The organism is Variovorax rhizosphaerae (assembly GCF_037889975.1).
Lineage (GTDB): Bacteria > Pseudomonadota > Gammaproteobacteria > Burkholderiales > Burkholderiaceae_C > Variovorax > Variovorax rhizosphaerae.
In genome coordinates, this window is the sequence record NZ_JBBKZT010000020.1 from 55748 (window position 1) to 112955 (window position 57208).

Consider the following 57208-nt stretch of genomic DNA (forward strand, 5'->3'; position numbering starts at 1 on the left):
CAGGGCCGTCCACGGGCCACCACATGGACACCTCTGGGGAAGCCTTGTCGTCGCTCAGACCTGCCGGCGGGGAAGAGGGCGGGGCTGCCGGCTTGCCTTCGTAGCTGTAAAAGCCCTGGCGGGTCTTTCGGCCCAGCAAGCCTGCGAGCAGGCGAGTGCGCGCGAGGGTGACGGGGCGATAGCGGTCGTCACCGTAGTACTGTCCGTGGATCGATTCCATCACCGGCACGGAGACGTCCAGGCCGGTCAGGTCGAGCAGTTCGAACGGACCCATGCGGAAGCCTGCGCACGTGCGCAGGATGCCGTCCAGCACCTGATGCTCGGCGGTGCGCTCGGCCAAGAGCTTCAGTCCTTCCGTGACGAACGCGCGACCCGCGTGATTGACGACGAAGCCGGGCGAGTCCGAGGTCACGACCGCCCGATGGCCGATCCGCTTGGAAAGCGAGACGAGAGCCTGCACGGCTTCGAGCGCCGTACGGGGTGCCTGGATCACCTCCACTACACGCATGCGCGTGACGGGGTTGAAGAAGTGCCACCCCGCCACGCGCTCGGGCGATGCGCATGCGGCAGCGAGTGCCGTCACGCTGAGCGAAGACGTGTTGGTGGCGAGAATGCAATCCGCCGGAACGATCGCTTCGAGTTCCTTGAAGAGCGCCTGCTTGACTTCAAGCTTCTCGACGATCGCTTCGACCACGAGTTCGCAACCACTCAACTGCTTGAGCTCGGAAACAGGTTCGATGCGCGAAAGCGTCGCGTCGGCGTCTGCTTGCGAAAGTCGGCCCTTGGCCACCGCTTGCGACAGATCGTCGCGGACCGAATCGATGGCGCGCGCCAGTGCGTCGGTGGCGCTGTCCACAAGCTGGACGCTGCAGCCTGCGGCGGCGCAGACCTGAGCGATGCCGCGTCCCATGGCCCCCGCTCCGACCACACCGACCTTGCGCAAATCCTGGTTCAAGTTCCTGCTCCAAAAATATCTTCAGACGCGCGCAGCCTCCTGCGCGCAACGTTGTCCGGCTTGCAGACCAAGCTCGGATGCATGGTCAAAGGCAAGACGTATGCCAGTGGCTTCGACAAAAGCTCTCACATACGACTGCGAGGAGAAATGCGATTGAGATGTTCGGTACGGTGCCACGTGGGCGTGAGGATGTCCGCATGAACGACAGCAAAGTGATTACTTGAAATACACGGTGCGCCTTGCAGCCGCGCAGTTCGGGCTGCAGCCTCGATGCGCCGGTCAGGTCGCCATCGTCGAGCGATGCGGCAGGTAGCGCGCGGGCCGTGGCATCCGGACGCGGTGTACCAACGCGATGTCCGATTCGATCAGCACCGCAGCGGGCACACGCGTTGCCGCATCGAAGCCGCCAGCGATGCCAATTGCTTCATTGATCCGGGCGAGGACCGCCATGCAATGAGCTTTCAGCGCGATACCGCGCTGTGTCAACTCGATTTTGCGCGTGGTCCGGGCAAGCAGACTTGCGTCAAGCAGGAACTCAAGTCGCGCAATGCTGCGGCTGACGCTTGACTTGTGGATGTTCAACGCATCGGCCGCCAGGGAGAAGCTGTTCAGCGACGCGACGTACGCGAAGACGCGAAGGTCGTTCAGATCGATCATCCTCGCCGCGGGATGACTCGACAGGGGGCACTCGTGCATATGCGCTCCTCCACTTCATGATGGGGGCAGGGCCACCCGATCTTCATCGGGTGGCCCTCAGGGTCCTTGCGGTCGTGATGACGCTACGTCAACGTCAGAAGAAATGGCGCATGCCGAGGTCGAAGCCGCGTGAGGTCTTGGCCTGGAAAGTGCCGCTCGTCACGTAGGCCGGGCTGTTGCCGATGCCGAGGTCGTAGCCGTTCTTGTTGTTGATCTGCGCGTACGTGGTGTAGAGCGCTGTGCGCTTGGACAGGTTGTACACATAGCCAAGCGCAAACTTCTCTGCTTTGGGATTGCCGGTGAGCAGCGCTGGCCGATCCGGGTCGATCTTCAGTTGGGCGTAGGAGCCGCGGATCAGGCCCGGGCCGATCGGCAAGGTGAAGCCGACCAGGAACCCCGTGCCGGTCGGCGAGGGGTTGACGAGTGGCACGACGCCGGTGATCGTCGTCTTGAGCTCGGCCCTCGAGTACTCGCCCATGATCTTCACGACATCGAAGTCGTACGACGCGCCCATGTTGAACGTGTCGAGCTTCGTCGTGCGGCCCGCGTAGTAGTTGTCTGCGAGCGTGGCGCGCGAGTAGGACGCGGCAATGTCGATCTTGTCCTTGGCGTAGCCGAACCGCCCGCCGACATAGCCGCCTGCGCGGGAATTGTTGGGAGCATTCGGCGTGAGGGTGCCCGGGTCGTACTTCACCTGCTCGTTGAACGCATACATGACCTGGCCATAGAAGCCACCGAGCACGGCCGGCAGGAAGTAGCCGACCGAGTTGCTCGCACGCACGTACATGTTGTTGGCCTGGAAGCCGTTCACGGCCGCGCCGTTGTTGCTGTAGCCGTTTGCCGTCGAGATCAGGTTGGTACCGACGCCGCTGGTGAGGAACGGGTCGAAGATGTTGTCATTCCAGAACTCAGGCGTGTAGTCGCGACCGAGCCGGATTTCACCCCAGGGCGACAAAAGACTGACCGTCGAGCGGCGATTGAAGTAGCCCGCGTTGGCTGGTCCTGTGTTGTTGGTGTTGCCACCGACAGTGCCGTCGTCGGGGAAGATCGCTGCATCAAGGAAGAAGGCGGCACCCAGGCCGCCACCCAGGTCTTCCTGCCCCTTGAATACCAGGCGGCTGGCACCCCACGCGCCCTGCGTGACAGCTGTCTTGCTGGTCTTGGCCGTGACGCCGAGGGGCGTCTCCGAGGTGTTCTGATAGCTACTCACGCCGACGTCGACCACACCGGACAACATGACGTATGACTGGGCTGAGGCTGTGCTGGCAACAGCCAGCGCCGCCAGCGAAACGAGCGATTTCTTCATTGCAAGGATCTCCATTGATTCAATAACAGGGTTGCGATGCAAGAGGTCGTTGTGTGGACACGTTCGTGCCTTCATCGAGCCCCGAGCCATACCTCCTAAAGGGAAGTCAAGTTCATTGCATCAGTGACGTCGCTTCGGTTCAGGCTCATTCATGCAAAGTCGGCCAGCAGCACTGCAAGACCAACCAAAAGTTTTCTAGGACGCGTTGTCGAGGCGAGACATCGCGCAAGGATGTCGGCGGGAATGGCGCTATGCACGTCGGAGAACAACGATGCATTTCATGTTTCGACGGTGACCGAATTGACTGCGCGACCGCGACCCATCTACGACGCCCAAGGGCGTGCTCGAAGTGGTCGGTCAGTCGTTCTTCCTGATCCTGAGTGGTGATGAAGCGAACTTCGTTCGCCGCGTCGGCGTGGCTGATCGAGCCGAAGGCGGCCTGCTGCGTGGAGGCACAGAAGGGTGTTGGAGATACGCGCGGCGCTGACGGCCAGCGCTCCCGGGTGCAGTGGTAGCGGCAGCGCTACCTGTCTGGACTCAGTACGCGCTCATCCGCAAGGTCTGTCGCATCTTGCTGGGCGGCATGCGGAACCAGCACTTGAACTTGCGACTGAAGATGGCCGTGTCGGTGTAGCCCAACTGCGAAGCGATGGCCTCGATAGAGAGCTCCGTGTGCTGGAGGTACCAGGCAGCATGGGTCTTTCGAAGGTCGTCCTTCAGGTTGGAATAAGTCACGCCAGCCTCCGCGAGTCGGCGCGCCAGCGTGCGTGTCGGAACGCCGAGATCGGTGGCCACTTTTGCGAGTTCCGGATTGGTGTTCAAGCCTTCCAGTAGCGCGCGTCTCACACGCTCCACGAAACCGCCTTGACTCAGTTCCAATCCCATCTTCTGACACGATTGCGTGGCGCGTTCAAACGCATCCCGATTGGCCGAAACCGACGGCGTATCGAGCAATGCGACGGGCAATCTGAACGTCAGGTACTGGTGGTCGAACTCGACGTAGCGGACATGACGAAGGCAGGGATCGTCATTGCCTGGAGGCCGTGCGTAGGGAAGTCCGATGCTGAGTTCATCGGCGTGCCTTCCAAGGATGGCCTCAAGCAGGCGGCAGAAGATTCCGACGATGGACTGCGTGACGAAAACACGCGTCTCGCAGAGCGGCCGAATGGGCTTGACCCGAACGGTGCTCCATCGGGGCCCGTTCTCCAATTCGAACTCAAGACTTCGGAAGATCAGGGGCGCGTTTCGCGTCGTGAACTGCAGGCTTTGTCCCAGTGTGGCGGCGGTCACGGCGCCGACGCCGACTGGGGTGTGATAAGGCTGAAGCATCAGCCCGGCAATCAGGCCCAGCCCGGGCTCGCCGCTGGCGCGGATGGCGTGTTCGACAAACTGGCGGAACACGTGGAACTCGACCATGTGATGCCCGTCGCAGAGGTCCTGCCAACTCAGCCCGGCATTCGCGAGCACAGTCAGCGGCCGGATGCCGAGACTGTTCAGGCAGTCCACGACACACCGGATGTACACCGGGTGCGCGAACGGCATGAGGGTATCGATCTTGATCGTCATGCTCGACCCAGCTCGCGATGGCGAATGGCCGAGATTGCCCACGCGCATGGCGCCATCGCACGCTGATGAGCGGGCTGACACGCAAGTTCATGGACGCGACGGATCGAGCTCACGGCAGGGTCCGTCGCATCGGTTTCGAATACAAGTTGCACATGGGGCTGTCTCACTCCTCTCGAGGCGTTGGCGGCCTTGAAATCCTTGGCGCCTTGCCCGAGCAGGGGGAACGCCTATGCCCTCACAACGCAACGGTCGTGCCAGCCGTTGGTACAGAGCATGCAAGAGGAAGCGCTCGCAGAGGACACCCTTGGGCCGGCGTCCCGCGTGTATCGGTCGAGGACAGAGGTGTCCACGGCGGGAACGCTGTCTGCCGCCTGCAAGGGCATGCGAAGGACGAAGGAGATGTAGAGCCCCCCGCGAGGCCGAGGCGCAGCCGCTGGCGCGGTTGGGTGCCTTGGCAGGCCCCAGCCATCTTGGTGGGCGATGGCCCCCCGACCGGCTCAGGTATCCGAACCAGGGACGACCAGCATCTGGGCCAGCCGCTTGTACAGGTAGGACCGCGAGATACCGAGCTCGACCGCGACACGCTTCTTGTTGCCGTGGTACTTGGTCATGGCTTGGCGGATCAGTTGCTCCTCGACCTGCTCGACGGCGTTGCTGACACGCATGGGTTCGATCATCCGGACTTCCGCAGGGGCTGCCACCGCGCCATCGGCGGGTGCGACTACCGGGGATTCCTCGAACATGCCGGGCTCGGAATCCACCATGCCGAAGTCGGCAGGACCGATCACCTCCGATTCGCAAAATATCGCCGACCGCTCGACGGCATGCATCAATTGGCGAACGTTGCCCGGCCAGCGCTGGCTCTTGAGGAACTCGAGGGCCTCGACCGACAGTCGTTTTGGCCGATGGCCGTGCCGCTCTGCAAACTGGTTCAGCGCCAGCTCGGCGAGCATCGGGATGTCATCGAGACGTTCGCGCAGCGACGGCAGGCGGATCGTGACCGCACCCATCCGGTAGAACAGATCCAGCCGGAAGGTGCCTTCCGCGATCATGGCCTCGAAGTTGCGGTTGCTCGCGCTGATGAGGCGGAAGTTCGAGGTACGCACGTCGTTGCTGCCCACGCGCTGGAACGAGCCATCTTGCAAGACGCGCAGCAGTTTCACCTGCACGTCGGAAGGCATGTCGCCAGCTTCGTCGAAGAACAGGGTTCCGCCATGCGCCTGCTCGATCTTTCCCTTGCGACCCTTGCGCTCCGCGCCGGTGAAGGACCCGGCTTCATAGCCGAACAGCTCGCTTTCGACCAGGGTGGACGGCAGTGCGGCTGCATTCACCATGACCATGGTTCCATCGCGTCGCGGACTCAGCTTGTGGATGGCGTGAGCGGCCAGTTCCTTGCCGGTGCCGCTTTCGCCGGTCAGCAGCACGGGAATGTCCAGCGGCGCAACCTTGATGATCTGCTGCTTCAGGCGCTGCATGGCAGCGCTCTCTCCGATGATCTGGTCCAGCCCGTAGCTGCGATTGCGCAAGTCGTTCAACTCTCGGCGGTAGTAGGCCACCTCGGACTTGAGCTTGGTGAGTTCGGAGGACAGCGCTTGCAGTTGCTCCGGGCCCTTGAACATGATCTGCCCGATGGCGCCGACGACTTCGCCCTGCATGCTGCGGATGGGGTGCCGCATGACCACGCGCGTGACCCCCCGCATCTGATGCAGAAGTCCCACCTCGGATTTACCGGATTCGACCACATGGTGAAGCCGCGAGTTCTCGATCACTTCGGTGACGTGGCGGCCCACGCCACCGCCGGGCCGGAGCCCAAAAAACTTCTCATGAACGGGACTCATGTATCTCACGTTGCTGTCGCGATCCACAACGCTGAGCGCTTCGAAGGGATTGGTGAGGAAGTGGGCCAGGATGTCGCCGGCGAAGTCGACCGAGCCGACAAATTCGAAGAGCGCGTCACGGCTTTCGCGCTGCACGGCCACGAGCACGGTCTCGTCCGGCGTCGGCAGGGCCACGACCACCACCGCAGACTCGTTCGGTCCGTCGACTGCGAACAGGCGCTTGCTTCGGCGGCGTGCCTCCTGCCAGCCGTTGATGATGCTGGTAGCCAGTTCGCGCTGCGTCGCGATGCCGCTTGCGGTCTGTTGCTTCCCATCGGCGCCGAGAACGAGCACGCCGCGCTGCACATCCGTTGAGGTGTCTTGTGAACTCAAGTGTCGTGTCTCCTAATGCAATGCATGATAGGCCTGTTTGCTTGGGTGTGTCCTCCGCAAATACATGATGAAGACCCCTTTGTCGGGCGGGTTGGAGAGGGGCAATCAGGCCGGAAGAACGGCGGGCCAGAGGGAACGACCGAGGTAGGCCATGCTGTTCGTGCCGGCGATTCATGAACACTGCTCATAAGGCTTTGCAAGCCTGGCCCTTTATTCGAACCTGTTGCCGTACTCAAATCCGAGGCCACGGCCGGCGCGGTCCGGGTTGTTCGGCGCGTCATGGGCCGGCAAGGATATTGATGGACTACCGTTACCTGGGCCGTAGCGCCCTAAAAGTGTCGCCACTCTGCCTCGGCGCGATGATATTCGGCGGTGAAACCGATGAGGCCACGTCCAGGCGGATCATCGACAAGGCGCACGACGCCGGAGTCAACTTCATTGACACCGCCGATGTCTATCACGCAGGGCGTTCCGAGGAGTTCGTCGGCCACGCGGTCGCGAGCAACAGGGATTCCTGGGTGATCGCGACCAAGTTCGGCTACCCGACGCAGACCGCGCAAGGCCCGAACGAGCAGGGCCAGTCGCGCAAGTGGATCTTGCAGACGGTCGAAGCGAGCCTCAAGCGGCTGGGCACCGACTACATCGACGTGCTGTACTTCCATCGTGCGGTGGTCGACGCGCCACTGGAGGAGAGCGTGCGTGCCATCGGCGACCTGATTCGAGACGGCAAGGTGCGCTACTTCGGCCTTTCCAACTTCCGCGGGTGGCGCATCGCCGAAGTCGTCCGGCTTGCAGACGAATTGGGCATCCCTCGCCCAGTCGCCAGCCAGCCTCTATACAACATGGTGGATCGCACGGCCGAAGTGGAGCAGTTGCCGGCAGCGTTTCACTACGGGCTTGGCGTTGTGTCATACAGTCCGCTCGCACGTGGCGTGCTCAGCGGCAAGTACGTGGTGGATGCGCCGCCGCCGGTGGACAGCCGGGCAGGGCGCGGTGACAAGCGCATCCAGCAGACCGAATGGCGACCGGAATCGTTGAAGATCGCCCAGGCTGTCGCTGCCCACGCAAAGGAACTCGGCACGACCCCCATCGCCCTGGCATTGGCCTGGGTGCTGAGAAACCGGGCCGTGAGTGCGACCATTGCCGGGCCGCGCACGGAGGCGCACTGGGACAGCTACGTCGAGGCCTTGAATGTGCAGTTGGGACCGGACGATGAACGATTCGTCAATGCGTTGGTGCCACCGGGGCACGCGTCCACGCCGGGCTACACCGATCCCGGCTATCCGGTCGAAGGGCGACAGACCCTCTGAGGTAGCCGCGCTGCCGTCAAGCCGACTCAAGGCCGATAGCGAAGCGCCTCGACAACCACCGAGAGCGCGCGTGAAGACTCCTTGCGGCTCGGATAGAAGATGTGGAGGCCGGGAAACGTCGGTGACCAGTCTTGCAGGACCCACCGCAACCGGCCCGAATCGAGGTAGGGCTGCGCCAGGTCTTCGGGAATGAAGGCGAGGCCCGCGCCGTCCAGCGCCGCGTTGATCATCTGGTAGACGCCGTTGACGGTCAGTTGCCCCTCCACGCGTGCCTGCAGTTCCCGCTTGCCCTTCTTGAGTTCCCAGGCGTAGAGCCCGCCGTTCATCAGCCGCAATGTGATGCAGTTGTGGCGCAGCAGGTCCTGCGGCGTCTTGGGCTCCAGGTGCTTTTGAAAGTAGGCCGGCGCGCCGACAATCATCGACCGGACGTCCGGCGCGATGCGCACTGCGAACATGTCCTTGGCAACCTGGTTGCCCCAGCGGACGCCGATGTCGAAACGATCCGCCACGATGTCGGCAAGCCCATAGTCCACGATCATCTCGATCTTGATGTCCGGGTAGTCGGAGATCACCTTCGACAGCCGCGGCCACAGGACAGTGTCGGCGGCGAAGTCCGTGGTGGTGATCCGAATGGTCCCGGCGGGCTTTTCGCGAAGTTCCGTGAGGGCGAGCAGTTCGTTCTCGATCTCCTCGAAGCGCGGGGCCACCGTCTGCAACAGCCGTTCGCCCGCATCGGTGGGCGCTACGCTGCGCGTCGTCCGCGTCAGCAACTTCAGGCCCATGCGCGTTTCGAGACCTCGAATCGTATGGCTGATTGCGGATTGCGAGACACCGAGCTTCGCGGCCGCGCGAGTGAAGCTGCGTTCGCGTGCCACCGCGATGAAGGCAAGGAGGTCGTTGATGTTTTCGCGCGGCATTGCCGGGTGAGTCATTGGATCGGCCAGTGCAGTTTTCGAGACGGGAGGGCGCTCCCGATTCCCTGCATGGTACCGGCGCTTGCCATGCGAGCCCACCGAGCCCGACTCGGGGCACGGTCTTTGCCTATTGCGTCCATGCTCGATCGCTCTTGGCAAACACGTACCGGGTGGCTCCTGGCCTCCTGCACGCCCCTGGTGTTGATGAACCGGTTCGCCCCAGGCGGCTGGGAATGGGGACTTGCAGCCGTTGTCGCATTCATTGGCATTGCCGTGGCATGGGTGCTCTACTGCGATGAAGCCGACTTGGCATCGGACGAACTCGACAACGAACAGTTGAGATCCAAGCAAGCCGGGAGGCGGCGCGGCGGGGAGGCCAAGTGACTGGGCGCCCGTTGGCGTGATCGCCACACCATCGGCATGGGCGCGTCGTCTATGCCACCGTACGACGACGGCATCGCAAGCAAGGAGGCACTACGCGCGAGGCACTCGGACGCTTGTGACGACGGATTGAAGCTAGCCGCGTGACATCTTGCGCCAACGTCCGTCCGGCTGCGCGAGCCGGTCAGCGATGACGTAGAGCACCTGCGCATTGAAGCCCAGCCCGGAATGACTGCTGCACACCTCGATGTTCTCGTTCGTATCGCACAAGTGTTCGTCGATGCAGGACTGCCAGGCGACGAAGCCGTCCGTGCGTGAGTAGATTGCGGTCGAAGGCACGGGCAACTGACCACGGATCCGCATGGCCATCGCATCGTCGATTTCGCCTGCTCGACTCTTTGTCACCGTGTCATAGAGCCACTGCACGTTGCTTGTAGTGGCATCACCGGAGAAGGGGGCAGCGAGCGTGATGACCTGGCGAAGGACATCCGGAATCTCAAACGCAAGCTCGCGCGCGTAGATGCCCCCGAGGCTCCATCCGATGATGCTGACCTTCTTCCCGGTGCTTCCGGCCAGCTCTTCTGCTTGTTCACGCACGGAATGGAGCTCGGCTTTCGAGAATCCGAGGTTCCTTCCCTGGTCCCATGTATGTGCGTCGTAGCCGAGGCGGCGCAGCGCGTTGCGCAACGGCGTGACCGCCACTCCGCTTTGAACGAGACCGGGAATGATGATCACCGCATGGCTGTCGCCCCGCGGCAGGAGCCACTGAAGCGGCTGACTCATCATGAACACGCCGAACTCGGCGAGCGCGCGATATTCCAATCCGAGAAGCAATGGGGCCGACGGCGCGATGGCCGATTCGAAGGGTAGGGTGTATTTCATTGCTTCACTCTGCACAACCCGTGCCACGGATCACGCAGAGCCCCCCTCTCATGCGCTTCGCCGACACTGCCTCTTCCGCCGCATGCGAAACAGTTCGGCGATTTGAAGATCACAAGCGCATCAAGACCGACTTGGTCTGGGTATACGCCTCGATGGATTCGGCACCCAGTTCGCGACCGTATCCCGATTGCTTGTACCCGCCGAAGGACATGACGGGGTCGCCTTCGGCATAGGTGTTGATCCACACCCGACCGGCCTTCAGTGCGCGGGCCACCCGGTGCGCGCGGCTTGCGTCACGCGTCCACACTGCAGCGGCCAAGCCGTATTCGGTGTCGTTGCCCTTGAACACGGCGTCGTCCTCATCCTTGAAGGGAATGATCGACAGCACCGGCCCGAAGATCTCTTCGCGCGCAATGGTCATGGTGTTCGAGACACTGCTGAAGACCGTCGGCTTCACGAAATAGCCGACGTCACCGTGGCGTTGACCGCCCAGCGACAAGCGCGCGCCTTCGCTCTGCCCGGCATCGACGTACGACAGCACGCGTTCCATCTGGCGCTGGGAAATCAGCGGGCCCAGCTTGGTGTCCGCATCGAAGGGCGAGCCCACCTTGTAGGTTGCTGCGATCTGCGCGACCCGTTCGGTCGCTTCGTCGTGCAGACTTTCGTGCACGAAGAGCCGCGTTCCCGCAGAGCAGATCTGCCCCGAGTTCTTGCAGAAGGTGTCCACGGCCGAAGCCAGCGCCCTGTCGAGATCGGCGTCGGGAAAGATGATGTTGGGCGACTTGCCGCCCAACTCCAGCGAAACCTTCTTCAGGTTGCCCGTGGATGCTTGCAACACCATGCGGCCTACGGCCGTGGAGCCGGTGAACGCGATCTTGTCGATGTCCATGTGGGCCGACATGGCCGCACCGGCGGTTGCGCCAAAGCCCGGGACAATGTTCAGCACGCCCGGAGGGATCCCGACTTCCTCGATCAGCTCTGCGAGCCGCAGGGTCGTCAGTGGTGCTTGCTCGGCGGGCTTGAGGATGGCCGTGTTGCCAAAAGCCAGGGCAGGCGCGATCTTGTTGGCCGCCATCACCAGGGGCACGTTCCACGCGTTGATCAACGCGCAGACACCCATCGGCTCGCGCAGCATGTACTGGAAGCGCGACGCGTCCATGGGGTTGGTCGTGCCAAAGAGTTTGGTAGGCCAGCCGGCGTAGTAGCGAAAGATCTCGGCGACCTGCATCGCGCGACCCAGGTTGGTTGCGTAGGGTGCACCCATGTCGAGGGTTTCCAGGACCGCCAACTCCTTCGCGTTGCGCTCGACCGCGTCGGCAATCCTCAGCAGGAGGCGGGTTCGCTCGTGCGGCGAGATCCCGCTCCATGTCGATGACTCGAAGGCGCGCCGGGCCGCAACCACGGCAGCGTCGATGTCCGCGCTGTCGGCTTCCGCGACCATGGCCAGCGTCTCTTCGGTGGACGGGTTGACCGTCGCGAATGTCTTGCCGGATTGGGCGTCGACCCACTTGCCGCCGATCAGCAGGCGCTTGGGGCCGGACTTGAGCCAGTCCAGTGCCTTTCGGTGTTCCGGGGTCAGGGCGGGTGCGGGGGCTTCTGCGATAGCTGTGGAGGTCATGGGAATCCTGTTGAGAGTGACGGTGCGGTAGAAGCGAATGCGATGGGTTCAATCGTCGACTTTTGTCGACAGCGAGAGGTCTTCCCACTGGTCCAGTTCGACGACGACGGCGCGTATGTCGTCGCGGATCATTTCGAGACTGTCCTGGCCGAGAGGGAGCCGCAACGGAGGCTTGTCTGCGGCCACCAGCCTGCAAAGGGCCGGTCCGAACTTGGCGGGATCGCTTTGCTGCCGGCCGTGGCGTTCACGTGCGTACTCCGCGATCTGCTGGTTGAGCGGTGCGTAGTCCTCGGAGTCCATCTGGTTGGTGACGAGGGAAGGGCCCGCAAAGTCGCTGCGAAAGCCGCCGGGCTCGATGATGGTCACGTGGATGCCAAGATGGCTGACTTCCTTGGCCAGGGCTTCGGAATACCCCTCCACCGCGAACTTGGACGCGCTGTAGAAGGCGAAGCCCGCACTGGCGCCGAAGCCGGCCTTGGACGAGAGGTTGATGATGTGGCCGGAACGCTGGCGGCGCATGATCGGGAGGACTGCATGCGTCATCTCGGCGAGCCCGAAGAAGTTGACTTCGAACATGGGGCGGTATTTCAGCGCGGGCGTGGCCTCGGCAACCGCGAGCAGACCGTAGCCCGCGTTGTTGACCAGGACGTCGATTCGCCCGAATGCCTCGGCGGCTTGCGCGACCACTTCCGGAAAGCGCGCGTGGTCGGTCGCATCGAGGTGAAAGGAGCGCAGGCGGTCCGGGTACTGGGCCAGCAGCCCATGGCTTCCATCCGGCGCGAGAACGGTCACGACGACCTGGTCGCCTTGCTCGAGGGCTGCCTTGGCAGTTGAAAAGCCCAAGCCCTTGTCGGCGCCCGTGATCAACCAGGTCCGTGGTGACTGTTGCTGCATTGTTTGTTCTCGGTTGTGATGTGGATTGATCTGGCGACGTTCATTGCTTGGGAATCTGCAGCTCCTTGACGAGCTGCTTCATCTCCGTGACTTCCTTGGCCAGGGTGGCGTTGAACTCTTCCGGCTTGATGAAGGAAGGGTCGGAGCCTTCGCTGATGAGGCGGGCCTTGAGATCCTTGTCCTCCAGTGCAAAGCGCAAGGCATCCGACAGCCGCTGCACGACTTCCTTGGGTGTGCCGGAGCGCACCACCAGTCCGAGCCACAGGTCGTACTTGTAGTCGATGCCCAGTTCCATGAAGGTGGGGGTGTTGGGAAGGGGAGCAATGCGCTTGGTTGAGGTCACGGCCAACGGCTTGAGCTTGCCGCTCTGCAAGAAGGGCAGGCTGCTGACATAGGTGTCGAAGATCGTCGTGACCCGGCCGGTGGCGACGTCTGGCAGCGCCACGCCGTTGCCCTTGTAAGGCACCGGTGTCAGATCCAGGCCCTGGTTCTTCAGGAACATGACGGCCGCCATGTGCGGGGGGCCGCCGATGCCACCAGATGCGAACGAAAGGTGCTCCTTCTTGGCGCGCGCGATGAATTCCTTCAAATCGCGGCTGGGATCGGTGGAGGCGACCTCCATCACGAAGGGCGCACGACTCATGAGGCCGATGCCCGTGAAGTCCTTGAGAGGGTCGTAGCCGGGGTCTTCCTTCAGTTCCGGCAAGATCGTGAAGCCGTTCGCGTGGGCCAGAACCGTGTAGCCATCGGCCGGCGCGTTCTTCACATTGCGGGTCCCGACCAGCGTATCGCCGCCAGCCTGGTTGTCGACGATGACGGCCTGCCCCAGCTTTTCTCCCATCTTCGTGGCAACCAGTCGCGCGACGATGTCGAGGCCGCCGCCGGCGGCGGCAGGAACCACGATACGAACGGGCTTGCTGGGGTACGGATCAGCCGCCATGGCTGCGGTTGCCGCAATGCCGAGGCCCAGCACGACAAGGCTTCGGCGCAACCAGAGGTTCAGCGAATTGTTCTGCATGATGTTTGTCTCCAGAAGGGTGATTGGAATTTGTCGAAACTGCCTGGGTTCACGTCGCGAACCGGTGTCTCCTCACTGGAGAACTTGTGCACTCGAGTCCGCAAATCCTGTGCCTGCCCGATCCACACAGGGAACGTCAGGAAAGTGCCCGGCTCTGTCTCCGGCGAGGACATGGCTGTGTGTGCGATGCACATCGGGAAGAACAGTTGGCGCTCCCTCTCAATCCAGCCGATACACGCGCTTGGCCGTACCGCTGAAAATCATCTTCTTTTCGTCTTCCGAGGCACCGGCTGTGATGTGCTTGAACATGTTCCAGACCGTGGCGTAGCCGAAGCCTGCCTTGTCGACAGGGAAGTTCGAAGACACCATGCAGCGCTCCGCGCCAAACAGCTCGATGCACGGCTCGATGTAAGGGCGCCACAGATCGGCGAGCTGTGCGGAGGTTGGAGGAGCCTCTGCCGTCGCGAAGTCGAAATTCGCAAGGTTGATCAGGATGCCCCCCATCTTGATGGAGACGTTCGGACACTTCGCCAGGTTCTTCATGCTGGCGAGCCAGGCCGCGTGGTTTTCGGACTCCCTGCCCGCATAGGGGCCATGCCCGACGGGGCTCCCGCAGTGAACGAGGACGATGTTGGCGTCGGGATGTGCGCGCGCGAGGCCCGCCACGTCGGGAATCTGCGGATGAAAAATGCTCGCGTCGAACGAGAGACCCAGCGAGTTCAGCACGTCGATGCCCCTGCCGAACTCGGGATCGAGATAGAGGTGGGGGCCTGCCGCGCTGTACTTGCCCCTCACTGCCGCATCGGCATCCCATTTTGCAAGCTGGCGAACACCCCGGAAGCGACCGTTGCCGGCATCGATATGGGCTTCGAGCAACTCGCGGAGGCGCTCGCCAAGCATCAGGTCTCCGTGACCAACAATACCCGCGGCCACGCGCGACGAGGTGTACTTGCCGCTCGCTGCCATCGCCGCCTGGCCGACGGCGAATTCAGTCTCGCCGACGTATTTGAGGTGCGCCGGTCCATGGGTCCTGTACATGTGAAAGCACTCTTCATACACAGACGCTTCGACGTTGTGGCCGCAGTTCGCAAGGTCCTGGGCATACTCTTCGAGGTAGTAGCGATAGCCATTGGGCGGCTGCCAGAGGTGCAGATGCGCATCGACGATCGGGAGGTCTGGTTCGAGTACGGGCTCTGGCGCAGCGCGCGCCAGCCAGTCCAGCCTGGGTGCGTGAATGGTTGCGAAAGCCGTTCTCGTTGCGGTGACGGGCATTGGCGCTCCCCGGTCCTCAGGCGTCGACCATCGTCGAAAGTGACAGCTCTTCCCAGTGGTCGAACTCGGCGGCCACGGAGCGGATGTTGTCGCGCAGCGCGTCGATGCAGTCCTTGCCGAGCGGCAACCTCAACGGCGGCTTCTCAGCATTCACGAGCTTGCAAAGGGTCGGCCCGAACTTCGCGGGATCGCTCTCCTGTTTTCCATGCCGTTCACTCGCATATTTCGAGATGCGCTGGTTCGTGGAGGCGTAGTCACCGTCATCGTTGACTGCAGTGACCAGCGACGGCCCCGCGAAATCACTGCGAAAGCCGCCCGGCTCGACGATGGTCACGTGGATGCCGAGGTGGCGCGTTTCGGCAGCGACCGCTTCAGAGAAACCCTCCACTGCAAACTTCGAGGCGCAGTAGAGGGAGAAGCCGGTGACACCCATGAAACCGGCCTTCGACGAGAGGTTGATGATGTGCCCTGATCGCTGGCGACGCATGATCGGGAGGACGGCGCGCGTCATCTCCACGAGGCCGAAGAAGTTGACTTCGAACAGCGGGCGGTATTTCTCGGGCGTCGTAGCCTCCGCCACCGCCATGACGCCGAAGCCGGCGTTGTTCACCAGTACATCGATGCGGCCGAACGCCTTCTCTGCCTCTTCGACAAAGCTCCCGAAGCGCGTCTGATCGCGCGCGTCGAGGTGAAAGGAGCGCAGGCGGTCCGGGTACTGCGCGGCCAGCCCATGGCCACCATCGGGCGCCAGGACGGTCACGATCACGTTGTCGCCCTGCTCGAGGGCCGCCTTTGCGGTGGAGAAGCCCAGGCCCTTGTCGGCGCCAGTGATGAGCCAGGTGCGGCGCGGCAAATCTTTCATTTCAATCTCCAATGGTTCAGTCCAGCGTCACGTTGGCAGCGGTAATCCGGGCGCGATAGCCGCTTGCAGCCTTGGTGAGGTAGTCGGCAAACTGGCGCGGGTCATCGCCAATGACGAAGAAACCATACCTGTCGATCTCCCGCGCCGCGAAGGCCGGGTCGGTGACGATGGCGCGGACGTCATCCGCGATCTTGTTGACGATGGCCGGCGGCGTCTCTGCGGGCGCAACGATGGCGCTCAGTGCCTGCACATCCACGTCGTACCCCAACTCGGTCAGCGAAGGAACTGTCGCAAGTGCCGGAATGCGCTTCGGCGAAGTCACTGCCAACGCGCGAAGCGAATTGGCCTTCAGGAACGCGTCGGCGACCGACAGCGGAACCGTTGTCATGTCGACTTCGTTCGCGAGCACTGCCTGGATGGCGGGACCGCCGCCCTTGTAGGGGACGTGCGTGAACTTGACGCCGGCTTTCACACCAAGCCAGTTGAGGGCCAGATGGATGTGTCCGCCGGGACCGTTGGATGAATAGTTGATCTTCCCCGGATCCTTCTTCGCCGCTTCGACCAACTGGGCGACGTTCTGGTAGGGGCTGCCTGCTCGCACCACGAGCACCATGGGAGCATCCATGGCCCTGATGACGGGCACGAAGCTCTTGGTGGGGCTGTAGCCCAGCTTGGTAAACAGGAACTGGTTGCTGAGCAACGCCTGATCGGTCGATACCAGGAGCGTGTACCCGTCGGGCTTGGCCCCAGCCACTGCCGATGCGCCCACGATTTCCGAGGCCCCCGGCTTGTTGTCAACGATGACTTCCTTTTTCCATCGCTCGGTCAGCTTGGCAGCCAGTGCCCGCGCGAACACATCAGTGGAACCGCCCGGTGCGTAGCCGACGATCAGTCGGACGGGCTGGGAAGGATAGGAATCGGCCGCGCTTGCGGAAAATGCCAGGGCTGCGCAGGCCGCGGCAAGAAGGCGAATGAGCTGTCTCACGATGTCTCCTGACTGGTTGTCGGGCCAGTCTAGGGAGAACCTGAGCGCGCCGATAGCCAGCTCAGCGCGATGGCGTCATCACGTTTCGTGAAGGGTGGCCCCGGGCCACCTGCCCGTGAGGATCAACATCTTTGCCGTGCTGCGCAAAACGATCCTTGCGGCCAGCGCCGCTGGCGACAGCTCGCCGTCTTTGAGGCTGATGAGCATGTGGAGGCGGCGAGCGTCGGGGTCCGCGATTTCAATGCGGGCCACGGAGTCCTGGGGCAATCGAAGCGTGGATGAGCCCGGTTGGATGGTCGCGCCCAAGCCCGCGCGTACAGCGTCCAGCAAGACGGAGAGGCCATCGATTTCCAGCACGATTTGCGGGACGCATCCGGCCCGCTCGAACGCCGCGTCGACGGAACCTCGCAGTCCTTGCGAACCCAACACGAGCGGCACGTTGGCCAGGTCCTTGATCTCGACGCGAGTGCCCAGTCCCTGCAATTGCGGCATGCTCGCCAGGCCGATGAGATACAGGCGCTCCTCGACAAGCGGAACGGCTCCAGCATGGCGTGCGCCCCCCGAATCAAAGAGGATGGCCAAGTCCAGCTTCCGGGCATCGAGCATCGCCCATAGATTCGTCGACAGGCTCTCAACCAGTTTCAACTGAACATCCGGATATGTCTTGCGCATGGCGTCCAGGTACGGCAGGGCGAGCACCGCGGATGCCGATGGCGGCATCCCCAGGCTCACGTGTCCGGACAGACGTGCCTGTTGTGCGTCGCGGACGGCATCGTCCACATGCCGCAGCGCGAGTTGGGCCTGGCGATAGAAAGCCATGCCTGCTTCGGTGGCGTAAACGCCGCCGGCGGAGCGTTGCAGGAGGCGGGTACTGAGTTCGGTCTCGAGCCGGCTCAGTTGCTGGCTCAAGGCCGACGGGACGACCCCGAGGTCTCTCGCCGCACGGCCGATTCCGCCCAGTTCGATCGTGCGTACGAAGTAGCGAAGCTGACGAAGTTCCAAGTGATCACTCCACGGACACAGATTGAAATGTGACCGTGGTCCTGTCAACTCGCTATTGGCGTTTTACCCCCTCAGGCGGCGCTCGTTACGGTCGCGTTTGCGTCGAACGGCAGCGCATGATGCCGAGTGCGGCTCGGTTTCATTCAGAAGACAAGCGCGAGGCGGCCAAGCGGCAAGGAGGCCAGATCGGCCACTTGACCGGTCGCGCTGCTCGGGCGCTGCTCGTATTCTCAGCATGCCGATCCCGCGAGCCGACAAGCAGACGTCGCCCTTTAGCCCTTCAGGATCTGCGCGCAGACCGCGTCCTTGCGCAGGGTCGCATCGTTCTTGTTTTGGGTCGGCACAAACTGCGACATGTGTTCCTTGCAATGGTCCTTCGAAAGGGCTGCGGTTGTTGTCCCAGGCGCATTCCCGGAGGCGCACGCGGTAACGCTGAGGGCAAGAACGGAAATGCAGGACAGGGAAATCAAGGCTTTCATGGTGAACTTTCAAGAGAGTGATTTGATTGAACGTTGAACTAGGGCACTTCGACTCGGACTACAGGGGATCGTCTACATTGATTGACCCTCCCTCAAGTCGGATCGCTTCGACTGCGAAGCGGACCATCGAACACCACCATTGGTCATGTGATGTCGTCCGCCTGTGCCGCATGCCGTGCGCATGGTGCGCGCGCTGATCGATTGCAGTTGCACTCGGGAGTCGGCCGCGACCGAGCGCACCCGTACCGTATTCCGAAGGCATTGAATGCCCCCGGTGCTGACGAACGATTTCTTGAGGTTCGATAACTTGAATGGCTTGCACATCCGGCTTGTCTCCTTCTGGCGAGGCGACCTGTCGCGCGAGGAATAGTCGGTCTGCCGCGTGTGCATGCAATGCAAAGGCGGTGCCAGCGGGGTCAGCGTGTACGCGCCGCTCAAACGCCGAAAGTTGCCCGCAACGAAGACATCCGCGTCTTCTTCAAATACACCTGTCCTTCTCGCAATCGCTGCGTGGGCGCCGGCGAGCGGCCGCCTTCACAACTGCGGGTCCCCGCACCGGCCTTTCCAGCGAAATGACAATGTCGGCCCCGCGACACGAGAGGTGCACGAGGCGAGGCACGGGACTTTGGGTCTATCCGGCCCAGCGCAGCACTTGCGCATCGAGGCGTCTGGCGGTTTCGATCAGCAGCGCACGCGCCGCGGGATGGATCGCAGGGAAGGGGTGCCGAGGCGCTTCGCAGGCGATCACGCCTCCCTCCTTCATCAGCGACTTGGCAGCCAGCGGCCCACACTGACGGTTCTCGATGTTGATGAGCGGAGGCCAGCGCTCGTAGCCTGCAATGGCTTCATCGCACCGACCTGCCCGCCAGGCATCGAGGATCGGCCGGATGCCGTCGGGAAAGCCGCGGGCGAGGGCGGCCAGGGCCGCGAGAGCCCGCTGATCGCGCCGGGCATGCAGGCACAGTGGCCCCCAACCCAGCGCGTCATCAACTTCATGAACACGCGGTTGCGCAGCCAGCGCAGTGCCGGCGCCGTGCCGCCGAGGGCTTCCGCACCGGCGCGCGCAGCCTGCTGAGCGGCCCGACCGCCGAAGCAACGCCGTGATCGCAATGGGCAGCTCCGCGGCCGGACAGAAGCCGCAACTTCTCAAGTTCGCCCGCAAAAGGCGGGTTTCCAAGGCGACAGGACGTCACCGCAAATGGGTGACGAGAACTTCTGGAGGGAATGAGGCCCCTTACTTGAAGCCGACGATGGCGTGAGGAACGTAGGCAGCCTCGAGGCTTTCAATCTCCTCCTTGCTCAAGACGAGGTCGAGAGCGGCAACCGCGTCCTCGAGATGACGGGGTTTCGAGGCTCCCACGATGGGGCTGGTCACCGCCGATTTGCCCAATACCCATGCCAATGCAATTTGTGCCCGCGGCACGTTGCGTTGCGCGGCGACGGCTGCAACCGCTTCGATGACTTTGCGATCCGATTGCAAGGTCTCTTCAAAGAGCGACTTCCCGAACACATCGGATTCCGTGCGCTCGGTCGTTTGATCCCAGTCCCGGGTGAGCCGGCCCCGGGCAAGCGGGCTCCACGGCATCACCCCGACGCCTTCGGAGACGCACAGTGGAAGCATCTCTCGTTCCTCTTCACGATAGAGCAGGTTGAGGTAGTTCTGCATCGTCGAGAACTCGGTCCAGCCCCTGCGGCGCGCCGTGTAGAGCATCTGGGCAAACTGCCACGCGAACATCGATGAGGCTCCGATGTGAAGCGCCTTGCCGGCCTTGACGACGTCATGCAACGCCTCGAGGGTCTCTTCGATGGGAACGCTGTAATCGAAACGATGAATCTGGTAGAGGTCGACATGGTCGGTGTCGAGCCTGCGCAAGGACTGGTCGATCTCCCGCATGATCGCCTTGCGACCCAAACCGCCCCCGTTGGGGCCCTGGCGCATGCGCCCATGGACCTTGGTCGCGATGACGACCGCGTCCCGCGATGCGAACTCCTTGAGGGCTCGGCCCAGGATTTCTTCGGAGGTGCCATCCGAATAGACGTTGGCCGTATCGAAGAAGTTGATGCCGAGCTCGATCGCCTGTCGGATCAAGGGCCGACTCTTTTCTTCGTTCAAGGTCCAGGGATGGGCGCCTCTGTTCGGGTCACCGAAGGTCATGCATCCGAGGCAGATGCGGGATACATCCAGGCCGGTACGGCCCAGCTTCACGTACTTCATCGCTTCTCCTTGGACATCAGGCAAGCAAGAGCGGCATTCCAGGATCGCCCTTGTCCATGGCCCACCGGTAGGCAGGCCGGTCTCCCATGCGCTGCAGATAGGCACCAACCCCTGGATAGGGCGACAGGTCGAACGGCAAATAGAACTGCCGGCGCGTAGTCAGTGGGTAGCCGATCATGATGTCGGCGACAGTGAACGTGTTGCCGGCAAGCCAGGTGTGATCTGCAAGGTGGGCGTCGAGCGCCGCCATGCTGCGATGGGCGCGCTGTCCGATGAAAGCTGCCAGGCCGCCTTCGGCGGCGAGCATCATCAAGCTTGGCATCAGGGAGCCGTTCACGAAGTGAAACCAGAACAGGTAGTCCGCATACTCGGGACTGTGGGGAGGTACGGTCAGCCGGCCATCGCCATGGCGCCTGACGATGTATTCGATGATGGCTCCGGATTCCGCCAGCGTGACCTTGCCGTCCGTGATGACCGGTGCGGTCCCCGACCAGTGCAGCGCCTTGTAATCGGCAGGGGCGGCCTTGCCGACAGGCTCGCGCTGGTAGCGCTTCAACGCATAGGGAATGTCGAGTTCTTCGCAGAGCCAGACGATGCGCTCTGACTGCGACTTCTCGAGATGATGGACCGTCAGCATATGAACTCCTGCTTTGCGAGCTTTTACGCCGTCCCGCACATCGACGCAAACGGGATGAGTTTGGCGCGCGGAGGCCAGGAGTATTGGGTTGCGACGCCATGATGCCTGCTTCCTGTTGGACGATGTGGCGACCGCACTCGGAAGAACGGATCCATTGCTTTGATCGAAACCTTGGCTGCGGTTTTGCGGAACAACCTGGGCCACGTGTCGCTGGCCACAACCTCGTCCTTCGTCGCGACAGGGCGCCACGAAAGCATGGCGATCACCACGTCGCTCCAAAGCGTGCCGATCGATTCGCTGGCGAGCGCGCCGCTGTCGGGGAGGTTGCTCAGTGTCGGACTGTGAGCACGACACTGCACTTCCATGCCCTCACCTGCCAACAGGAGGCAGTTGCGCGTCCCGCAAATAGCTGCGCAGCGTCGTCCGCAAATAGGCGTCTGCCTCGTCTGCCGCCATGTCCGCGTTGCGGTGGCGAAGGTGTTCGAGCATTCGCTTTCGGGATGCAAGCACGAAGTCGTTGGGCATTTCGCCGATGGCCTTGACGAACTTCATCGTGGTGTCCGTGAGCACGTTGGTCATGATCGTCAGGACCGGGTTCTTGGCCGCCAGTGCCATGAGCTTGTGGAACTCCAGGCTGTAGCGCACACGCAGCGGCAGGTCGCCTGCCTCGGCGGCCTTGTGTGTCTTCTCCACGTTGTCGACCAGGGCCGCCAAGTCGGTTGCGTCGTGGCGCTCGCAGGCAAGGCGTGCCACTTCCCGCCCGATCACGATGCGGGCTTCGATGAGGTCGGGCGCCCTGATCGTCCCGAGGCTCATCAGGTCATCGAAGGCCGATCGGATGACGTCGACGCCGCCACTGGCGATGTAGGCGCCACCTGACGCGCCCGGCTTCTGCGTCAGCAGTCCGGCGTACTCCAGCGAGCGCAAGGCCTCGCGAACGGTGTTGCGACTGACGCCCAGGGTCTCGGCCAGGACCCGCTCGGCCGGCAGGCGGTCGCCCTCGCGCAAGGCACCTTGCGCGATCTGCTCGCGGATTTGCGAAGTGACGTCCTCGAACGTTCGCCGACGAACCGGCTTGAACGCGGAGAGGGTGCTGTTTTCATTCATTTCTGACCTCGCATGGGTGACTGCCGTATGCACTGGCGACTTTAGCTGTCCGCACCCGGATGGCTTGGCGGGGATCGGGCCTGGCCCCGCTTCAGGTCTGCGCTTGACGAACTCAAATATTGGTCCTACCATTATTGCACACGACAGTAATAACTTAGGCAAATCGTCTAAACGAATGGTAGGACCAATGTTGACTGGAGAGAGCTTCCAAATGTTCAGGAGACAAGCGCCATGAAGTCGGTTCTCCGGGCCTGTGCCCGGTTCTCGATCCCTGCTGCGCTGCTGGCATTCGCCGGCATGGCCGCCGCGCAGGGCGACTATCCAGCGCGGCTTGTCCACCTCGTCGTGCCCTTCGCGGCGGGCAGCGGTGTCGACCTCGTGGCGCGCGGCTTTGCGCAGCGCCTCGGTGAGCAGACGAAGACGGCCTTCATCGTCGAGAACCGCGACGGCGCCGGCGGCACGCTGGGCGCGGTCGCCGTCACCAAGTCGAATGCCGACGGCTACACCTTGCTGTTCACGGCCAGCCCGCCCTACGCGGTGGGGCCGGCGGTGCAGGGGAGTTCGGCCTACGATCCCAACAGCGACTTCGTGCCGGTCTCCAAGGTGGCAGCGACGTCGATGGTGCTGATCGCCAACAACGATGCGCCGTTCAAGTCGCTCGCAGAACTGGCGAGCTACAGCAAGGCGAATCCCGGTAAGCTCAACTACGCGACCACCGGCATCGGCACGCCGAGCCACCTCAGCGTCGAGGTGATCAAGGAGCGGCTCGGCCTGAACATCGAGCCCGTCCACTACAAGAGCGCAGGCCAGGCGATGACCGACACGATCGCCGGGCATGTGCCGCTCTACATGCCGTCCTATCCGGCCGCGCAGGCGTACCTGCAAGCCGGCAAGGTCAGGGGACTGGCGATCGGTTCGCCCACGCGCGCAGCGGGTGCGCCCGACATCCCCACGCTGGCCGAGGCGCTGAAGCAGCCTGGTCTGGAGATCCGCGTCTGGTACGGCCTGCTGGCGCCCAGGGGCACGCCGCGCGCGGTCGTCGACCGGCTGGCGTCGGAAGTGGCCAAGGCCGCCGCAGCGCCGGAGATCGTGGCGCTGGTCAACAAGATGGGCGCGGAGCCCTTGCTTGTCGGGCCCACCGATTTCGCCACGCAGATCCGGGCCGAAGTGACCAGCAGCCGGCAGCTGATCCAGAAGCTCGGCATCGCCGAGAAATGACATCCACTTTTGCCACTCTTGCCACTTCTGCGTAAGCGCGAAGGACCTCTCACCATGGAACTCAAAGTCACCGACTACAGCGTCGACCCGGACGGCGTCGCCACCGTTCGCTTCAACCGGCCCGGCCGCGGCAACTCCTGGACCTCCCGCATGAATGCCGAATACCGGCACATCATGGCCACCCTCGACGACGATCCGGCCGTCAAGGTGATCGTGCTCACGGGTGCCGGAAAGCAGTTCTGCGTCGGCGCCGACTTCAAGGCGCTGGACCACTACACCGAAGGCGAGAAGGACTACGTGGCCAGCGTCCGGGGCGACGGCTTCGCCAGGCCCGGCCACGGCGTGCGCAAGGAATACGACCACGAACTGGTCTGGCACTGGGGGTTGAAGAAGCCGGTGATCGCTGCCATCAACGGCGCATGCGCAGGCATCGCGGTGGCCATCGTGGGTTTCTGCGACCTGCGCTACGCAGTGGCGGGCGCCAAGCTCACGACGGCGGCGGCCCGGCTCGGCCTGCCTGCCGAATACGGCATGGCCTGGCTCCTGCCGCGCCTGATGGGCATGACGCATGCGGCCGATGTGCTGATCACCGGGCGCATCTTCCTGGCCGAGGAGGCCAAGCAGATGGGGCTGCTCAACGACGTGTTCGAGCCCGAGGAATTCGAGGCACGCATCGCGGCGATCGCCCGCTCCATTGCGCTGACCGTGTCGCCGCAAGCAGCGCTCACGACCAAGCGACAGCTTTATGCCGAGTTGATGGAGTCGGACGTCGGCGAATGCGTCGAGGACTCGAAGCGCCTCATCGGCGAGCTGATGCGCGGCGACGACTACAAGGAAGGTGTCGCCGCATTGCAGGAACGCCGTCCGCCTCGTTTCAAAGGCATCGGTCGCAGCCTTGCAGCGGTGCAGGAAGCGAGGCAGGCATGAGCGCGATGGAGAGCATGGCCGCGCCGGTGGACTCGGCAACCCGGTTCGTCGCGGGCGAATCGTCCGGCTCTGCGGCAACTGCCCCGCGTTGGGGCACCCGGATCGAGCAGGGGTCGGTGAACGGCTATCCGTGCCGCGTGTATGCCATCCGCCCGCGCGCACTCTCGGAGCTGTTCCTCGATGCGCAACGCTGGGCCGACAGGCCCCTGGTGGTGCAGGGCGACCGGCGCCTGACGGGTGCGCAGCATGCACGAGCCGTCGCGGCCGTTGCGGATCTGTTGCGCAAGCGCGGCGCCAGGACGGGTGACAGCGTCGTCCTGCTGGCCTACAACCAGATCGAGTGGCTGGTTGCCTTCTGGGCCCTCCAGTGCATCGGTGTGACGGCCGTGCTGGGCAATGCCTGGTGGAGCGACGCGGAGGCTGCTGCCGCCATCAAGTTGGTGAAGCCGACGATGGTCCTCACCGACAGGCCCCTGGAACGCCCATTGCCCGAGGGCCCCACGCGCGTCCAGCTTTCTGAACTGCGGGCCATGGTCGAGCGTGACGAAGCCGTGCCGCTCGTCATCGATGCGGTCCATGAAGACGCGGCCGCGATGGTGTTGTTCAGCTCCGGCACCACGGGCCAGGCCAAGGGCGTGGTGATGTCCCACCGTTCGGTGATCGCCAACATCCAGAACCTGCTGGCACTGACCGGGCGCCTCCCCAGCGAGTTGCCGCCGACGCATCCCGGGACGGTGAGCCTCCTGACGATGCCGCTCTTTCACCTGGCGGGCGTGCAGATCAGCTTCATGACGCTGCTGTCGGGTGGCAAGCTGGTGTTTCCCAAGGGCAAGTTCGACGCACTGGAGGTGCTCGGGCTGATCGAACGCGAAAAGGTGCGCGCCTGGGGCAGCGTGCCCACGATGGTGTCGCGGGTCATCCACCACGAGGCGTTCGGCAGCTTCGACACAGGCAGCGTGTCCTCGATACCGATGGGCGGCGCGGCCATTCCGCATGAACTGCGGGCCGAAGTGAAGCGGGCCTTTCCGAAGACCGACAAGCGCGTCGGCAGCATGTACGGATTGACCGAAGCCGGTGGCGTGATTGCCGCAGGCTCCGGCAGCGACGTCGAGGGCCGTCCGGGTTGCGTGGGCAAGCCGCTGCCCGCTGTCGAAGTGCGCATCCGCAATGCCAATGCCGAAGGCGTCGGGGAGATCACCGCACGCACGCCCACCGCAACGAGCGGCTACCTCGGCGACCCCCATCCGATCTGCGACGGGGAAGGCTGGATCGGCTCCGGCGACCTGGGGCGCATCGACGACGAAGGCTTTCTCTACGTGGTCGGCCGTCTGAAGGACAACATCATCCGCGGCGGCGAGAACGTGGCAAGCGTGCATGTCGAGCGCTGCCTGCGCACCCATCCGGATGTGCTGGAGGTGGCGGTGGTGCCGCTCCCGCACCATGACCTTGGCGAGGAAGTATGCGCGGCAGTGGTGCTGCGTGAAGGCGCTTCGCCGACGGTGGACGCACTGCGGGCCCATGCGGCCGCGCAACTCGCGCGCTTCGAAGTGCCGTCACGCTGGTGGCTGACCCGCGATCCGCTGCCGACCAACGCGTCGGGCAAGGTCGTCAAGCGCGAAGTCATCCAGAACTGGCCTGCGCAGGCATGACGCCATGACCCACCCCATCAACCAGACTGGACAAGCCATGAGCGGTGTACTTGCGGGAATTCGTGTACTGGACCTGACGCAGATGGTGGCCGGGCCGCTGTGCACGCTGCTGCTGGGCGACCTGGGTGCGGAAGTGATCAAGGTCGAACCGCCCGATGGCGATTCGAGCCGTCAGATCGGCGTCAACAGGGCTTGCGGCGAAAGCGACTACTTCCTGAGCCTCAACCGCAACAAGCGCAGCATCGTGCTCGACCTGAAGACCGACAGCGGCATCGAGACGCTCAAGGCGCTTGCCCTGGCCTCGGACATCGTGGTCGAGAACTTCCGGCCCGGAACAATGGAAAAGCTGGGCATCGGCTACGACACGTTGTCCGAATTGAATCCGGGGCTCATCTTCTGCAGCATGTCGGGCTTCGGGCAGAGCGGCCCGTACCGCGATCGGCCTGCGCTGGACCCGGTGATCCAGGCCATGTCGGGCGTGATGCAGTTGACCGGCACACCCGACAGCGGTCCGTTGAAGACCGGCATCCTGATCTCCGACTTCGTGCCGCCGCTGTTCGGCACCATCGGGGTGATGGGCGCGCTCTTTGCCCGCGCATCGAGCGGCAAGGGCCAGCGCGTGGATGTCTCCATGCTCGATGCGACCGTCTTCTCGATGGTGCCGCGCGAGGGCTTCTATTTCTCGACCGGCCAGACGCCGGGACGGCTGGGCAACGCGCACTACCAGATCTCCCCTTGGAACACCTACGGCACGAGCGATGGCCGCCACATCATGATCGTCGCGCACACCGACAAGTTCTGGCGCGCACTGGCCACGGCGCTGGGCCGCGCGGACCTGTTGTCGGACGCGCGCTTTCTCACGAATGCGACGCGCCTCGAGAACCGCGCGGCGCTTGAACCCGAGATCGCGAGTGCCTTTGCGAAGGGCACGCTGGCGCACTGGACCCAGGTGCTGACCGACGCCAGCGTGCTCTTTGCACCGGTGCGCGATTTCGAGGAAGTGTTCAGCGACCCCGTGGTCCGCGACGGCATCGTGCAGACCGTTCGCCATCCCACGGCAGGCGACCTCCCGCTGCTGCGCAACCCGATCAAGTTGTCGACGCACAGCGCTGACATCCGGCGTCCGCCGCCGCTGCTGGGCGAGCACACCGACGAGATCCTGGCTGAGCTGCGTGCCCAACAGCGCGCGCCAGTCGCACCCCAAGACGCAGTCACCTCCATCTTTTGAGACATCCCATGAGCCACATCCCCCGCCGCCTGGAAGGCAAGAGAACCATCATCACCGCCGCTGCCTCGGGCATGGGCAAGGCCGGTTGCGAACTGTTCGCGCAGCATGGCGCACGCATCGCGGCGATCGATCGCGACGAGACCGCGCTGGCCAGCGTCGTGGCGGCCATCGAGGCCTCCGGCGGCCAGGCTTGCGGCTTCGTCGCGGACCTGAGCGACGCGAAGGCGACCGTCGATGTCATCAACGCCGCGCAGCAATGGCTCGATGGCGTGGACGTGCTGTGGAACCATGCCGGGATGCCCGCGCCGGCGGACATCGACGACCTGGACCTGGCGCGCTACCGCCTGTCCTCGGAACTGAACCTGACCTCGGCGGTGCTCGTCTCCGGCGAAGTGATCCGCACGATGCGCAAGCAGCGCAGCGGTTCGATCGTCTTCACCTCGTCCACGTCTGGCCTGGTGGGCTCCGCGCTGAGCCCGCTCTACTCGGCATTGAAGGCCGGCGTGGTCGGGCTGACCAAGGGGCTCGCCGTGCGCTATGCGGCCGAAGGCATCCGCGTCAACACGATCTGCCCGGGGCCCGTGGCAACGCCGATGCTCTACAACGATTTCATGAAGGTCGATCCGCGCTTCAGCAAGGAAGACAACGAGCAACGCGTGCTGTCGGCCGTGCCAATGGGCCGCGTGGGACAGCCGCTGGAGGTCGCGCACGCAGCCTTGTGGCTGGCATCGGATGACGCCTCCTTCGTCACTGGCGCGGCATTGCCGATCGACGGCGGCCTGACCGCACGCTAGAGCCCGACCCGCAGACCAAACCAGGGGTATCGAATGCAGGAATTTTCGATGTTGATCGACGGGCAACTCCTGCCCGGCGCTTCGACCATGCCAGTGATCAATCCGGCGAAGGGCGTGCCTTTCGCGCAATCCCCCGCGGCCTCGCTGGCGCAAGTCGACGAGGCCGTCGCGGCGGCGCGCCGTGCCTTTCCGGCATGGAGCCGAACGGCCTTCGAGGCGCGACGCGCAGTGGTGACGGCCATTGCCGACGCCATCGAATCGCACAAGGACGAACTCGCCGACGTGCTCACGCTCGAGCATGGCAAGCCGCGCGCGCAGGCGCTGGTCGAGGTGCAGGGGACCGTCGACTACTTCCGCTTCTTCACCACGCTCTCCTTGGCGCCGGAACTGCTGGAAGACAGCGACAAGCGCCGGGTCGAGATCCATCGCGTTCCGCTCGGAGTCATCGCGGCGATCGTTCCGTGGAACTTCCCGTTGCTGCTGCTAGCCTTCAAGCTGCCGGCCGCGCTCCTCGCGGGCAACACGGTCGTGGTGAAGCCCGCGCCCACCACGCCGTTGACCACCCTGGCGGTGGCGCGCCTGATTGCCGGCCTGGTGCCCGCCGGCGTGGTCAACGTCATCGCCGGAACGGACGAGATCGGGCCGGCGCTCACGGCGCATCCGGACGTGCGCAAGGTGAGCTTCACCGGTTCGACGGAAACCGGAAAGAAGGTCATGGCGGCCGGTGCGGCGCGCCTGCAGCGCGTGACTCTCGAACTCGGGGGCAACGACCCGGCGATCGTGCTGGGCGATGTCGATGTGCAGAAGTCGGCCGCGCTCATCTTTGCCTCGGCGTTCGGCACGTGCGGCCAGGTGTGCCGCGCTGTCAAGCGTGTCTACGTGCATGCATCGATCTACGAGCCGTTCTGCGATGCGCTGGCCGGCTTGGCGCAACGCGCGGTCGTCGGGGATGGTGCCGAGCAGACCGTCGACTACGGGCCGGTGCAGAACGCAGCGCAGTTCGAGCGTCTCAAGGGCCTGCTCGACGATGCCAGGGGGCATGGCGAGGTGATGCCAGGCGGCGGACCGCTGGATCGGCCGGGGTATTTCTTCCGCCCCACCATCGTGAAGGATTGCGAGCCGCAGAGCCGGCTGGTGGTCGAGGAACAGTTCGGTCCGATCCTTCCCGTCATGCCGTTCACCGACGTCGACGAGGCCTTGAGGCAGGCGAACAGCGGCCCTTATGGTCTCGCTGCTTCGGTCTGGTCGGCCGACATGGATCTCGCCCACTCGGTGGCCTCCAGGCTGGACACCGGCACGGTCTGGATCAACAAGCACATCGATCGCACGCCCCACGTGCCCGTGGCGGGCGCCAAGCAGTCCGGCGTCGGGGTCGAACTGGGCATGCAGGGCTTGCTGGACTTCACGCAACTCAAGGTCATCAACGCGTCCAGTCCGGCGTGACGCCGGGCGGGTCTTTTCTGAGGTCGTCGGCGATGAAGTTCGCCCTAACGTTTACAAGAGGTGGAGACATGAGATTTTTCAAACGGGCGCTCGCAGGTTTCATGATGGGCGCTGCGCTGCTGGCGCCGGCCATGGCCCAGAAGAACTGGCCGGATGGCCCGGTGACGATCATCGTGCCCTTCGGTACCGGCAACGGCCTGGACATCATGGCGCGCAGCTATGCCGCGCAGATGGGTCAGCAACTGAATGCGCCCGTCGTCGTCGACAACAAGGAGGGCGCTGGTGGTCTCATCGGAACCATGGCCGCAGCACGGGCGACACCCAACGGACGTTCGATCCTGTTCACGGCCGAGTACCCGTTCCTGACCACGCCGTACATGCAGGCAGGGCAGACCTACGATCCGGCGAATGCGTTCGCAGCCGTTGCCAAGGTCGCGAGGTCTCCCCACGTGCTGGTGGTCCCGGAGAACTCGAAGTTCAAGGACCTGGGCGACCTGGTGGCGTTTGCGAAGGCGAATCCCGGACAACTGAACTTCGCGTCGTCGGGCGTGGGAACGCCAAGCCACTTGTATGCGGAAAGACTGCTCAAGGACCTTGGCGTCACCGGAACCCACGTCCCCTACAAGAGCACGGCGACGGCAACGACGGACACCATGGCCGGCCAGGTCCAGCTGTACTTGCCGTCGCTCTCCGGCGTGTTGCCACAGTTGCAGGAAAGGAAGCTGCGCGCCCTCGCAGTGGGCTCGTCGAAGCGCGTGGCGAAGCTGCCCGGGGTTCCGACGTTTGCCGAGGTCCTGAAGCAACCAGGCTACGAAGCCTATGTGTGGTTCGGCTTTCTTGCGCCGAAGGGCACGCCAGCCGATGTCGTGGACCGGCTCCAGCGTGAGATCGAGACCGCGACCCGGTCGCCCGCGGTCGAGACCGTGTTCGCCCAGACCGATGCGGAGGCGTCCAACGCGGGCGCCCGGCAGTTCTCGGTCGAGATCGTGGATGGGGACAAGCGTGCACGCGACCTGCTGGCGATGGCGGGTGCCGTGCCCAAGTAGCCAGGCGGTCCAGTCGACGGGATGGCTTGACTCCAAGGCCATTCGGATGTCCAATAAATGGGTCACCCATTAAATCAATCGCAGGAGACCCACCGGATGCCACGCGACGTATGCCTCACCGACTCGTACTGGAGCGCCGACACTTCGGCAGAGGTCATGGACACGACGCTGGGTGACCTGTTGCGGGAACTCGCCATCGAAGTGCCGGACCGCGTCGCCTTCGTGGAAGGCGTGCCCGACTCGAGCGCGCGTCGGCGCTGGACCTACCTGCAGTTGCTCGAGTCGGCGGAGGTCGTTGCACGGGCGCTGGTGCAGCGATTCCAACCGGGCGAACGGGTCGCAGTCTGGTCCGCCAACTCCGCCGAATGGGTGCTGCTGCAGCATGGTGCGGCGTTGGCCGGCCTGGTGCTCGTCACGGTGAATCCTGCCTACCTCGCGGCGGAGCTGGCGCACGTGCTTGGCACGGCCAAGGCAGCCGGGATTTTCCACACCGACCGCTATCGCGACACCGACATGACGGGCGTGATTCGCGCGATTCGCCCCGAGTTGCCGCAGCTGCGCGAAGTCATTTCCTTCTCCGATTGGAATGCCTTCATCGCTGACAGCGATCCAGCGATCGAACTGCCGCCTGTCGCTCCGGGCGACATGATCCAGATCCAGTTCACCTCCGGCACGACGGGCAAGCCCAAGGGCGCCTGCCTGCACCATCGCGGCGTCATCAACGCGGCGCGCTTCGCGGCGCAGCGTGCCGGCGTGGCCGAAGGTGCGCCCTGGGCGAGTGCCATGCCGCTTTTCCACGTGGGCGGATGCGCGGGCAGTGAGATCGGCGCATTCTCGCGTCGCGGCACTTTCGTGCTGCTGCCGAGCTTCGACGCGGGCGTGATGCTCGACCTGATCGAGAGCGAGCGGGTGCAGCATGTGCACGCGGTGCCAACGATGCTGCTCGCCATGCTGGAGCATCCAATGCTGGCGGACCGTGACCTCTCATCGCTGAAGACGGTGATGAGCGGCGGTTCCTCGGTGCCGGCGGCCCTGGTGCGGCGTGCCAGCGCCACCTTCGGATGCAATTTCACCATCACTTTCGGCCAGACCGAACTCAACGGCGTCATTTGCCAGACCCGCCCCGACGACGAGGCCGAACGGCAGGCGACCACGATCGGTCAACCCGCGCCGCAAATGGAAGTCAAGATCGTCGACCCGGAGACGGGCGCCGTGCTTCCGCTGGGCGAGCCGGGCGAGATCTGGGCGCGTGGCTACCAGACCATGCTCGGATATTTCAACGCGGCCCAGGCCTCGGAACAGGCGATCACGCCTGACGGATGGCTGAAGACCGGAGACCAGGCCACGATGGATGCCGCCGGATATTTGCGCATCACGGGGCGCCTCAAGGATTGCATCATCCGTGGTGGCGAAAACGTCTACCCGCGAGAGATAGAAGACGTGCTGACCACACATCCGAGCGTGCGCGAAGCCAGCGTCGTCGGTGTACCGGATCCGAGGTGGGGCGAGGTCGTTGCCGCAGTTGTCGTGCTGGATCCGCGCCTGCCGCCCCCGGACGCCGTCGAGTTGCACGTGCATTGCCGCAAATCGCTTGCGGCCTACAAGACGCCGGCGCAATGGTTCTATGTGGATGCGTTCCCGACGACGTCGTCCGGAAAGATCCAGAAGTTCGCCTTGCGCGAGAGCATCCGGCAGGGTGGCATCACGCCGCAGCCCTTCGTCAAGCCGGTGCGCGAGAGCGTGCGGGCCTGACCTGCAAACCCAAAGGAGACAAAAATGAAGAAGATGCTCACCGTCCTGGGTTTCGCATGCGCGCTGGTCGGCACCACCGGCGTTGCACATGCCCAGGCTTATCCGTCCGAAAAGATCGCGATCGTCGTGCCTTATTCGGCAGGCAATGGGCTCGACCTGCTGGCACGCGAGTTCGCCCAGCAGTTGGGCCAGCCGCTTGGGGTGCCTGTGTTCGTGGAGAACCGCGAAGGCGCAGCCGGCGCGATCGGCACGGCCTACATGGCGCGTGCGCCGGCCGATGGCTATTCGCTGTTGTTCACTGCCAATCCGCCTTTCGTGACGTCTCCGCAGGCCATGTCCAAGCCGCCTTATGACGCCCTGAAGAGCTTCGTGCCGATCGCCAGGGTCGGTGCCGTGCCCCTCGTGCTGATCACCTCGGGAAAGTCGCCGTTCACGAACTTCCAGCAGATGAAGGACTACGTGCGCAAGCATCCCGAACAGGCGAACTACGCCTCGGCTGGCGTCGGCTCTCCGGGCGAGGTCTATGGTGAGCTGCTGAACCAGGCCACCGGCCTCAAGCTCGAGGAGGTGCGCTACAAGGCCACCGGGCAGGCGCTGACGGATGTGATGTCCGGCAACGTGCTGGTCAGCCTGGTGTCGGTGACCGCGGCCTCGCAGCAGATCAAGGCGGGCTCGTTGCGCGCGCTCGCAGTGGGCTCCCGTGAACGCCTGCCGGAAATGCCCGATGTGCCAACCCTCGCCGAAAGCATTGGCCAGAAGGACTTCCAGGCCAGCGTCTGGTATGGCTTCTTCGCCCCGGCCGGACTGCCGAGAGATCGGCTCGACAAGCTGCAGGGCGAGATCTCGAAGGTGGCGACATCACAGCGCATGGCGGACTTCATGAGCCGCTCGGGCATGGTGCCGGAACTGCTCGATTCGAAGGCCTTTGCCGCGAGCCTCGTGCGCGACGTCGAGACCGCGAAGAAGCTGGTCGCGAGCGGAAATCTCAAGGAGCGTTGAGGGAGGCGGGCCGGACGCGACCGGCCAAGAAGACTTTCAGCTTGCAAGGGCGCCAAACTTCGGCGCCCTTTTTTCTTGCGCTGCAGCCACGCCTTCCCGGAAATCGGCCTGCTTGAGAAGCGTGCCGGTGAGCACCTTGGAGTCTTCGACCGAGCGGCCAGGGTCGAGGTGCATCTGCTCCGCATAGAGCTGTCGCTTGGCCGCCTTCACGGCGGCGGGCGACACGCTGCTCGCCATGTCCTTGGCGACTTGCAGGGCCGAAGCCGCGAAGTCCTCCGCAGGCAACACGCCGTTGAGAAAACCCATCGCCAGCATCTCCTCCGCGCGGAACACGCGGCCGCTCAGCAGCACGTCGGCCGCACGCGTGAGGCCGACGATGCGCGGCAGCACCCAGGAGAGCCCGTATTCCGCGGGCAGGCCAAGCCGGGGCGTCGAGGTCGTGAACTTGGCGCCTGCCGCGGCATAGCGCAAGTCGCAGAACGCCGTAAGCGCGACCGCGATGCCTGCGCACGCGCCATTGACCGCTGCAATCACGGGCTTGGACAAGCCCCAGTGCCACACCAGTTCGTGATCGAACTCATCCCGAACGCCATGGCCGGGCCTGGCCATTTCCTCGTTGCGGCTGCTCTCGACATAGTCCTTGTCGCTGGCCTTGTAATGGTCCAGCGCCTTGAAATCGGCGCCGACGCAGAACTGCTTGCCGGCGCCCGTGACCAGGATCACGCGCACCTCGGGGTTGTCTTCCATCGACTGCATCAACCAGCGGTATTCCGCATTCATGCGCGTGGTCCACGAGTTGCCGCGCTCAGGGCGGTTCAGGCGAACGATGCCGACGTGGTCCTCGACGGAGGCTTCGGTGACGTGGAGTTCCATGGTGTGCTCGAGGGTGGATGCGTGGGTCATTCGGCGAAGCGCTTGTCGCGGTTCTTGAAGGTGGAGGTGGTGCCTTCCTGTCGGCGCTCGCGCAGGAAGTTGAATTCGTCGCTTTCGAAGCGCAGGTTGGTGCCGAGCGTGTGGCCCACATAGCCACGGTAGAACTGCTGGCTCGCGCCGAGGCTGTCGAGTGCCATCTGATGCATCGCCTTGCCGGTGACCAGCGCGTCGCGTGCATGCTTGCTGATCTTCTGCGCCCATGCTTCCACGGTCGATTCGAGTTCTACCAGCGGCACAGCTCGATTGACGAGGCCCATGCGCTCGGCCTCCGGCCCGTCGAAGGTGTCGCCCAGCAGCAGGAGTTCGCGCGCCTTCTTGGCGCCGTACATGAGGATCTGGCTGTTGAGGTGCCAGGTGTTGCCGGCCAGGCCCAGGCGCTGCTCGGCATGGCTGAAGCATGCGTCCTCGGAAGCGATCGCCAGGTCGACCAGTTCGACGAGGTAGAGACCCGCGCCGGTGCAGTGCCCATGGACCTGTGCAATGACCGGCTTCAGCGAATTCTGGAACGCCATGTAGTTCGCCCCGAGCTTGCGGTCGCGCATCAGGCGCGAGCGCTGGCTGGGGCGACGTGGCTTGGCGCCGCTGCCATCGCCCTCCAGTCCGTACGAGCGGATCGCGTCGTTGTAGTCGTGGCCGGCGCAGAACGACGGCCCGTTGCCCTTCAGCACGATGACCTTGATGTCGTCATCGTCCTCCGCATCATGCAGCGCCTCGACCAGCACGTCGAGGTCGGCGAAGCGCATGGCGTTGTGCTTCTCGGGACGGTTGAGGATGAGGCGCGCGACGGGGCCTTCTTTTTCGACGATCAACGGGTCAGTCATTCAGTGCTCCGGGTAAGGGGTCGGGTGCCGGGTGCGGCTGCCTTCATGATACAACGATTGATATTTACGTCAATTGTATGTAGCATGAAATCCATGAACAAAACCTCTGACCCCATTGCCGATCATTCGGCTGTCAAACCCCTGCGCGGCATTCGAGTGGTCGAGCTTGCCCACTGGATGGCCGGTCCGCTGGCAGCCGGCCTGCTGTCGGACTGGGGCGCCGACGTCATCAAGGTGGAGCCGCCGGGCGGCGAGCCGATGCGCACCATCTTTGCTTCGATGGGTGCACGCAAGGGCACGCCCAACGGCGCGTTCATCGCGGCCAATCGCGGCAAGCGATCGATCGAGCTGGAGGTCAAGACGGAGCAGGGCCGTGCGGCGCTGGACCGGCTCCTCGAGAACGCCGATGTGCTGCTGACCAACCTCCGGCCTGACGCGCTACAGCGCCTGGGGCTTGGCAACAAGGAGGTGTGCGAACGCTACCCGCGCCTGGTGTATTGCGCACTCAGCGCCTATGGCTGGGGCGGCCCCGACCAGGATCGGCCCGGCTACGACATTGCTGCGTTCTATGGTCGCACCGGCATCGCGCACGAGATCACGACCGCCGGCACGCCACCCGCGGCATTGCTGCAGGGCATCGGCGATGCATTCACCGCCATGACGGCCGCATCGGGCGTGCTGGTCGCGCTGATGGACCGGCAGCAAACCGGCCGCGGCCGCTTCGTCGAGGCTTCACTGATGCGCACCGGCATGTGGGCGCTGGCAGGCGAGTTGGGGCAGCAGGCGCTCGGTGGCAACCCGCGCCCGCCCAAGCCGCGCGACGAGACCCGCACGCCGCTCTATAACTCTTACCGCACTTCGGACGATCACTGGTTCTTTCTCGTCGGCGTCGAGGCGAAGCGGCATGTCGGCCCGGTGCTGAGAGCCATCGACCGGGCCGACCTGGTGGAGGACGAGCGCTTCCGAGACGCACGCGGGATTGCGCAGAACAGCAGGGCATTGATTGCACTGCTGGACCAGGCTTTCAATGCGCAGCCGCTCGCGCACTGGGTTGAGAAGTTCGATGCGCACGATGTCTGGTGGGCGCCGATCCAGACGCCGGCGGAGGTGATGGATGACAGGCAGGCCGACGCGATCGGTGCCTGGGTGACGGTGGACGACGTCCGGTCGGTCGATGCGCCATTGCGCTTCGACGGTGTCAACCGCGGTGAGGTGCCGCCGCCACCAGAGTCCGGCCAGCACACACGTGTCGTGCTGGCGGAGCTTGGCTATGGAGAGCAGGAAATCGAAGCGCTTGCTGGCGCCCGCGAGGCCACGGCATGAGCACCGCCGAAGTGACCTCCACGACGCAGAACATGGACGCGCAGCGGCGCGGCGCGCAACCACAGCAACGGTGGGGTCGCAGCGTGGAGGCAGGTGTGGTCGCCGGCCACTCCAGCCGCGTTTACGCACAGCGGCCGCGTTCTCTGCCCGAGCTGCTGCATGACGCGCGACGCTGGGGTACGCGGGCTTTCCTCATCGAGGGCGAACGACGGCTCAGCTTTGTCGATTTCGAGGCGGCCGTTCATCGCGTCGCCGGCCACCTGCTGGCGCGCGGCATCCGGCAAGGCGACCGCGTGGCGCTGCTCGGCTACAACAGCGTGGAGTGGCTGGCGTCGTTCTGGGCCGTGCAATCGCTCGGAGGCGTGGCGGTCCTGGCCAACGCATGGTGGAGCGACGATGAAACCCGCGCGGCGCTCGCGCTCATCGAACCCGCCGCGGTGCTGACCGATCGCAGTGGCGCGCACGCGATCGACGAACGATTCCGCCCGATCGACATTCGCGCGCTGCGGGCAGTCGTCGATTCGAGCGAGCAGGTGGCCCAGCCTCCGACTCCGCAAGTCAGCGAAGACGACATCGCCATCATCATGTTCAGTTCCGGGACCACAGGCGCCGCCAAGGGGGTGATGATGTCGCACCGGGGCGTGGTGGCGAACATCCAGAACCTCCTCGTGCTGACTGGACGTCTGCCCAGCGAACTGCCAGTGGACAAGCCCGGCACGGTCAGCCTACTGTCGGTGCCGCTGTTCCACCTCGCCGGGATTCAGATCAGCTTCTCGACCTTGCTCTCCGGCGGGGCGCTGGTGTTCCTGGAAGGGCGTTTCGACCCTGGCAAGGTGCTGGGCCTGATCCAGCGCGAGAAGGTGCGCGTGTGGGGAAGCATCCCGACGATGGTCTCGCGCGTCGTCGACTTCGAAGACTTCGATTCCTTCGATACCTCCAGCCTGCGCTCGATCCCGATGGGGGGCGCCGCCATCTCTGCGGAGTTGCGCGCGAAGGTGCAGCGCGCCTTTCCGGCGACGAAGAAGAGCGTCGGCAGCCTCTATGGCCTGACCGAGGCAGGTGGCGTGCTCGCCGCGGGTTCGGCCGACGATGTCAGAGGGCGCCCCGGCTGCGTTGGCCGCGCCTTGCCCGTGGTGGAACTTCGCATCGACGCGCCCGACCCGGGCGGCGTCGGAGAAATCTTCGCGCGCACACCGACCGTGACGATGGGCTACTGGCGCGATGCCACGCCGATCGCGGATGCCGACGGTTGGGTGAAGACCGGTGACCTCGGGCGCATCGAGGGTGACTACCTCTACGTCGTGGGTCGGTCGAAGGACATCATCATTCGTGGCGGCGAGAACATCGCTTGCGCACACGTGGAGCATGCCTTGCTGACTCATCCATCGGTGCTGGAGGCTGCGGTCGTGCCGTTGGCGCATGCGGACTTGGGCGAGGAGGTCGGCGCCGTCGTGGTCTTGCGCGACGACATGCCGGTCACCGTTGAGCAACTGCGCGAACATGCGCTTGCCAACCTCGGCAAGTTCGAAGTGCCCTCGCGCTGGTGGCTGCACGACGGACCCTTGCCCACCAATGCCACGGGCAAGATCCTGAAGCGCGATCTGCCGAAACGCTGGGGCGGCGATTGATCTTCTAGTCGTGCTCGCGCGAGACACTGCGCCAGTGCGCATGGGCAGCGTCTCGCCACCTGGCGCGCAGCTCGTTGAGGCGATTGGCGGCGCGCGTGCCTTGCCAATCGGCGGGCAGCAAGGGCACGGGCAGGCCGGGGTCGATCGAGGGGAGACGCTGCAGTTCGTTCACCAGTTCGATGTGTGCGAAGAAGGTTGCCTCGTCGCTGCGAGGCCGAAGGCCGCCGAATCGTTTGACCAATTCGTCGTAGTGCGAGGAGATCGACTGCAGGTCCCAGGCCTGCGCGACCAGGGCGCGCTCGGACACGCCAAAGCCCAACGACTGCGCATTCAGCGCGATGGTGTGTCCCGTGAGGCCCATCTCCTCGACCATCTTGCGTGCGGCCTCCGCGCGATCCGCATGCGGGCAGATCCAGAGGCCTGGCGTCGGGTTGCCGAAGCCGAGCCAGCTCAGCGCGCGGTAGACACGCAGTCGATCCGCGCGACGCGTCTCCGGCAGCGAGATGTAGAGCACCACCCATTCGCCTTGCCAGGAATCGACGCTGCTGCGAATGCCACGCACGCGCCGCGACCCTTCGGTGATCAGTGCATCGGCGCTGGCGGTGAGGCGCCACGAGGCGCGGCGGCCCTCGCGGTCGTTCTCGATCCAGCCTGCGGCTGCGGCCCGGGCGATGGCCTGCCGGGCCGACTTCTCGGCGATGCCGATACCGTGGAACGCATAGAGCAGGGTCGAGGTCCAAGTCGACTCGTGGGTCGGATGAACGAATTCGCCGAGCAGGGTCAGCAGCACCGAGCGTGCACTGCCCGGGCTCACGCGAGTCGGCGCATTCGAAGCGGTCTCCTGCTTTATGCGTGGCATGGTCCGGTCGTTAACATCGACATGAAAATCATGGGTTGACAGCGCAATTGCATGGAAGGTCGGGATGAAAGAGAAGCAACCAGCCGTGGTCAAGTCGGCAATGCGATTCACACCGGTGGTGGGGACACGTCCGGCCGAGGAGATTCAGGCACAGATCCGGAACCTGCTCTCGACCCACCAGTTGAAGGCGGGTGATCGCCTGCCCTCCGAGCGCGAGCTCGCGGAGCAGTTTAGCGTCAGCCGCAACTCGGTACGACAGGGCTTGCACTCGCTGGTCGACAGCGGCTTGCTCGAGATGAAGAAGGGTGCAGCCGGCGGTGCCTTCATCCGTGATGGCGGCGGCGACGCGGTGCTGGCGGGCATCTCCGACCTGTATTCGCTGGGCACGATCCAGCCCGAACACCTGACCGAGGTGCGCATCCTGATCGGCGTGGAAGTGGTGCAGCTCGCATGCAAGCGCTGTACCGTTGAGGAGATCGATGCGCTGGAAGAAAACGTCAAGCTCGCCGAGCAGGCTGCGCGTGACAACGATTTTTCGCGGCGCACGGCGATCAATCTCGAATTCCATCGCATGCTGGCCCGCATGACCCGCAATCCCCTGCTCGTCACGCTGACAGAGGCGGTCACCGCGATCACCCAGCGCTTTGTCGATGAAGTCGGTCCCACGTCGAATCGGTCCGTGATGCCCTTGCGCCGCCAGTTGCTTGGCCACCTCCGGTCGCGCGACTCCGAGGCTGCCGGCGAGCGGATGCGCGGCCACCTGCTGCGCCTGCGGACCATCTACCTGCGCCAGGTCGCGGAGAAGCGCTCGCACGAGTAGCTCAGTCGTGCATCAACTTCTCCATCAGTTCCCGAACGATCGATAGCGCCGGCGCCTCGGAGCGGCGTGACAGGGTCACGAGGCCGAAGCGTGCCATGGTGGACAGGGGCGGCTTGAGCGGCAGTTCGATCAGGTCGGGCGCTGCCGCGCGGATGGCCAGCAGCAGGGCGTCGCTGTTTCGCGCCACCTCCACCAGGCTGGGAATTTCCTCGCAACGCACGGTGACGCACTCTTGCGGATGCGCGGCGTTGCCGTAGCGCTCGACCATGGCACGCGCCGCCTCGTCGCTCAGGGGCGTCGAGGCGATCGGATACTGCCGCAGCACCGCGAACCGCAGCGCGCCCTTCCAGCGCGTCAATGGATGGCCTGGCCGGCACATCACCGCGCCACGCATCTCGACCAGGGTCGAGATCCGGAGGTCCGGTCCCGGCGACAGCGAGCGCACGTCGACCACCAGCGCATCGAGCTTGCGTTCGCGCAGTGCATGGACGAGCGACGAGGTGTCGCCGCGTGCCACATCGATGTGGATGGTGGGATGCCGTGTGGTCATCTCCATCAGCAGCGGTGTCATCAGGATGGCGCCCGGTCCCGAGCCCATGCCGATGCGCACGGTGCCGCTGCGGCCCTCGCTCATGTTGCGCCCGCTGGCGGCGAGTTCGTCGGCGTCGAACACCAGGTACTTCGCCCGCGCCACGATCTCGCGCCCGAAAGGCGTCACCTCGCTGCGCTTGCCGACGCGGTCGAACAGGGGCTGGCCGAGTTCGTCCTCCAGCGTGCGGATGCTGCGGCTGAAAGCAGGCTGCGTCAGGAAGACCGCTTCCGCGGCACGAGTGAACGAACCGGTTTCTGCCAGGGCGAGAAGATGCCTGAGTTGGACGAGTGTCATGCGCGCGCCTCCTGGATCCATGCGGTGAAGGCATCGTACCCCCAGAAACAATGCATTGGACTGGATGCTTCCGGATTCCTAGAGTTGCGGCATGCCCGAGGTCTTTCGCTTCGGGCCCACCCACACCCGAAGGAAACACCATGTACGACAGTCAAGCAGCAGGGGCCTATCTGGCCAGCGCGATGGAAATGCAGATCGGCGAGTTCATCCGCTTGCGCCGCGACATCCACAGCCAGCCCGAACTCGCGTTCGAGGAGCACCGCACGGCGGCGCTGGTGGCGGCCAAGCTCGAGGGTTGGGGCTATCGCGTCGAGCGCAACATCGGCGGCACGGGTGTGGTCGGGCAACTCGTGCGCGGCAACGGGTCGAAGCGCCTCGGCCTGCGTGCGGACATGGACGCCCTGCCGATCATCGAAGCCAGCGGTACCGAATGGACCAGCCAGCGCCCCGGCGTGATGCATGCCTGCGGCCACGACGGTCACACCGCGATGCTGCTGGCGGCGGCGCGCGACCTGGCGCAGAACGACACCTTCGAGGGCACCCTGAACCTGATCTTCCAGCCGGCGGAGGAGGGCGGTGGCGGCGCCCTGCGCATGATCGAGGACGGCCTGTTCGAGCGCTATCCCTGCGACGCGGTCTTCGCGATGCACAACATGCCCGGCATCGCGCAGGGGCACCTGGTGTTCCGTGAAGGCCCCGGCGCGGCTTCGAGCGACTACGCGACGATCACCTTGCATGGTGTTGGCGGCCATGGCGCGATGCCGCACAAGGCCATCGACCCGGTGGTCGCGGCATCGAGCATCGTCATGGCCTTGCAGACCGTGGTGTCGCGCAATGTCGACCCGCTGCAGATGGCGGTGGTTACCGTGGGTGCGTTGCATGCCGGCGTGGCCAACAACGTGATTCCGGCCAGTGCCACGATGGAACTGAGCGTGCGTGCGCTGGACCGCGAGGTGCGCAGCATGCTGGAGCGCCGCATCAAGGCGATCGTGCGGGCGCAAGCCGAGAGTTATGGCCTGACGGCGGACATCGCCTGGCGCACCGGCTATTGCGTGCTGGTCAATACACCGGCCGAGACCGCGTTCGCGCGCGCCGTCGGCGTCGAATTGGTGGGCGAGGCAGCCGTCACGCCGCAGGGCCCCGCGTTGACGGGCAGCGAAGACTTCGCCTTCATGCTCGAACGGGTGCCGGGCAGCTACCTCCTCATCGGCAACGGCGACGGCGACGGCGACAGCGCCGGTGCCTGCATGGTCCACAACCCCGGCTACGACTTCAACGACGAGAACATCGCGGTTGGCGCGGCGTACTGGTCGCTGCTCGTCGCGCGCTTCCTGTGCGCGTGAGCGTTGCATCACAGCTTGCCATCCATCCTTTCGCGAAAGCCCACGACCATGAACGCCACTGCCATGCCGATCAACCTTGCGCGGACGGCCTCCGCGACCCGGTCGCCTGTTGAGTCCGCGGACCCACCCGCCGCGTCGAGCGCCATCCCGAAGCGGATCGTTGCCGCCACCGTGGCCGGCAACGCGCTGGAGTTCTACGACTTCGTCACCTACGCATTCTTCGCGGTCTACATCGGCAAGACCTTCTTCCCGGCCTCGACGCCGCTCGGGAGCCTGCTGCTGTCGGTGGCCGTGTTCGGCGTCGGCTTTGTCTCGCGCCCGCTGGGCGGCGTGCTGATCGGCGCGTATGCCGACAGGGCAGGGCGCAAGCCGGCCATGCTGTTGACCATCGGGTTGATCACGGTGGGAACGCTCGGCATGACGCTGACGCCTTCCTACGCGGCCATCGGCATGGCCGCGCCCGTCATCGTCGTGTTGTGCCGGCTGGTCCAGGGCCTGGCGCTCGGCGGTGAAGTCGGCCCGTCGAGCGCGTTCCTCATCGAGTCGGCGCCGGCCCACCAGCGCGGTCTCTATGCGAGTTGGCAATCGGCCAGCCAGGGCATCGCGACCTTGGTCGCGGGTGTGTTCGGCGTCGCGATGATCGCCTTGCTGACGCCCGAGGAGCTGCAAAGCTGGGGCTGGCGCGTGCCGTTCGCGGTCGGCCTGCTGCTGGTGCCGATCGCCTTCTACCTGCGGCGCGAGATGCCCGAAACCCTGCACCGCGAAGCCGCTCCTGCCACCAGCGTCGGCATGCGCGGCCTCTGGCACCACCGCAGGATCATCGTGCTGGCTGTGCTGGTGATCCTCGGCGGGACGGTGTCGAACTATGTGGGCAACTACATGACGACCTATGCCATCACGACGCTCAAGTTCCCGCCGTTGATCGCAATGGGCGCCACGGTGATGGTGGGCCTCGCCACGCTGGTGTTCGCGTTGCTGGGTGGCTGGCTGTGCGATCGCTACGGCCGCAAGCCCGTGATGCTGTGGCCCCGCATTGCGACGGCGGTTCTCACGCTGCCGGCGTTCATGCTGCTGATTGCATTCCCGAGCGTGCCGTTGCTGCTGTCGGTGACGACGGTGCTTGCGGCACTGACGGCCTTGAGCGGCGGCGCATCGCTCGTCGCGATCCCTGAACTGCTGCCGCGCGGCATTCGTGCGACCGGCCTGTCCATCGCCTATGCGGTGGGCGTGTCCCTGTTCGGCGGCACCACCCAGTTCGTCGTGACCTGGTTGATCGGCGTGACAGGCAACCCGGCTGCGCCGGCCTGGTATGTCGCGGGCACGAGTGTCATCACGGCGCTGGCGATGCTCGCCTTGCCGGAGAGCCGCAAGCGTGCGCTGGAAAACTGACACAGCGAGACGACAGCTGCACGCATCGCCTTGACGCCATCGAACAAAGACCGGAGAATTCGCAAGCACCTTAATGGGTGACCCAATAAGATCGAATCCTCCGTCGGCATGACGGATTCCAGAACTGGAGACACACATGCAGCCAGCTGTGATGAGAAATACGACCGGCGTGGTCGATTCCGCAACCTCGGAAGCGATCTATCGCAAGGTCAGCTTGCGCTTGATTCCGTTCTTCTGCCTCTGCTACTTCGCGGCGTACCTGGACCGGATCAACGTCGGCATCGCCAAGCTGCAGATGCTCGACCAGCTCAAGTTCAGCGATACGGTGTACGGCCTGGGCGCGGGTCTCTTCTTCATCGGCTACATCCTGCTGGAGGTGCCGAGCAACATCATCCTGAGCCGCGTCGGCGCCCGGATCTGGCTGGGCCGCATCATGGTCACCTGGGGGCTGCTGTCGGCCGCCACGATGCTGGTGCAGACCCCGACGCAGTTCTATCTCGTGCGCTTCCTGCTCGGTGCGGCGGAGGCCGGCTTTCTCCCCGGCATCCTCTACTACCTCACGCTGTGGTACCCGGCCAGGCGACGGGGCCGCATCTTCGGCCTGTTCCTCGTCGGCCTGCCGCTGGCCAGCGTGCTGGGCGGGCCGCTGTCCGGTTGGATCATGACCGCCTTCCACGGTGTGAATGGCTGGGCAGGGTGGCAGTGGCTGTTCCTGCTGGAAGCCATTCCCTCGGTGGTGCTCGGCGTTGCGCTGTTCATGGTCCTGCCCAACAACATTCGCTCGGCCCGGTGGCTGAATGACAGCGAAAGGAATCACCTTGAAGCGGAACTGAAGAAGCATGCCGAGCCCGAGCAGAAGCACGACGCGATGCAGGCATTCAGGGATCCGAAGATCTGGCTGCTCGGGTTCATCGACATGACGATCGCCGTCGCGACCTACATCGTGAGCTTCTGGTTGCCTTCCATGCTGAAGGAGGCCGGTGCGGGCAGTGCCTTCACGATCGGTTGGATGACCGCCATTCCGAGCGTTGCGGCCATCGTGCTGATGCTGGTGGTCTCCGCAAGCTCTGATCGCAGGAAGGAGCGCTGGGGTCACCTGACCGTGACCCTCGTGATCACCGGCATCGCGTTGATCGCAACAGCGCAGAGCACCCACAGCCTCGTGCTTTCACTGGTGCTGCTCACTGTTGCCAACGCATTCGCCTTTGCATCGTTCCCGGTGTTCTGGTGCCTGCCCAGCCTGTTCCTCTCGGGCACCGCCGCTGCCGCGGGCATCGCGCTGATCAATTCGATTGCCAATCTCGGCGGGTTTGCCGCCACCTTCGTGGTCGGGTGGATCAAGGATGCCACCGGCTCGCAGGCCACGGGCTTGATGCTGTTCGGCGGCCTGTTGCTTGTCTCGGCCATCGCGACCTTCCTGTTGCGCGGTGTAGAGCAGCGCGCCAGGGCCATCCAGCCGCTGCCTTCCGTACAGCCCGGTTGAAATGCAACGAGACGAAACCCCATGACCATCTGGCAACACAATCGCGCGCTGGAGGCGGGTTCGGACTTCCTCAAGGGCGGACCGAAGCAGCTCTACATCAATGGCGAGTACAGCGCCGCCGCATCCGGCAAGACCTATTGGGTCAACAACCCGACCACGGGCCAGCCGCTCGCGGAAATCGCCGATGGCAACGTCCTGGATGTCGATCGTGCCGTCGCTGCAGCACAGGCGGCGTTCGAGGGCGACTGGGCGCGGGTCAAGCCGCAGGGGCGGCAACAACTGTTGCTCAGGATCGCGGACCTGGTCGAGCGCCACTATGACGAACTCGCCGCGCTCGACACGCTCAACATGGGCGCGCCGCTGACGCGCACCCGTGCGATGCGCAGCCGTGCCCTCTCGTTGTTGCGCTTCTATGCGGGCCTGGCGACGATGCCGCACGGGGCCACCATTCCCAACTCCGTTCCCGGCAACGTGCTCTCGTACACCGTGAAGGAGCCGGTAGGCGTGGTGGGCGCCATCACGCCGTGGAACGGCCCGCTCACGCTGGGCATCTGGAAGATCGCGCCGGCACTGGCGGCCGGTTGCACAGTGGTGCTGAAGCCGTCGGAACAGACGCCGTTGTCCTCGTTGCGGCTGGCGGAGCTCTGCACCGAGGCCGGCCTGCCACCCGGCGTGCTCAACGTCATCACAGGGCAGGGCGTCGTGGGTGCCGCCTTGAGTGCACACAGGGGCGTCAACAAGATCACCTTCACGGGATCGACCGACGTGGGTCAACGCATCATCGCGGCGTCCGCGGGCAACGTGAAGCGGCTCTCGCTGGAGCTGGGCGGCAAGTCGCCCAACATCGTTTTCGCGGACGCCGATCTCGACCTGGCCGTACCGGCGGCCGCGATGGCAGTCTTCGCCAACTCCGGGCAGGTCTGCAGCGCCGGCACGCGGCTGTTCGTGCAACGGCAGGTCTACGACGAGTTTGTCGAACGGGTCGCCGCCTTCGGAAGTCAACTGGTGGTGGGAGACCCGGCCGATCCGGAGACGAACCTCGGTCCCCTGGTTTCGGAACGGCACCTTTCGAAAGTGGTCAGCTACCTCGACATCGGCCATGCCGAGGGTGCACGCGCACTGTGCGGCGGCGAGCGCTGCACCTCCGAGCCTTTCGACTCTGGCTACTTCGTGCGGCCCACGGTCTTTGCAGACGTCACTGACGAGATGCGTATCGCCAGGGAAGAGATCTTCGGCCCGGTGATCTCCGCGCTTCCATTCGACGACATCGACGAGGTCTTGCGGCGCGCCAACGATTCCGATCTCGGCCTGGGCAGCGGTGTCTGGACGAAGAGCCTGAAGACCGCGCACAAGATGTCGCAGGGCCTGCGCGCCGGTTCGGTCTGGGTCAACTGCTACCAGGCGATGGACGCTGCCGTTCCCTTCGGCGGCTACAAGATGAGCGGGTACGGGCGCGAGTCCGGCCTGGAGCACATCGAGGAGTTCCTCGAGACCAAGGCCATCTGGCTGAACATCGACTAGGCGGGCCATGCACTCCGATTACGACTACGTCATCGTGGGCGGCGGCTCGGCCGGCTGCGTGCTCGCGGCGAGGCTTTCTCAATCGCCTGGCGTTCGCGTGCTGCTGTGTGAGGCGGGACAGGATCTGCCGCTTGACAATATCCCGCCGTCGATCCTCGACAGCTATCCCGGCACGGCCTATCTCAACCCCAACTTCATGTGGGCGGGACTGCGAGCGCGGCCCACCGCGGACAGGCCGGCGGGCAAGTACGACCAGGCCAGGATTCTCGGCGGCGGCTCTTCGATCAATGGCCAGTTCTTCAACCGCGGCGCGCCTGCGGACTATGACGAATGGGAACGCCGTGGCGCCGCGGGCTGGCGCTGGGACACCGTGCTGCCGTATTTCCGCAAGACGGAGACGGACCTCGACTTCGATGGCGACCTGCATGGCAAGGCGGGCCCGATCCAGGTGCGGCGCATCTTTCCCGAGCAGTGGCCGGGGCATGCGAAAGCGGTCGCCAAGGCGTTCGAATCCCAGGGCTTCAAGTACCTCGAGGACCAGAACGGCGCTTTCACGGACGGCTACTTTCCGATCGCACTCTCCAACAAGGACGAGAAGCGGGTGTCGGTGGCGACCGCCTACCTCACTGCGGAGGTGCGCGGCCGCAGGAACCTCACGATCGCCACAGAGACCACGGTGACCCGGCTGATGTTCGATGGCACGACATGCACAGGCGTCGAATTGCACACGCGCGGCCAGATCGAGTCGGTGCGCGCCAGGGAGGTCATTCTGTCCGCCGGCGCCATTCATTCGCCTGCCATCATGTTGCGCTCCGGTATTGGCCCGGGCGACGAACTGGCCGGGATGGGCGTGCCGGTGGTCAAGGCGCTCCGGGGCGTGGGCAAGAACCTGATGGAGCATCCTTCCATCGCGCTGGCGTCGTACATCAAGCGAGCGCACCGGATCAGCGGCCCGACCCGTCATCACATCCGGGTCGGCTGCCGGTACTCGTCCGGCATCGGCGGCGGGCCTTCGGGCGACATGCTCATGCTCGGCGTGACCAAGACATCGTGGCATGCGGTGGGTGAGCGCATCGGGACGCTTCTGACCTACATCAACAATCCGTTCTCCGCCTCCGGCGAAGTCACGCTGGACTCGCCCGACTGGCGGCAATTTCCCAGCGTGTCACTCGGCATGCTCTCGGACGAGAGGGACGTCGAGCGCTTGACCGATGGCTTCGTGCGCATGGCCGCACTGCTGGCATCGAGTGCGCTCAGTGCCATCACCGAGCATCCGTTCCTCGCCTCCTACGGTGAGAAGGTGCGCCAGATCGGCATGCTCAGCAAGCGCAACAAGGTGCTGACCGATGTCCTGGCCGCATGCCTGGATGGCCCCGCGCCATTGCGCAAGTTCCTGTTCGAGAAGGTGATTCGCGATGCGCCACCGCTGGGCGATCTGTTGCAGGACCCCGCGCTCCTGCGCGGCCACATTCGCAAGTCGAGCGCCGGTGTCTGGCATGTGTCCTGCACATGCCGTATGGGCGCTGCAAACGATCCTGGCGCCGTGACCGACGCGGAAGGACGCGTTCATGGCGTCCAGCAGCTGCGCGTGGTCGATGCATCGATCTTTCCGGTGATTCCTGGCGCCAACACGAATGCCCCCACGATCATGGTGGCCGAGAAGATCGCGGCCGGGATGCTGGGTGAACTGGTCAACGCGAAGATCCGCAAGCCGGCGCTCGCCATGGCGGCGAATTCAGCGATGGCCGCGCATTCCTGACGATGCACGCATGATGGCGGGCATGAGTGGCATCCTTGAGGTGCCGCCTTGCCCGCAGAGGTCTGCTGATGGAGTGTCTCGACATTTGATGGTCACGCTGCCGCGTCGTTCGGCGCCTGCAGGATCGCGAACGTGCCGTTGGCCGTCGCCACGATCCGCTCGCCTGCCCAGATGCGGCACTCGACATTCGCCAGTGATCGGCCGCGATGCACGACTTGGCTTTCGCTGCGCAGCAACCCACCCGAGCCTGGCCGAAGGTAGTTCATCTTGGTCTCGACAGTGACTGCGCGCTCTCCTCGTGCCAACACTGACATGAGGGCCTGCCCCATGCAGGTATCCGACAGTGAAAAGGTCACGCCACCGTGCGCCACGCCGTTGGAGTTGAGATGTTCAGGGCGCAGCGGCACCGTACAGGACGATCGGCCCTCGCCTGCAGACTGCAGTTGCATGCCGAGGTGCGTGGAAAACGGGATCTGTTCGATGTGGACGGCCATGGATCAATTCCGTTGCTTCACCGGCATCCGCTGCTCAGGTCTCATTGACAATTGGCCTCGCTGCCGCGATCGGCGAGTCTCGTGAGGTGTTGGCGTGCGCGGTGCTTCCACCCGGGAAGCTGAGAGCCTCGGAAAGCGGCAGGACCTCGTGTGAATCCGCGTCAAGGCCGAGCGGCAGATACCAGGAGCGCTCGAAGGAGATGCGCGTCTTGCTTGCGCGCAGAACGCAGGTTTCGATGTTCCTGCGCGTTGACGCGGACATTTGCGGCGCAGCTCGCACTGCTTCCGCGACGGCCGCGGCCAGACCCTCCGTGGCGTTGCGCAGCGTCGGCGGTGATGCGTTGCCTTCTGCCAAGACTCTCTCGCCGTGTTCCAGGGCGGTGCCGGGCGCCACGGACCGAGCCATGATGGAAGCGGGGATGACAGCCATCACCTGCCTGGCCAGGTCCATGTGATGGCGCAATTCGAACAGATCCCGTTCATGCAAGTGATCCAGGCGTTGAAGCACGAACTCGAGATATTCGACCGTGAGCCGCAACTGGTCGCGCGCCTGGGCGTGCTTCGGGTCCACCACGGGTGCGACGACATCAGTGAGCGCCCGTACCGCAGCGCGCAAGCCGACATGGGTGTGATCCATCAGAGGTCTCCTTCAAGCAGTTCACAAAGCTCGTGGGCGCCGATTGGCGCGATGGCCTTCAGGCGTGCCAGCAAGATGTCCTGGTGGGACTTGCCGAGTTTGGCGACCCGATACATGGTGGCCATGGTGGTCGTGACCACCTGGAAGCAGTTGAGCACCCGGTACCAGCGCAGCCGCTGCGGGTCCACGGTGAGACCGGACGCCTTTTCGTAGCGTTCGTAAAACTCCTCCAGTGGAATCAGGCCACAGACCAGGTAGGTCTTGCCGTCTTCGGCGAGGTGCCCCTTCTCGCGCTGGGTCATCCAGGCAAGGTCCCGGTGGCGATCTCCAAGATGGCCACGCTCCCAGTCCAGCCATGCCGTGATGTTGCCGGAGGCCTCGTCGAACAGGAAGTTGCCACTTCGAAAGTCGCCATGCACGATGCTTGCGCGATCGAGCACCGGCAGGTTGCGTTCGAGCCAGTTGGCGGCGACGTCCATCAGGGGGTAGTCTTCGCCTCGGTCTTCCTCCCAGACGCGCCGCGCGCGGTTCAACTGCCAACGGGCGGCCTCCTGTGAGCCGACCGAAGGGAGCTCCATGCTTTCGAAATGCATGCTGTCGATGTCGGCCGTGTGGATGATCGCCAGGTCGCGCAGGAACTGCGGCGCGAGAAGTTGGCGCAGGCGCGGCCCGAAGTTGGTGCCCAGGCCCACGACCTGGCCGGCGCTTCCCGACCGGGGCTTTGCCACGCCGTGGACGAATGTATAGATGATGGCGGGCTCCGGAAACCAGCGCGCCTCCCGATCGATCCAAAGTATGGTCGGAACGGGCAGCAGGTCTTGAAAGGCGTCCAGCAACTCCGCTTCCCGCACACGACTGGTGGTGTTGGAAGCTTCGGAGGGATCCATCCGGATGACGAGATGGTCGCTGCACGCACCTCGTCCCGGGGCGTCCCAATCCAGTACGAACGCGACCTGCACTTTCGAAGCGCCGCCTGTCAGCCATTTCGGCTCGCGCACGGTGAAGTCACCCGTGATGTTGGCTGAAAGCATTGCGTGAAGCCATCGCGTCATCTGCTCCAGGCTGACTTGCCGGTACGGGGGACCGCTGCGTCGCTGCATCTTGCGGGTCAACAAGATGTCGGTCTCAGGCTCCGTGGGGAAGCGCCTGCGCAGGTCAGCGATGAAGGCTGGCGAGGGGGCGTCACGGTTGTCGAAGGCGCAGGCGCGCTCCGCGTCATACTCGAGTGTGCTCATGCGTGGTCTCCTGCCAGCCGTTCGGCGAGGTACGACAAGCCGAACAGCTTGCCGTGACCGCCATGGCCAATGTGGTTGAGGTATTGATAGCGCATCAATGACACGAATGCCGCGATCGATGGATTGACTGAACCCATGGGCCGCGTGCCGATCGTCGAACCGAAGAACTCATGCTTGCGACCTCGGGTGTCCGTGACAACAATGCGGTCGCTGATCGCGAGCATGTCGACTGTCGTGGCTTCGACTTGCGCCGCCACGATGGGCGTCACGACGCCGTGCTCGACGAGGAATCCGGAATTGAGTCGCTCGTAGCGCACGTGGCCGGAAGCAGTCACGTCGAGGGTCATGGTCAGCCACATGGCCATGGCGTCGCCACAGTTCACGGAAATGTAGGAAGTGGCCCGGTTCGGGGTCTCGTTGCGCGGACCCCAACTGCGGTCCATGCCTTCATGGCAGTCGACTTGATACTCGACCCCGCGCAGCGTGAGCGTGCCGCGAATCCGGCCTTTCAGGTCGAAGTGGCCATGCGACCAGGCATCACCGATGCGTGAGTCCGTGGCATGTGCGGCCAACTGTTCGACCATCGGATTCTCCCGCGGGTCGGTCGGGTCATAGGGATGATGCAGCCCTTGCAGATGCAAGTCGAAGCAGCAGTTACCGAGCTTGTGCTGATAGCGGAAGCGCCAGTCCGTCAGCGACTCGGCATGCACAGACAATCCGTTCTCCAGCGTGAAACTGGCGTAGGACGCGGGGCACGGCAGATGGATCTGCGGATCGCAGAAATCCACTTCGTACGGCCGGCGACGTACGCCTCGCGCGACCACGACCGAGGACATTGCCACGCCCAGGTTGGGCCGTGCCAGCACGTAGCAAGTGCCGTGCAGCGCTGCCTCGGGGACGTTGAATGCGAGATAGGTGGTTTCGGTCCAGATTCTGTCGGCGGGGTCGCGCGGATGGAACTCGGTGTCGGAGGCTTGAATCATTGTGTGGCCGTGATGAAAACCTGCTGTGGATCAGGGAGTGGTCTTGCTCTGCTCCACGAGCGAGAGCATCCTGCGGGCGGCCTCGGCGTCCTGGCGCAAGGAGGCTGCGAACTGTGTCGGCGATTGAAGGTCGGGGATGATGCCCAGGGTCTGCATGCTCTTTCTGGCTTCTTCCGTGTCGAAGACCGTGGCTACAGCCGAATGGAGAAGGGCAATCTTTTCAGGTGCGACGCCGGCCGGCACGAGGAACCCGTACCACACGCTCGCTTCCAGGGGTGACCCCAAGACTTCGGACAAGGTGGGTGCGTCGGGGAAGCGCGCCAGCCGCTCTCTGGAGCCAACCGCCAAGACACGGAGGCGTCCGTTCTGAATCAGCTGGTCGGCGGCCGGAAGCGACACGATGCTTGTCAGGACTTGCCCGCCGATCAGGTCCGTGAGCGCCTGGGTGGATGACTTGTACGGCACTTCCCTGAGCTGGAGGCCGGTCGTGGCCTTCACCGTTTCCATGAACAGCTGTCCTGGCGAGCCATTCCCGGTGGATGAGTAGGTCGCCTTGTCGGGATGGGCCTTGGCGTAGTCGCGCAACTGCGCAAAGCCCTTTACCGGCGAATCCGCTGCAATGATCATGACCAGTGGAACACTGCCGATCCGTGCCACGGGCGCAAAGGCCTTCAGCACGTCGTAGGGTGGCGGCTGCAGGCTCAGCGGCGCGACCATAAAAGGCGGGTTTGCATTGGCCAGAAGCGTGTAGCCGTCCGCCGGAGAGCGTGCGGCCGCCTGGGTGCCAATCAGGCCGGTCGCTCCTTCCCGGTTCTCAACCACCACCGGGTTCTTCAGCTTTCCTTCCATGCCATGCGCGAAGCTGCGCGCCAGCAGATCGACGCCGCTGCCGGCGCTGTATGGCACAAGCATGCGCACGCCGCGCGAGGGATAGACCTCGGTCTGGCAATACGCCTGCACGGACACCAGGGCGCTTGCAAGCGCGACGAGGATCGTTCTCATCAGGACGGACATCGCAGTCTCCTTTGATTCGCCGTGGTTCATTGATCTGCAGCAGCCAGCTGTCAGAGCAAGGCTTCACGTCATTAATGGGTCACCCAATGAATGTTGCGCTCAAAGGCTGACAGAGTCAAGGAGAAAGTGACGCATGCCAGTATGGGCAACGGGCATTCGAAATCCGGGGGGCGCGATACGACGGGCCCGCGTTGATCGCCTACTTCATGCGGTTCAGCGGCTGCCAGCCATGGAACTGCGGAAAGTGCTTCTGGACGAGTGGCCCGTTGAAGTCCCACGACATGCACTTGCCGAGGTGGTAGGGCGGCCGATCGACTTCGCCAACCGGTTCACCCGCTTGCCTGCGCAGCAACTCGTGGTGGGTGGGGATGGTCTGGAAGGCGGCCGTCGCCATGTTGAACATCAGTTCGCGCAAATGGGTGCAGCCCTTGATGCCGCCCAAGTGCTTCTCCAGCGTGGCGCGCCAGCCCGGTCCCATCGTGCAACCCACGAGTTGCTGCATGGGATGGGTTGCCAGCGCGCACTCCGTTTGGGGCTTGCCATTCATCGTCGCAGCGATCTCGCGGATGGTCAGCGTTTCATCCAGCGTCGCGCGGATCGCCATGTTGTGGATGAGCGTTTCCGGGGGGAGGGTGCCCAGGCCGGGCGACGTGAAGGGGTAGGCCTTGGCATCCGTCAGCTCGGCCTCGATGTCCCACAGCCCGTCATGTCGGTGATAGCCCCGGAACGTGATCCTTCGCGTGTGAAGTGGCGTGCGTTCGACGGGTGCGGGCAGTGACATTCGGGGCTCCGATTCAGTAGGGACGTGGTTCGATCGATGCAGTTCAACCTTGGCCGCTTCCCGCTTCGGTCATTTCCTCGCGAATGATCTCGATCGCGCATTCAGGACAGTTGTCCGCCGCGAGTTCCGCGAGGCTTTCCAGCGCGACCGGTATGGCCGCCAGTCGCGCACTGGCGTAGCCGGATGCATCGAGCTGGAACAACTGGGGCGCGATCCGGGTGCAGTTGTTGTGGCCCTGGCAAAGCTCGGTGGAGACGTGCAGTTTCATGGTGGGGCTTTCGTGTGATGGTCAGTAGGTCTCGACGTGATAGCGGCCCGCGCTGCGCATGCGGTCGCGAATGCGAAGCCAGTCGAGACCGGCGGTAGCACAAACTTCGGCCAGGGCTTCCTCGACGCCTTGCTCCATTCCCTTCAAGCCGCAGACGTAGAAGTGCGTCAGGTCGTCGCACAAGAGAGCAGAGAGAACGGCCGCCGATGCGCGGATTCGGTGCTGGACGTGGGTCTTCGGGCCATCGGCCAGCCGCGAGTAGCAGAGGTCGCGAAGCACCGTGGCGGCGGGCAGTTCTTCCAGGTAGCTGGCGTAAGGCATTGCCTGCGGCGTTTGCGCGCCGTAGAACAGCAGGAGCTTGCCCGACGACGATTCGGCCGCCATCTGTCGGCGCCGTTCGATGAAGCCGCGGAAGGGGGCCACGCCGGTGCCGGAGCAGACCATGAGGATGTGGGCCGCCGGATCGTTGGGCATGAGGAAGGTGGCGCCGAAGGGGCCGGTCACCTCGATGCTCGCGCCAACAGGCAGGTCGCACAGATGGTTGGAGCACAAGCCACCCGGCACACGCTTCACCGTCAGGGCCACGGTGTTCGGCTCGCCTGCTTCGCCGCTGCGGGGACTCGCGATGGAGTACTGCCGTACCGCATGGCGCTTGCCGTGGTCGTCGGTGCCCGGCATGACGATACCGAGGCTCTGGCCTTCCAGCACCGGGAACACGCCATCGGCAAAGCGCAGCACGATGTGGCGGACGTCGGTGTCGGATGCCGCTGCCGTCAACTGGACATTGGCCACGACGGTCGCCGTGGCCGGCTGGTTGCGCTTGAACGCATTCACCACGGGCCGGCTCGCAGAGGCCGGCGCGGCGGCCTTGACCATGAGGGCCTCTGTCGCTTCGCTTGCGGCGACCACCGGCGGCTCGATCGGCGAGGGGACCAGGCGCGCCGCATTCGTCGCGTCGATTGCAAGCCCGGCCTGCTGCGCCGGCAACTGCGCCCAGCTGAACTGTTCATCTACGCTGTACGCCGAGCTGACATCGTGCCAATTGGCGATGGCCCCTGTCGGGCAAGGGTCGAGGCACTTGCCGCAGCCCGTGCAGACATCGAACAGCACGGCGTAGTTGTCGTCGTTGTGGACGATGCCGCCGTGCGGGCAGGTCTCTTCGCAGGTATTGCAGCGGATGCAGACCTCGGGGTCGATCAGGTGCTGCCGCATGACAGCGACCTTCGATGAGACGGGCAGCGCCGCGAAGGCGGTGGCGGTCATTGGTCGACTCCGATGTGGACGTGCTCGGGGCCGCGGGTCTGTCCGGTGCTCCACTCGACGGCATCCGGGTCGGTCAGGTGGAAGTTCGGCATCACGCGCAGCCATTCCTCCAGTGCGACCCGAAGCTCCAGCCGTGCCACGTTGGAGCCCAGGCAGCGATGCGGACCGGAGCTGAAGGTGAGGTGCCGGTTGCGCTTGCGATCGAGCTTGACGACATCGGGGTCTTCGAAGACTTCCGGGTCGCGATTGGCGGCGGCCAGCGGCAGGATCACGCGCTGCTGCGCGGCGATGCAGCGCCCGTGCAGTTCGACCTCTTCGCTGGCCAGGCGCGCGATCGACACGGGTGCATAGGCTCGCAGCAGTTCCTCGATGGCGGTGGTGCGCATGATGCCCGGATCGGCCAGCAGCGTGGCGCGGTCCTCGGGGTGCGACGCGAGGTGCCACAGGCTGGCGCCCATCGCGCTCCAGGTGGTGTCGGCACCCGCCAGCACCAGCAGGAAGAGGCTGCCCAGCTTGTGCTTGCGGGACAGCGGCTGGCCGTCCAGCGTGGCGTGCCCGAGGTAGCTGATGATGTCGTCGCCAGGCTTGCGCGTGCGTTCCTCCAGCAGCTTCTCGAGGTACTGCAGCTTCTCCTGGATGACGGCGCTGCGCACGGCCTGGTCGAGCGGCCCGAGGCGGATCAGGCGAACCACCCAGTCGACGAACCGGTCGCGCGCGTCGGCTGGCACCTTCAGGATCTTGGTGATCACTGCCAGCGCAAGCGGCATGGAAAAGTCCGAGACGGCGTCTCCGTGGCCACGATCGGCGATGGCCTGTGCAAGCCGCCGTGCCTCCTCGCGAACAAAGGGCTCCAACTGGGCCACACGGTCCGGCGTGAAGTAGGGCGCCAGCAGGTCGCGGTGCGCCTTGTGATCCTCCGGATTCGAAGTAAGGGGCGGCATGAACAGCTCGCGCCCGATGGCGGGAACCGGGCCGGCAACCTCGATGGCACGCGAAGAGTAGTGCTCCGGGTCCTGCGTGATGTCGCGGATGTCGTTGTACTTCGTGACCATCCACGACCCGCCGCCGAGTTGGCTGTGCGCGACCGGACAGCCGCCACGCCGCATCGCCTCCCAGACCGCGTGCGGATCCTTCGCGAACTCCGCCCCGTAGATGTCGTAGCCATCGTGGCCATGCGTTGCCTGGTCATTCATGTCGGTTGCCTTTCAGTCGCAGGTGCTGCGGTGAGATTTATACTACATATAATGTCGAAGCACGACATGACATGTAGTATGAAATCAAGCTACGGGAAAGTCAACAAGCGGCGCGGCCACTCGAAAGGCATCCTGAAAAATAGGCTATTGACGTGGAATCCCCGAGGTGTTCATACTACACATGAGTCGAAACAAGATTGGCGTATGTAGCATTAATCCGAAACCCGAAAGAGGAGACAACGATGAGATCGAGCATCAGCACCGCAGCGGGGCAGCACCCGGCGCCGCGGTTCGTGGCCTTTGCCAACGCGTCAAAGGAGGCTGCAGCATGAAGACGGCGGCGGAGTCGAACCCTTCCTACTGGCCTGCGGACACTTCCGAGGCGGTGCTGGATGTGACGCTGGGCGACTTGTTGCGACAAGTTGCTTCCGAAGTCCCCGATTGCATCGCACTGGTGGAAGCCGTGCCCGTGGCGTCGGAGCGCCGGCGATGGACTTATCGCGAACTGCTGGCGGGGTCCGAGCGGGTCGCGCGCGCCTTGCTGGGACGCTTCGCGCCGGGCGAACGCGTGGCAGTCTGGGCGCCGAACTGCGCCGAGTGGATCTTCCTGCAGCATGGTGCAAGCCTGGCGGGCATCGTTCTGGTGACGGTCAATCCGGCCTTCCTGCCCAACGAACTGGAGCATTTGCTCAGGACGTCCGGCGCCAGCGGCCTCTTTCATGTCGACGTCTACAGGAAGAACGACATGAAGGCTGGCGTCGAGGCGGTGCGGCAGCGCCTTCCCCATCTTCGCCATGCCATCTCGTTCTCGTCGTGGGAGAGCTTCCTCGCGGAAGCCCGGCCCGATGTGCAGTTGCCGCATGTGAGCCCCGTCGACACGGTGCAGATCCAGTACACCTCCGGCACCACCGGCTTTCCGAAGGGCGCCTGCCTGCACCATCGGGGCATCGTCAACGCATCGCGCTATGTGGCGTTGCGGGCGGAGTTCCCCGTTGGCGGCGTTTGGGTCAACGCCATGCCGCTGTTCCATGTGGGCGGTTGTGCGGTGACTGAAATCGGCGCCCTGGCGCAACGTGGGACCTTCGTGCTCCTGCCCGCGTTCGATCCCGGCGAGATGCTCGAGATCATCGAGAGCGAGCGCGGCAACATCGCGCTGCTGGTGCCCACCATGATTCTTGCGATGCTCGAGCATCCGGACTGCAAACGCAGG

General features: G+C 64.4%; 51 protein-coding genes and 1 pseudogene (2 of these 52 cut by a window edge). 20 read left to right on the forward strand and 32 right to left on the reverse strand.

Annotation, left to right across the window (positions count from 1 at the left end; all coding sequences use genetic code 11):
* The 5 genes from WKW82_RS31475 to WKW82_RS31495 form a co-directional block, all read right to left on the reverse strand.
* Nucleotides 1-955, reverse strand: the 5' portion of a protein-coding gene (locus WKW82_RS31475) for a 3-hydroxyacyl-CoA dehydrogenase (RefSeq protein WP_340346734.1). Its footprint begins 572 nt before the window's first position; 955 of the gene's 1527 nt are visible here — the first part of the coding sequence; its start codon is at nucleotides 953-955; the stop codon falls past the left edge of the window.
* A 279-nt stretch (nucleotides 956-1234) separates the two neighbouring features.
* Nucleotides 1235-1612, reverse strand: a complete 378-nt coding sequence (locus WKW82_RS31480; protein ID WP_340346735.1) for a LysR family transcriptional regulator — start codon at nucleotides 1610-1612, stop codon at nucleotides 1235-1237.
* Nucleotides 1613-1745: 133 nt separating this feature from the next.
* Complete coding sequence (locus WKW82_RS31485) at nucleotides 1746-2957, reverse strand: porin (protein ID WP_340346737.1); 1212 nt, start codon at nucleotides 2955-2957, stop codon at nucleotides 1746-1748.
* Nucleotides 2958-3494: 537 nt separating this feature from the next.
* Nucleotides 3495-4523, reverse strand: a complete 1029-nt coding sequence (locus tag WKW82_RS31490) for an AraC family transcriptional regulator (RefSeq protein ID WP_340346738.1) — start codon at nucleotides 4521-4523, stop codon at nucleotides 3495-3497.
* Nucleotides 4524-5020: 497 nt separating this feature from the next.
* On the reverse strand, nucleotides 5021-6733 hold the full coding sequence (locus WKW82_RS31495) for a sigma-54 interaction domain-containing protein (RefSeq protein ID WP_340346740.1): 1713 nt from the start codon (nucleotides 6731-6733) through the stop codon (nucleotides 5021-5023).
* Nucleotides 6734-7032: 299 nt separating this feature from the next.
* Here WKW82_RS31495 and WKW82_RS31500 point away from each other — a divergent pair, with 299 nt between their 5' ends.
* Complete coding sequence (locus tag WKW82_RS31500) at nucleotides 7033-8043, forward strand: aldo/keto reductase (protein ID WP_340346741.1); 1011 nt, start codon at nucleotides 7033-7035, stop codon at nucleotides 8041-8043.
* A gap of 26 nt (nucleotides 8044-8069) precedes the next feature.
* Here WKW82_RS31500 and WKW82_RS31505 read toward each other — a convergent pair whose 3' ends face one another.
* The 13 genes and pseudogenes from WKW82_RS31505 to WKW82_RS31565 all read right to left on the reverse strand — a co-directional run bounded on the left by WKW82_RS31505 (nucleotide 8070) and on the right by WKW82_RS31565 (nucleotide 21202).
* The gene (locus WKW82_RS31505; protein ID WP_340346809.1) at nucleotides 8070-8960 is read right to left on the reverse strand and encodes a LysR family transcriptional regulator; all 891 of its coding nucleotides are present in this window, start codon (nucleotides 8958-8960) and stop codon (nucleotides 8070-8072) included.
* Between the two features lie 513 nt (nucleotides 8961-9473).
* A complete protein-coding gene (locus WKW82_RS31510; protein WP_340346742.1) occupies nucleotides 9474-10220 on the reverse strand; it encodes an esterase/lipase family protein in 747 nt (248 codons plus the stop codon).
* A 109-nt stretch (nucleotides 10221-10329) separates the two neighbouring features.
* On the reverse strand, nucleotides 10330-11838 hold the full coding sequence (locus WKW82_RS31515; RefSeq protein WP_340346744.1) for an aldehyde dehydrogenase family protein: 1509 nt from the start codon (nucleotides 11836-11838) through the stop codon (nucleotides 10330-10332).
* A gap of 48 nt (nucleotides 11839-11886) precedes the next feature.
* Entirely contained in the window at nucleotides 11887-12732 is an 846-nt protein-coding gene (locus tag WKW82_RS31520) for an oxidoreductase (protein WP_340346745.1), read from the reverse strand.
* Nucleotides 12733-12772: 40 nt separating this feature from the next.
* Nucleotides 12773-13750 carry a Bug family tripartite tricarboxylate transporter substrate binding protein gene (locus WKW82_RS31525; protein WP_340346747.1) on the reverse strand — a complete coding sequence of 326 codons (978 nt, stop codon included), beginning with the start codon at nucleotides 13748-13750 and terminating at the stop codon, nucleotides 12773-12775.
* A gap of 219 nt (nucleotides 13751-13969) precedes the next feature.
* Nucleotides 13970-15022, reverse strand: a complete 1053-nt coding sequence (locus WKW82_RS31530) for an amidohydrolase family protein (protein ID WP_340346749.1) — start codon at nucleotides 15020-15022, stop codon at nucleotides 13970-13972.
* 16 nt (nucleotides 15023-15038) lie between these two features.
* Nucleotides 15039-15884 (reverse strand): SDR family NAD(P)-dependent oxidoreductase, encoded by an 846-nt coding sequence (locus WKW82_RS31535; RefSeq protein ID WP_340346750.1) that lies wholly within the window; start codon nucleotides 15882-15884, stop codon nucleotides 15039-15041.
* Between the two features lie 16 nt (nucleotides 15885-15900).
* Nucleotides 15901-16869 carry a Bug family tripartite tricarboxylate transporter substrate binding protein gene (locus WKW82_RS31540; protein ID WP_340346751.1) on the reverse strand — a complete coding sequence of 323 codons (969 nt, stop codon included), beginning with the start codon at nucleotides 16867-16869 and terminating at the stop codon, nucleotides 15901-15903.
* Nucleotides 16870-16947: 78 nt separating this feature from the next.
* Complete coding sequence (locus WKW82_RS31545) at nucleotides 16948-17871, reverse strand: LysR family transcriptional regulator (RefSeq protein ID WP_340346752.1); 924 nt, start codon at nucleotides 17869-17871, stop codon at nucleotides 16948-16950.
* A 272-nt stretch (nucleotides 17872-18143) separates the two neighbouring features.
* Nucleotides 18144-18350, reverse strand: a complete 207-nt coding sequence (locus tag WKW82_RS31550) for a hypothetical protein (protein WP_340346753.1) — start codon at nucleotides 18348-18350, stop codon at nucleotides 18144-18146.
* 631 nt (nucleotides 18351-18981) lie between these two features.
* Nucleotides 18982-19254: pseudogene (locus tag WKW82_RS31555) on the reverse strand (dihydrodipicolinate synthase family protein); the annotation flags it as partial.
* A 330-nt stretch (nucleotides 19255-19584) separates the two neighbouring features.
* Complete coding sequence (locus tag WKW82_RS31560) at nucleotides 19585-20565, reverse strand: aldo/keto reductase (RefSeq protein ID WP_340346754.1); 981 nt, start codon at nucleotides 20563-20565, stop codon at nucleotides 19585-19587.
* 16 nt (nucleotides 20566-20581) lie between these two features.
* Nucleotides 20582-21202, reverse strand: a complete 621-nt coding sequence (locus WKW82_RS31565; RefSeq protein WP_340346755.1) for a glutathione S-transferase family protein — start codon at nucleotides 21200-21202, stop codon at nucleotides 20582-20584.
* Between the two features lie 159 nt (nucleotides 21203-21361).
* On the opposite strand from WKW82_RS31565, the gene WKW82_RS31570 reads away from it, so the two are divergent.
* On the forward strand, nucleotides 21362-21547 hold the full coding sequence (locus WKW82_RS31570) for a hypothetical protein (RefSeq protein WP_340346756.1): 186 nt from the start codon (nucleotides 21362-21364) through the stop codon (nucleotides 21545-21547).
* 24 nt (nucleotides 21548-21571) lie between these two features.
* On the opposite strand, the gene WKW82_RS31575 is transcribed toward WKW82_RS31570, so the two are convergent.
* Entirely contained in the window at nucleotides 21572-22309 is a 738-nt protein-coding gene (locus tag WKW82_RS31575) for a FadR/GntR family transcriptional regulator (protein ID WP_340346758.1), read from the reverse strand.
* Between the two features lie 231 nt (nucleotides 22310-22540).
* Between WKW82_RS31575 and WKW82_RS31580 the strand changes: the two genes are divergently transcribed.
* The 9 genes from WKW82_RS31580 to WKW82_RS31620 all read left to right on the forward strand — a co-directional run bounded on the left by WKW82_RS31580 (nucleotide 22541) and on the right by WKW82_RS31620 (nucleotide 33365).
* The gene (locus WKW82_RS31580) at nucleotides 22541-23527 is read left to right on the forward strand and encodes a Bug family tripartite tricarboxylate transporter substrate binding protein (protein ID WP_340346759.1); all 987 of its coding nucleotides are present in this window, start codon (nucleotides 22541-22543) and stop codon (nucleotides 23525-23527) included.
* Nucleotides 23528-23581: 54 nt separating this feature from the next.
* Complete coding sequence (locus WKW82_RS31585) at nucleotides 23582-24454, forward strand: enoyl-CoA hydratase-related protein (protein ID WP_340346761.1); 873 nt, start codon at nucleotides 23582-23584, stop codon at nucleotides 24452-24454.
* Complete coding sequence (locus WKW82_RS31590) at nucleotides 24451-26103, forward strand: class I adenylate-forming enzyme family protein (RefSeq protein WP_340346763.1); 1653 nt, start codon at nucleotides 24451-24453, stop codon at nucleotides 26101-26103. The genes WKW82_RS31585 and WKW82_RS31590 overlap by 4 nt, the downstream gene beginning before the upstream one ends.
* A gap of 37 nt (nucleotides 26104-26140) precedes the next feature.
* Entirely contained in the window at nucleotides 26141-27331 is a 1191-nt protein-coding gene (locus WKW82_RS31595; protein ID WP_340346764.1) for a CaiB/BaiF CoA transferase family protein, read from the forward strand.
* A gap of 8 nt (nucleotides 27332-27339) precedes the next feature.
* On the forward strand, nucleotides 27340-28125 hold the full coding sequence (locus WKW82_RS31600; protein WP_340346765.1) for an SDR family NAD(P)-dependent oxidoreductase: 786 nt from the start codon (nucleotides 27340-27342) through the stop codon (nucleotides 28123-28125).
* A 33-nt stretch (nucleotides 28126-28158) separates the two neighbouring features.
* On the forward strand, nucleotides 28159-29568 hold the full coding sequence (locus WKW82_RS31605; RefSeq protein WP_340346767.1) for an aldehyde dehydrogenase family protein: 1410 nt from the start codon (nucleotides 28159-28161) through the stop codon (nucleotides 29566-29568).
* Between the two features lie 68 nt (nucleotides 29569-29636).
* Nucleotides 29637-30614 (forward strand): Bug family tripartite tricarboxylate transporter substrate binding protein, encoded by a 978-nt coding sequence (locus WKW82_RS31610; RefSeq protein WP_340346768.1) that lies wholly within the window; start codon nucleotides 29637-29639, stop codon nucleotides 30612-30614.
* A 96-nt stretch (nucleotides 30615-30710) separates the two neighbouring features.
* Nucleotides 30711-32366 (forward strand): AMP-binding protein, encoded by a 1656-nt coding sequence (locus WKW82_RS31615; RefSeq protein ID WP_340346769.1) that lies wholly within the window; start codon nucleotides 30711-30713, stop codon nucleotides 32364-32366.
* Between the two features lie 24 nt (nucleotides 32367-32390).
* On the forward strand, nucleotides 32391-33365 hold the full coding sequence (locus WKW82_RS31620) for a Bug family tripartite tricarboxylate transporter substrate binding protein (protein ID WP_340346771.1): 975 nt from the start codon (nucleotides 32391-32393) through the stop codon (nucleotides 33363-33365).
* A 36-nt stretch (nucleotides 33366-33401) separates the two neighbouring features.
* Here WKW82_RS31620 and WKW82_RS31625 read toward each other — a convergent pair whose 3' ends face one another.
* Both WKW82_RS31625 and WKW82_RS31630 read right to left on the reverse strand, forming a co-directional pair.
* On the reverse strand, nucleotides 33402-34238 hold the full coding sequence (locus WKW82_RS31625; protein WP_340346773.1) for an enoyl-CoA hydratase-related protein: 837 nt from the start codon (nucleotides 34236-34238) through the stop codon (nucleotides 33402-33404).
* Nucleotides 34239-34264: 26 nt separating this feature from the next.
* Nucleotides 34265-35119: an enoyl-CoA hydratase/isomerase family protein gene (locus WKW82_RS31630; protein ID WP_340346774.1), complete on the reverse strand. Its 855-nt coding sequence runs from the start codon at nucleotides 35117-35119 to the stop codon at nucleotides 34265-34267.
* Between the two features lie 93 nt (nucleotides 35120-35212).
* On the opposite strand from WKW82_RS31630, the gene WKW82_RS31635 reads away from it, so the two are divergent.
* On the forward strand, nucleotides 35213-36442 hold the full coding sequence (locus WKW82_RS31635) for a CaiB/BaiF CoA transferase family protein (RefSeq protein ID WP_340346776.1): 1230 nt from the start codon (nucleotides 35213-35215) through the stop codon (nucleotides 36440-36442).
* Entirely contained in the window at nucleotides 36439-38070 is a 1632-nt protein-coding gene (locus WKW82_RS31640) for a class I adenylate-forming enzyme family protein (protein WP_340346777.1), read from the forward strand. Before WKW82_RS31635 ends, WKW82_RS31640 begins: the two co-directional genes overlap by 4 nt.
* A gap of 4 nt (nucleotides 38071-38074) precedes the next feature.
* Here the strand turns inward: WKW82_RS31640 and WKW82_RS31645 are convergent, their stop codons facing one another.
* Complete coding sequence (locus WKW82_RS31645; protein ID WP_340346778.1) at nucleotides 38075-38929, reverse strand: PaaX family transcriptional regulator; 855 nt, start codon at nucleotides 38927-38929, stop codon at nucleotides 38075-38077.
* A 64-nt stretch (nucleotides 38930-38993) separates the two neighbouring features.
* On the opposite strand from WKW82_RS31645, the gene WKW82_RS31650 reads away from it, so the two are divergent.
* Nucleotides 38994-39749, forward strand: a complete 756-nt coding sequence (locus WKW82_RS31650; RefSeq protein WP_340346780.1) for a FadR/GntR family transcriptional regulator — start codon at nucleotides 38994-38996, stop codon at nucleotides 39747-39749.
* Nucleotide 39750: 1 nt separating this feature from the next.
* On the opposite strand, the gene WKW82_RS31655 is transcribed toward WKW82_RS31650, so the two are convergent.
* Nucleotides 39751-40635 (reverse strand): LysR family transcriptional regulator, encoded by an 885-nt coding sequence (locus WKW82_RS31655; protein WP_340346782.1) that lies wholly within the window; start codon nucleotides 40633-40635, stop codon nucleotides 39751-39753.
* Nucleotides 40636-40817: 182 nt separating this feature from the next.
* Between WKW82_RS31655 and WKW82_RS31660 the strand changes: the two genes are divergently transcribed.
* From WKW82_RS31660 to WKW82_RS31680, 5 genes are all read left to right on the forward strand, one after another.
* Nucleotides 40818-41978: a M20 aminoacylase family protein gene (locus tag WKW82_RS31660; RefSeq protein WP_340346811.1), complete on the forward strand. Its 1161-nt coding sequence runs from the start codon at nucleotides 40818-40820 to the stop codon at nucleotides 41976-41978.
* 48 nt (nucleotides 41979-42026) lie between these two features.
* Nucleotides 42027-43367, forward strand: a complete 1341-nt coding sequence (locus WKW82_RS31665) for an MFS transporter (protein ID WP_340346783.1) — start codon at nucleotides 42027-42029, stop codon at nucleotides 43365-43367.
* Between the two features lie 136 nt (nucleotides 43368-43503).
* Nucleotides 43504-44850 carry an MFS transporter gene (locus tag WKW82_RS31670; protein WP_340346784.1) on the forward strand — a complete coding sequence of 449 codons (1347 nt, stop codon included), beginning with the start codon at nucleotides 43504-43506 and terminating at the stop codon, nucleotides 44848-44850.
* Between the two features lie 21 nt (nucleotides 44851-44871).
* Nucleotides 44872-46371, forward strand: coding sequence for an aldehyde dehydrogenase family protein (locus WKW82_RS31675; RefSeq protein WP_340346785.1), 1500 nt, complete (start codon nucleotides 44872-44874; stop codon nucleotides 46369-46371).
* Between the two features lie 7 nt (nucleotides 46372-46378).
* The gene (locus tag WKW82_RS31680) at nucleotides 46379-48130 is read left to right on the forward strand and encodes a GMC family oxidoreductase (protein ID WP_340346786.1); all 1752 of its coding nucleotides are present in this window, start codon (nucleotides 46379-46381) and stop codon (nucleotides 48128-48130) included.
* Nucleotides 48131-48222: 92 nt separating this feature from the next.
* Here WKW82_RS31680 and WKW82_RS31685 read toward each other — a convergent pair whose 3' ends face one another.
* From WKW82_RS31685 to WKW82_RS31725, 9 genes are all read right to left on the reverse strand, one after another.
* Nucleotides 48223-48624 carry a PaaI family thioesterase gene (locus WKW82_RS31685; RefSeq protein WP_340346787.1) on the reverse strand — a complete coding sequence of 134 codons (402 nt, stop codon included), beginning with the start codon at nucleotides 48622-48624 and terminating at the stop codon, nucleotides 48223-48225.
* A 34-nt stretch (nucleotides 48625-48658) separates the two neighbouring features.
* Entirely contained in the window at nucleotides 48659-49261 is a 603-nt protein-coding gene (locus WKW82_RS31690; RefSeq protein ID WP_340346789.1) for a hypothetical protein, read from the reverse strand.
* Nucleotides 49261-50376, reverse strand: coding sequence for a phosphotransferase family protein (locus tag WKW82_RS31695; protein WP_340346790.1), 1116 nt, complete (start codon nucleotides 50374-50376; stop codon nucleotides 49261-49263). The genes WKW82_RS31690 and WKW82_RS31695 overlap by 1 nt, the downstream gene beginning before the upstream one ends.
* 116 nt (nucleotides 50377-50492) lie before the next feature.
* A complete protein-coding gene (locus WKW82_RS31700; protein WP_340346791.1) occupies nucleotides 50493-51479 on the reverse strand; it encodes a DUF7064 domain-containing protein in 987 nt (328 codons plus the stop codon).
* Between the two features lie 30 nt (nucleotides 51480-51509).
* Nucleotides 51510-52493, reverse strand: a complete 984-nt coding sequence (locus WKW82_RS31705) for a Bug family tripartite tricarboxylate transporter substrate binding protein (RefSeq protein WP_340346793.1) — start codon at nucleotides 52491-52493, stop codon at nucleotides 51510-51512.
* 199 nt (nucleotides 52494-52692) lie between these two features.
* Nucleotides 52693-53274 (reverse strand): DUF2889 domain-containing protein, encoded by a 582-nt coding sequence (locus WKW82_RS31710; protein ID WP_340346794.1) that lies wholly within the window; start codon nucleotides 53272-53274, stop codon nucleotides 52693-52695.
* A gap of 43 nt (nucleotides 53275-53317) precedes the next feature.
* Nucleotides 53318-53542, reverse strand: a complete 225-nt coding sequence (locus tag WKW82_RS31715; protein WP_340346795.1) for a ferredoxin — start codon at nucleotides 53540-53542, stop codon at nucleotides 53318-53320.
* Between the two features lie 21 nt (nucleotides 53543-53563).
* Nucleotides 53564-54805, reverse strand: coding sequence for a benzoyl-CoA 2,3-epoxidase subunit BoxA (gene boxA, locus WKW82_RS31720; protein WP_340346797.1), 1242 nt, complete (start codon nucleotides 54803-54805; stop codon nucleotides 53564-53566).
* Entirely contained in the window at nucleotides 54802-55998 is a 1197-nt protein-coding gene (locus WKW82_RS31725; protein WP_340346798.1) for a cytochrome P450, read from the reverse strand. Before WKW82_RS31725 ends, boxA begins: the two co-directional genes overlap by 4 nt.
* A gap of 181 nt (nucleotides 55999-56179) precedes the next feature.
* Between WKW82_RS31725 and WKW82_RS31730 the strand changes: the two genes are divergently transcribed.
* Nucleotides 56180-57208, forward strand: partial view of an AMP-binding protein gene (locus WKW82_RS31730; protein WP_340346799.1) — the 5' portion only. It continues 762 nt past the right edge of the window; 1029 of the gene's 1791 nt are visible here — the first part of the coding sequence; it begins with the start codon at nucleotides 56180-56182; its stop codon lies beyond the right edge, outside the window.

Excerpts from the sequence above, each read along its gene's own strand:
- WKW82_RS31585 (WP_340346761.1), top strand. The coding sequence starts at position 23,582 with ATGGAACTCAAAGTCACCGACTACAGCGTCGACCCGGACGGCGTCGCC.
- WKW82_RS31600 (WP_340346765.1), top strand. The coding sequence starts at position 27,340 with ATGAGCCACATCCCCCGCCGCCTGGAAGGCAAGAGAACCATCATCACC.
- WKW82_RS31675 (WP_340346785.1), top strand. The coding sequence starts at position 44,872 with ATGACCATCTGGCAACACAATCGCGCGCTGGAGGCGGGTTCGGACTTC.
- WKW82_RS31525 (WP_340346747.1), bottom strand. The coding sequence starts at position 13,750 with ATGCAGAACAATTCGCTGAACCTCTGGTTGCGCCGAAGCCTTGTCGTG.
- WKW82_RS31645 (WP_340346778.1), bottom strand. The coding sequence starts at position 38,929 with ATGCCACGCATAAAGCAGGAGACCGCTTCGAATGCGCCGACTCGCGTG.
- WKW82_RS31520 (WP_340346745.1), bottom strand. The coding sequence starts at position 12,732 with ATGCAGCAACAGTCACCACGGACCTGGTTGATCACGGGCGCCGACAAG.
- WKW82_RS31630 (WP_340346774.1), bottom strand. The coding sequence starts at position 35,119 with ATGACTGACCCGTTGATCGTCGAAAAAGAAGGCCCCGTCGCGCGCCTC.
- WKW82_RS31565 (WP_340346755.1), bottom strand. The coding sequence starts at position 21,202 with ATGCTGACGGTCCATCATCTCGAGAAGTCGCAGTCAGAGCGCATCGTC.
- WKW82_RS31500 (WP_340346741.1), top strand. The coding sequence starts at position 7,033 with ATGGACTACCGTTACCTGGGCCGTAGCGCCCTAAAAGTGTCGCCACTC.
- WKW82_RS31575 (WP_340346758.1), bottom strand. The coding sequence starts at position 22,309 with ATGAATGAAAACAGCACCCTCTCCGCGTTCAAGCCGGTTCGTCGGCGA.
- WKW82_RS31640 (WP_340346777.1), top strand. The coding sequence starts at position 36,439 with ATGAGCACCGCCGAAGTGACCTCCACGACGCAGAACATGGACGCGCAG.
- WKW82_RS31605 (WP_340346767.1), top strand. The coding sequence starts at position 28,159 with ATGCAGGAATTTTCGATGTTGATCGACGGGCAACTCCTGCCCGGCGCT.
- WKW82_RS31515 (WP_340346744.1), bottom strand. The coding sequence starts at position 11,838 with ATGACCTCCACAGCTATCGCAGAAGCCCCCGCACCCGCCCTGACCCCG.
- WKW82_RS31485 (WP_340346737.1), bottom strand. The coding sequence starts at position 2,957 with ATGAAGAAATCGCTCGTTTCGCTGGCGGCGCTGGCTGTTGCCAGCACA.
- WKW82_RS31650 (WP_340346780.1), top strand. The coding sequence starts at position 38,994 with ATGAAAGAGAAGCAACCAGCCGTGGTCAAGTCGGCAATGCGATTCACA.
- WKW82_RS31710 (WP_340346794.1), bottom strand. The coding sequence starts at position 53,274 with ATGTCACTGCCCGCACCCGTCGAACGCACGCCACTTCACACGCGAAGG.
- WKW82_RS31620 (WP_340346771.1), top strand. The coding sequence starts at position 32,391 with ATGAAGAAGATGCTCACCGTCCTGGGTTTCGCATGCGCGCTGGTCGGC.
- WKW82_RS31705 (WP_340346793.1), bottom strand. The coding sequence starts at position 52,493 with ATGTCCGTCCTGATGAGAACGATCCTCGTCGCGCTTGCAAGCGCCCTG.
- WKW82_RS31480 (WP_340346735.1), bottom strand. The coding sequence starts at position 1,612 with ATGATCGATCTGAACGACCTTCGCGTCTTCGCGTACGTCGCGTCGCTG.
- WKW82_RS31690 (WP_340346789.1), bottom strand. The coding sequence starts at position 49,261 with ATGGATCACACCCATGTCGGCTTGCGCGCTGCGGTACGGGCGCTCACT.
- WKW82_RS31530 (WP_340346749.1), bottom strand. The coding sequence starts at position 15,022 with ATGCCCGTCACCGCAACGAGAACGGCTTTCGCAACCATTCACGCACCC.
- WKW82_RS31700 (WP_340346791.1), bottom strand. The coding sequence starts at position 51,479 with ATGATTCAAGCCTCCGACACCGAGTTCCATCCGCGCGACCCCGCCGAC.
- WKW82_RS31615 (WP_340346769.1), top strand. The coding sequence starts at position 30,711 with ATGCCACGCGACGTATGCCTCACCGACTCGTACTGGAGCGCCGACACT.
- boxA (WP_340346797.1), bottom strand. The coding sequence starts at position 54,805 with ATGACCGCCACCGCCTTCGCGGCGCTGCCCGTCTCATCGAAGGTCGCT.
- WKW82_RS31505 (WP_340346809.1), bottom strand. The coding sequence starts at position 8,960 with ATGCCGCGCGAAAACATCAACGACCTCCTTGCCTTCATCGCGGTGGCA.
- WKW82_RS31685 (WP_340346787.1), bottom strand. The coding sequence starts at position 48,624 with ATGGCCGTCCACATCGAACAGATCCCGTTTTCCACGCACCTCGGCATG.
- WKW82_RS31610 (WP_340346768.1), top strand. The coding sequence starts at position 29,637 with ATGAGATTTTTCAAACGGGCGCTCGCAGGTTTCATGATGGGCGCTGCG.
- WKW82_RS31655 (WP_340346782.1), bottom strand. The coding sequence starts at position 40,635 with ATGACACTCGTCCAACTCAGGCATCTTCTCGCCCTGGCAGAAACCGGT.
- WKW82_RS31490 (WP_340346738.1), bottom strand. The coding sequence starts at position 4,523 with ATGACGATCAAGATCGATACCCTCATGCCGTTCGCGCACCCGGTGTAC.
- WKW82_RS31550 (WP_340346753.1), bottom strand. The coding sequence starts at position 18,350 with ATGAAAGCCTTGATTTCCCTGTCCTGCATTTCCGTTCTTGCCCTCAGC.
- WKW82_RS31535 (WP_340346750.1), bottom strand. The coding sequence starts at position 15,884 with ATGAAAGATTTGCCGCGCCGCACCTGGCTCATCACTGGCGCCGACAAG.
- WKW82_RS31590 (WP_340346763.1), top strand. The coding sequence starts at position 24,451 with ATGAGCGCGATGGAGAGCATGGCCGCGCCGGTGGACTCGGCAACCCGG.
- WKW82_RS31595 (WP_340346764.1), top strand. The coding sequence starts at position 26,141 with ATGAGCGGTGTACTTGCGGGAATTCGTGTACTGGACCTGACGCAGATG.
- WKW82_RS31715 (WP_340346795.1), bottom strand. The coding sequence starts at position 53,542 with ATGAAACTGCACGTCTCCACCGAGCTTTGCCAGGGCCACAACAACTGC.
- WKW82_RS31660 (WP_340346811.1), top strand. The coding sequence starts at position 40,818 with ATGGAAATGCAGATCGGCGAGTTCATCCGCTTGCGCCGCGACATCCAC.
- WKW82_RS31625 (WP_340346773.1), bottom strand. The coding sequence starts at position 34,238 with ATGGAACTCCACGTCACCGAAGCCTCCGTCGAGGACCACGTCGGCATC.
- WKW82_RS31510 (WP_340346742.1), bottom strand. The coding sequence starts at position 10,220 with ATGAAATACACCCTACCCTTCGAATCGGCCATCGCGCCGTCGGCCCCA.
- WKW82_RS31725 (WP_340346798.1), bottom strand. The coding sequence starts at position 55,998 with ATGAATGACCAGGCAACGCATGGCCACGATGGCTACGACATCTACGGG.
- WKW82_RS31680 (WP_340346786.1), top strand. The coding sequence starts at position 46,379 with ATGCACTCCGATTACGACTACGTCATCGTGGGCGGCGGCTCGGCCGGC.
- WKW82_RS31560 (WP_340346754.1), bottom strand. The coding sequence starts at position 20,565 with ATGAAGTACGTGAAGCTGGGCCGTACCGGCCTGGATGTATCCCGCATC.
- WKW82_RS31670 (WP_340346784.1), top strand. The coding sequence starts at position 43,504 with ATGCAGCCAGCTGTGATGAGAAATACGACCGGCGTGGTCGATTCCGCA.
- WKW82_RS31665 (WP_340346783.1), top strand. The coding sequence starts at position 42,027 with ATGAACGCCACTGCCATGCCGATCAACCTTGCGCGGACGGCCTCCGCG.
- WKW82_RS31635 (WP_340346776.1), top strand. The coding sequence starts at position 35,213 with ATGAACAAAACCTCTGACCCCATTGCCGATCATTCGGCTGTCAAACCC.
- WKW82_RS31580 (WP_340346759.1), top strand. The coding sequence starts at position 22,541 with ATGAAGTCGGTTCTCCGGGCCTGTGCCCGGTTCTCGATCCCTGCTGCG.